The sequence below is a fragment of the Aquitalea palustris genome (genome assembly GCF_003693445.1).
Lineage (GTDB): Bacteria > Pseudomonadota > Gammaproteobacteria > Burkholderiales > Chromobacteriaceae > Aquitalea > Aquitalea palustris.
In genome coordinates, this window is the sequence record NZ_RFAR01000055.1 from 1 (window position 1) to 54,222 (window position 54,222).

At 60.9% G+C, this 54,222-nt stretch carries 54 protein-coding genes; 9 read left to right on the top strand and 45 right to left on the bottom strand.

All coding sequences use genetic code 11. From position 1 onward, the window contains the following. Window positions 1-267 precede the first annotated feature (267 nt). From ygfZ to EAY64_RS13395, 3 genes are all read left to right on the top strand, one after another. Entirely contained in the window at window positions 268-1,293 is a 1,026-nt protein-coding gene (gene ygfZ, locus EAY64_RS13385; protein ID WP_103525252.1) for a CAF17-like 4Fe-4S cluster assembly/insertion protein YgfZ, read from the top strand. A gap of 106 nt (window positions 1,294-1,399) precedes the next feature. Continuing rightward, window positions 1,400-1,708: an H-NS histone family protein gene (locus EAY64_RS13390; RefSeq protein WP_103525253.1), complete on the top strand. Its 309-nt coding sequence runs from the start codon at window positions 1,400-1,402 to the stop codon at window positions 1,706-1,708. Between the two features lie 218 nt (window positions 1,709-1,926). Next, a complete protein-coding gene (locus EAY64_RS13395) occupies window positions 1,927-3,606 on the top strand; it encodes a cyclic-di-GMP receptor FimW-related protein (protein WP_226034164.1) in 1,680 nt (559 codons plus the stop codon). A 65-nt stretch (window positions 3,607-3,671) separates the two neighbouring features. Here EAY64_RS13395 and EAY64_RS13400 read toward each other — a convergent pair whose 3' ends face one another. Beyond that, window positions 3,672-4,799, bottom strand: a complete 1,128-nt coding sequence (locus EAY64_RS13400; protein ID WP_103525255.1) for a M14 family metallopeptidase — start codon at window positions 4,797-4,799, stop codon at window positions 3,672-3,674. Window positions 4,800-4,924: 125 nt separating this feature from the next. Next, window positions 4,925-5,470, bottom strand: coding sequence for a phasin family protein (locus tag EAY64_RS13405; protein WP_103525256.1), 546 nt, complete (start codon window positions 5,468-5,470; stop codon window positions 4,925-4,927). 209 nt (window positions 5,471-5,679) lie between these two features. Between EAY64_RS13405 and phaR the strand changes: the two genes are divergently transcribed. Then, window positions 5,680-6,246: a polyhydroxyalkanoate synthesis repressor PhaR gene (gene phaR, locus EAY64_RS13410; protein ID WP_059286019.1), complete on the top strand. Its 567-nt coding sequence runs from the start codon at window positions 5,680-5,682 to the stop codon at window positions 6,244-6,246. Window positions 6,247-6,432: 186 nt separating this feature from the next. Here phaR and EAY64_RS13415 read toward each other — a convergent pair whose 3' ends face one another. The 4 genes from EAY64_RS13415 to EAY64_RS13430 form a co-directional block, all read right to left on the bottom strand. Then, window positions 6,433-7,725, bottom strand: a complete 1,293-nt coding sequence (locus EAY64_RS13415) for an MFS transporter (protein WP_103525257.1) — start codon at window positions 7,723-7,725, stop codon at window positions 6,433-6,435. 68 nt (window positions 7,726-7,793) lie between these two features. Next, window positions 7,794-8,927 (bottom strand): tricarballylate utilization 4Fe-4S protein TcuB, encoded by a 1,134-nt coding sequence (tcuB, locus tag EAY64_RS13420; RefSeq protein WP_103525258.1) that lies wholly within the window; start codon window positions 8,925-8,927, stop codon window positions 7,794-7,796. 1 nt (window position 8,928) lies between these two features. Continuing rightward, window positions 8,929-10,329, bottom strand: a complete 1,401-nt coding sequence (gene tcuA, locus EAY64_RS13425; RefSeq protein WP_103525259.1) for an FAD-dependent tricarballylate dehydrogenase TcuA — start codon at window positions 10,327-10,329, stop codon at window positions 8,929-8,931. Window positions 10,330-10,408: 79 nt separating this feature from the next. Beyond that, the gene (locus EAY64_RS13430) at window positions 10,409-11,335 is read right to left on the bottom strand and encodes a LysR family transcriptional regulator (RefSeq protein ID WP_103525260.1); all 927 of its coding nucleotides are present in this window, start codon (window positions 11,333-11,335) and stop codon (window positions 10,409-10,411) included. 323 nt (window positions 11,336-11,658) lie between these two features. Here EAY64_RS13430 and rimO point away from each other — a divergent pair, with 323 nt between their 5' ends. After that, a complete protein-coding gene (gene rimO, locus EAY64_RS13435) occupies window positions 11,659-12,981 on the top strand; it encodes a 30S ribosomal protein S12 methylthiotransferase RimO (RefSeq protein WP_059287546.1) in 1,323 nt (440 codons plus the stop codon). A 67-nt stretch (window positions 12,982-13,048) separates the two neighbouring features. Here rimO and EAY64_RS13440 read toward each other — a convergent pair whose 3' ends face one another. The 30 genes from EAY64_RS13440 to EAY64_RS13580 form a co-directional block, all read right to left on the bottom strand. Next, window positions 13,049-14,410: a sensor histidine kinase gene (locus tag EAY64_RS13440; RefSeq protein ID WP_199104858.1), complete on the bottom strand. Its 1,362-nt coding sequence runs from the start codon at window positions 14,408-14,410 to the stop codon at window positions 13,049-13,051. Continuing rightward, window positions 14,386-15,825, bottom strand: coding sequence for a nickel-dependent hydrogenase large subunit (locus EAY64_RS13445; RefSeq protein ID WP_103525261.1), 1,440 nt, complete (start codon window positions 15,823-15,825; stop codon window positions 14,386-14,388). Before EAY64_RS13445 ends, EAY64_RS13440 begins: the two co-directional genes overlap by 25 nt. After that, window positions 15,822-16,823: an NADH-quinone oxidoreductase subunit B family protein gene (locus EAY64_RS13450; protein WP_103525262.1), complete on the bottom strand. Its 1,002-nt coding sequence runs from the start codon at window positions 16,821-16,823 to the stop codon at window positions 15,822-15,824. Before EAY64_RS13450 ends, EAY64_RS13445 begins: the two co-directional genes overlap by 4 nt. Continuing rightward, window positions 16,807-18,246, bottom strand: a complete 1,440-nt coding sequence (locus EAY64_RS13455; RefSeq protein ID WP_103525263.1) for a sigma-54-dependent transcriptional regulator — start codon at window positions 18,244-18,246, stop codon at window positions 16,807-16,809. Before EAY64_RS13455 ends, EAY64_RS13450 begins: the two co-directional genes overlap by 17 nt. Window positions 18,247-18,343: 97 nt before the next feature. Continuing rightward, window positions 18,344-19,384: a hydrogenase expression/formation protein HypE gene (gene hypE, locus EAY64_RS13460; RefSeq protein ID WP_103525264.1), complete on the bottom strand. Its 1,041-nt coding sequence runs from the start codon at window positions 19,382-19,384 to the stop codon at window positions 18,344-18,346. Beyond that, window positions 19,381-20,499, bottom strand: a complete 1,119-nt coding sequence (gene hypD / locus EAY64_RS13465) for a hydrogenase formation protein HypD (protein WP_103525265.1) — start codon at window positions 20,497-20,499, stop codon at window positions 19,381-19,383. Before hypD ends, hypE begins: the two co-directional genes overlap by 4 nt. Continuing rightward, window positions 20,496-20,723, bottom strand: a complete 228-nt coding sequence (locus tag EAY64_RS13470) for a HypC/HybG/HupF family hydrogenase formation chaperone (protein WP_103525266.1) — start codon at window positions 20,721-20,723, stop codon at window positions 20,496-20,498. Before EAY64_RS13470 ends, hypD begins: the two co-directional genes overlap by 4 nt. Window positions 20,724-20,733: 10 nt before the next feature. After that, entirely contained in the window at window positions 20,734-23,028 is a 2,295-nt protein-coding gene (gene hypF, locus EAY64_RS13475) for a carbamoyltransferase HypF (RefSeq protein ID WP_199734447.1), read from the bottom strand. Window positions 23,029-23,031: 3 nt separating this feature from the next. Beyond that, the gene (hypB, locus tag EAY64_RS13480) at window positions 23,032-24,057 is read right to left on the bottom strand and encodes a hydrogenase nickel incorporation protein HypB (protein ID WP_103525267.1); all 1,026 of its coding nucleotides are present in this window, start codon (window positions 24,055-24,057) and stop codon (window positions 23,032-23,034) included. 72 nt (window positions 24,058-24,129) lie between these two features. Beyond that, on the bottom strand, window positions 24,130-24,471 hold the full coding sequence (hypA, locus tag EAY64_RS13485; RefSeq protein ID WP_199104850.1) for a hydrogenase maturation nickel metallochaperone HypA: 342 nt from the start codon (window positions 24,469-24,471) through the stop codon (window positions 24,130-24,132). Next, window positions 24,464-25,474 carry a hypothetical protein gene (locus EAY64_RS13490; RefSeq protein WP_103525268.1) on the bottom strand — a complete coding sequence of 337 codons (1,011 nt, stop codon included), beginning with the start codon at window positions 25,472-25,474 and terminating at the stop codon, window positions 24,464-24,466. The genes hypA and EAY64_RS13490 overlap by 8 nt, the downstream gene beginning before the upstream one ends. Further along, window positions 25,471-25,950 (bottom strand): [NiFe]-hydrogenase assembly chaperone HybE, encoded by a 480-nt coding sequence (hybE, locus tag EAY64_RS13495; RefSeq protein WP_103525269.1) that lies wholly within the window; start codon window positions 25,948-25,950, stop codon window positions 25,471-25,473. Before hybE ends, EAY64_RS13490 begins: the two co-directional genes overlap by 4 nt. Then, window positions 25,947-26,171, bottom strand: coding sequence for a rubredoxin (locus tag EAY64_RS13500; RefSeq protein WP_103525270.1), 225 nt, complete (start codon window positions 26,169-26,171; stop codon window positions 25,947-25,949). The genes hybE and EAY64_RS13500 overlap by 4 nt, the downstream gene beginning before the upstream one ends. Further along, on the bottom strand, window positions 26,171-27,034 hold the full coding sequence (locus tag EAY64_RS13505) for a hydrogenase expression/formation protein (protein WP_103525271.1): 864 nt from the start codon (window positions 27,032-27,034) through the stop codon (window positions 26,171-26,173). The genes EAY64_RS13500 and EAY64_RS13505 overlap by 1 nt, the downstream gene beginning before the upstream one ends. Continuing rightward, entirely contained in the window at window positions 27,031-27,471 is a 441-nt protein-coding gene (locus tag EAY64_RS13510; RefSeq protein WP_103525272.1) for a thioredoxin domain-containing protein, read from the bottom strand. The genes EAY64_RS13505 and EAY64_RS13510 overlap by 4 nt, the downstream gene beginning before the upstream one ends. After that, window positions 27,471-27,797 carry a HypC/HybG/HupF family hydrogenase formation chaperone gene (locus EAY64_RS13515; protein WP_199734448.1) on the bottom strand — a complete coding sequence of 109 codons (327 nt, stop codon included), beginning with the start codon at window positions 27,795-27,797 and terminating at the stop codon, window positions 27,471-27,473. Before EAY64_RS13515 ends, EAY64_RS13510 begins: the two co-directional genes overlap by 1 nt. Beyond that, window positions 27,794-28,399 (bottom strand): HyaD/HybD family hydrogenase maturation endopeptidase, encoded by a 606-nt coding sequence (gene hybD, locus EAY64_RS13520; protein WP_103525274.1) that lies wholly within the window; start codon window positions 28,397-28,399, stop codon window positions 27,794-27,796. The genes EAY64_RS13515 and hybD overlap by 4 nt, the downstream gene beginning before the upstream one ends. 155 nt (window positions 28,400-28,554) lie before the next feature. Continuing rightward, complete coding sequence (locus EAY64_RS13525; RefSeq protein WP_103525275.1) at window positions 28,555-28,767, bottom strand: hypothetical protein; 213 nt, start codon at window positions 28,765-28,767, stop codon at window positions 28,555-28,557. A gap of 278 nt (window positions 28,768-29,045) precedes the next feature. Then, a complete protein-coding gene (locus EAY64_RS13530; protein ID WP_103525276.1) occupies window positions 29,046-29,345 on the bottom strand; it encodes a hypothetical protein in 300 nt (99 codons plus the stop codon). Between the two features lie 321 nt (window positions 29,346-29,666). Further along, on the bottom strand, window positions 29,667-30,143 hold the full coding sequence (locus EAY64_RS20290; protein ID WP_147456226.1) for a hypothetical protein: 477 nt from the start codon (window positions 30,141-30,143) through the stop codon (window positions 29,667-29,669). 2 nt (window positions 30,144-30,145) lie between these two features. After that, window positions 30,146-31,021, bottom strand: coding sequence for an endonuclease/exonuclease/phosphatase family protein (locus tag EAY64_RS13535; RefSeq protein WP_147456227.1), 876 nt, complete (start codon window positions 31,019-31,021; stop codon window positions 30,146-30,148). Between the two features lie 193 nt (window positions 31,022-31,214). Continuing rightward, window positions 31,215-31,586: a hypothetical protein gene (locus tag EAY64_RS13540; RefSeq protein ID WP_103525278.1), complete on the bottom strand. Its 372-nt coding sequence runs from the start codon at window positions 31,584-31,586 to the stop codon at window positions 31,215-31,217. Next, on the bottom strand, window positions 31,583-32,215 hold the full coding sequence (locus EAY64_RS13545; RefSeq protein ID WP_103525279.1) for a hypothetical protein: 633 nt from the start codon (window positions 32,213-32,215) through the stop codon (window positions 31,583-31,585). The genes EAY64_RS13540 and EAY64_RS13545 overlap by 4 nt, the downstream gene beginning before the upstream one ends. 404 nt (window positions 32,216-32,619) lie before the next feature. Next, window positions 32,620-32,946: a hypothetical protein gene (locus tag EAY64_RS13550; protein WP_103525280.1), complete on the bottom strand. Its 327-nt coding sequence runs from the start codon at window positions 32,944-32,946 to the stop codon at window positions 32,620-32,622. A 209-nt stretch (window positions 32,947-33,155) separates the two neighbouring features. Then, the gene (locus EAY64_RS13555) at window positions 33,156-33,392 is read right to left on the bottom strand and encodes a hypothetical protein (protein WP_103525281.1); all 237 of its coding nucleotides are present in this window, start codon (window positions 33,390-33,392) and stop codon (window positions 33,156-33,158) included. A 90-nt stretch (window positions 33,393-33,482) separates the two neighbouring features. Beyond that, window positions 33,483-33,761, bottom strand: coding sequence for a hypothetical protein (locus tag EAY64_RS13560; RefSeq protein ID WP_147456228.1), 279 nt, complete (start codon window positions 33,759-33,761; stop codon window positions 33,483-33,485). 427 nt (window positions 33,762-34,188) lie between these two features. Continuing rightward, on the bottom strand, window positions 34,189-34,476 hold the full coding sequence (locus EAY64_RS13565) for a HigA family addiction module antitoxin (RefSeq protein ID WP_103525283.1): 288 nt from the start codon (window positions 34,474-34,476) through the stop codon (window positions 34,189-34,191). Window positions 34,477-34,658: 182 nt separating this feature from the next. After that, complete coding sequence (gene cybH, locus EAY64_RS13570; RefSeq protein WP_103525284.1) at window positions 34,659-35,366, bottom strand: Ni/Fe-hydrogenase, b-type cytochrome subunit; 708 nt, start codon at window positions 35,364-35,366, stop codon at window positions 34,659-34,661. A gap of 194 nt (window positions 35,367-35,560) precedes the next feature. After that, window positions 35,561-37,351 carry a nickel-dependent hydrogenase large subunit gene (locus tag EAY64_RS13575; RefSeq protein WP_103525285.1) on the bottom strand — a complete coding sequence of 597 codons (1,791 nt, stop codon included), beginning with the start codon at window positions 37,349-37,351 and terminating at the stop codon, window positions 35,561-35,563. After that, window positions 37,351-38,475, bottom strand: a complete 1,125-nt coding sequence (locus EAY64_RS13580) for a hydrogenase small subunit (RefSeq protein WP_103525286.1) — start codon at window positions 38,473-38,475, stop codon at window positions 37,351-37,353. The genes EAY64_RS13575 and EAY64_RS13580 overlap by 1 nt, the downstream gene beginning before the upstream one ends. A 343-nt stretch (window positions 38,476-38,818) precedes the next feature. On the opposite strand from EAY64_RS13580, the gene EAY64_RS13585 reads away from it, so the two are divergent. After that, window positions 38,819-41,320 carry an EAL domain-containing protein gene (locus tag EAY64_RS13585; RefSeq protein ID WP_233178882.1) on the top strand — a complete coding sequence of 834 codons (2,502 nt, stop codon included), beginning with the start codon at window positions 38,819-38,821 and terminating at the stop codon, window positions 41,318-41,320. A gap of 56 nt (window positions 41,321-41,376) precedes the next feature. Beyond that, window positions 41,377-42,225 carry an AraC family transcriptional regulator gene (locus EAY64_RS13590; RefSeq protein ID WP_103525301.1) on the top strand — a complete coding sequence of 283 codons (849 nt, stop codon included), beginning with the start codon at window positions 41,377-41,379 and terminating at the stop codon, window positions 42,223-42,225. A gap of 1 nt (window position 42,226) precedes the next feature. On the opposite strand, the gene EAY64_RS13595 is transcribed toward EAY64_RS13590, so the two are convergent. The 6 genes from EAY64_RS13595 to EAY64_RS13620 all read right to left on the bottom strand — a co-directional run bounded on the left by EAY64_RS13595 (window position 42,227) and on the right by EAY64_RS13620 (window position 48,471). Further along, window positions 42,227-42,808, bottom strand: coding sequence for a LysE family translocator (locus EAY64_RS13595; RefSeq protein WP_103525287.1), 582 nt, complete (start codon window positions 42,806-42,808; stop codon window positions 42,227-42,229). A gap of 194 nt (window positions 42,809-43,002) precedes the next feature. Beyond that, the gene (locus EAY64_RS13600; protein ID WP_103525288.1) at window positions 43,003-43,644 is read right to left on the bottom strand and encodes a lysophospholipid acyltransferase family protein; all 642 of its coding nucleotides are present in this window, start codon (window positions 43,642-43,644) and stop codon (window positions 43,003-43,005) included. 7 nt (window positions 43,645-43,651) lie between these two features. Continuing rightward, window positions 43,652-44,599: a phosphatidate cytidylyltransferase gene (locus EAY64_RS13605; RefSeq protein ID WP_103525289.1), complete on the bottom strand. Its 948-nt coding sequence runs from the start codon at window positions 44,597-44,599 to the stop codon at window positions 43,652-43,654. Continuing rightward, window positions 44,592-45,200 (bottom strand): CDP-alcohol phosphatidyltransferase family protein, encoded by a 609-nt coding sequence (locus EAY64_RS13610; protein ID WP_103525290.1) that lies wholly within the window; start codon window positions 45,198-45,200, stop codon window positions 44,592-44,594. Before EAY64_RS13610 ends, EAY64_RS13605 begins: the two co-directional genes overlap by 8 nt. Before the next feature lie 360 nt (window positions 45,201-45,560). Continuing rightward, entirely contained in the window at window positions 45,561-46,847 is a 1,287-nt protein-coding gene (gene serS / locus EAY64_RS13615) for a serine--tRNA ligase (protein ID WP_103525291.1), read from the bottom strand. A gap of 313 nt (window positions 46,848-47,160) precedes the next feature. Further along, a complete protein-coding gene (locus EAY64_RS13620) occupies window positions 47,161-48,471 on the bottom strand; it encodes a replication-associated recombination protein A (protein WP_103525292.1) in 1,311 nt (436 codons plus the stop codon). Window positions 48,472-48,554: 83 nt separating this feature from the next. Between EAY64_RS13620 and EAY64_RS13625 the strand changes: the two genes are divergently transcribed. Continuing rightward, complete coding sequence (locus EAY64_RS13625; protein WP_103525293.1) at window positions 48,555-49,472, top strand: alpha/beta hydrolase; 918 nt, start codon at window positions 48,555-48,557, stop codon at window positions 49,470-49,472. Window positions 49,473-49,505: 33 nt separating this feature from the next. On the opposite strand, the gene lolA is transcribed toward EAY64_RS13625, so the two are convergent. From lolA to EAY64_RS13640, 3 genes are all read right to left on the bottom strand, one after another. After that, entirely contained in the window at window positions 49,506-50,114 is a 609-nt protein-coding gene (lolA, locus tag EAY64_RS13630; protein WP_103525294.1) for an outer membrane lipoprotein periplasmic chaperone LolA, read from the bottom strand. A gap of 114 nt (window positions 50,115-50,228) precedes the next feature. After that, window positions 50,229-51,239, bottom strand: a complete 1,011-nt coding sequence (locus EAY64_RS13635; protein WP_147456229.1) for a hypothetical protein — start codon at window positions 51,237-51,239, stop codon at window positions 50,229-50,231. Between the two features lie 95 nt (window positions 51,240-51,334). Further along, window positions 51,335-52,930, bottom strand: a complete 1,596-nt coding sequence (locus EAY64_RS13640) for an NAD+ synthase (protein WP_103525302.1) — start codon at window positions 52,928-52,930, stop codon at window positions 51,335-51,337. A gap of 72 nt (window positions 52,931-53,002) precedes the next feature. Here EAY64_RS13640 and EAY64_RS13645 point away from each other — a divergent pair, with 72 nt between their 5' ends. Further along, window positions 53,003-54,133: a GNAT family N-acetyltransferase gene (locus tag EAY64_RS13645; RefSeq protein WP_226034165.1), complete on the top strand. Its 1,131-nt coding sequence runs from the start codon at window positions 53,003-53,005 to the stop codon at window positions 54,131-54,133. The last annotated feature ends 89 nt before the right edge of the window (window positions 54,134-54,222 follow it).

A 54,222-nucleotide genomic window follows, 5' to 3' on the forward strand; every position in this document is an offset into this window, starting at 1 on the left:
TAACAGTCCGTCGCTCTACCAACTGAGCTATCAGGGAACATCCAAGAGAGTGCGAACTATACCGACGGTAATCAGGCCTGTCAACGCTTTGCCCATGGAAAATGCCAGCTTTTTAAACGACCAGAGGCGGCGTGTCGACTAAGTGCATGAGGTGAAAAGAATATCACTTTGGCATGCCGCTCTGCTGCATAGTGGTGCTGGCAGGAACGATCTGAAAAAAGTAAAATTCTTGACTAATTTAGTGTGCTTAATCACAGGTATCGCAACATGAAGCAGCCGTGGCAGTCGTGGGTGGACAAGAATCAGGGACAGATCGATCAGGAGGGGCGGCTGTCATTTTCCGATTTTCTGGCACAAGTCACTGCCGTGCGTAGCGGCAATGTACTTGCACTGCTGGATAACCTGAGAATAATCCGGGTGGCGGGTGAGGACGCGCAAACCTTTCTGCAGGGGCAGTTTTCTGCCGATATCCGCGATGTCAGCGCAACGCGTGCGCAATTCAGCACTTATTCCACGGCCAAGGGCCGCATGCTGGCCAGCTTTCTTATCTGGCAGCACGAGGATAATTATTATCTGCTGCTGTCGGCTGATATTGCCGCCGCAATTGCCAAGCGCCTGACGATGTTTGTCATGCGATCCAAAGTGAAAGTCACCTTGCTGGATACACCTGAGGTGCAAGTGGCGGGCCTGCGTGGTAGTGCGCCAGAGCAAGTACTACAGGCATATTTCACACTGCAGCGGCAGCCACTCGCGGTAATGCAGCGGGGCGGGGATATCGCGATTGCCTTGCCGGAGGGGGGGTATCTTCTGTACCCGGCGCTTGATTCACCATTGCCAGCATTGTTGCAGGATGTGGATGCTGTTGCCGTGTCTGCAGCTGCCTGGGCTATTCGTGATATTGATGCCGGCATTGCCTGGGTGACATTGGCCACGCAAGAACAGTTCGTGCCGCAAATGGCAAATATGGAAGTCATCGGTGCTGTCAGCTTTAAAAAGGGCTGTTATCCTGGGCAGGAGATTGTGGCCCGTACTCAGTATCTGGGTAAGCTCAAGCGACGTTTATACAAGGCGAGTCTGACTCAATTTGCTGCGGTGGGCAGCAAGTTATTCAGCCCGGAACTACCTGAGCAGTCTATCGGTATGATTGCGGCTATTTGTCAGGTTGCAGAGTGCAGATATGAGGCTTTGGTCGTGGTGCAGTCGGCCTGCTGGGATAAAGGTATTTATCTGGAGGCTGAATATATCAATGCGCTGGAAGCGCTAGCCTTGCCGTATCTTACTCAGGATGAATAAACTGTTGCATTGTTTACTGAAATTTAACCACTTCGCCTTGACTAGTAGATGGGCTTTTGGCTAAATTGAATCAGTGGTTCTCCAACTGAATAATAAGGGCGGCAAAATGGATATTAGCAATCTGAGTTTTACTGAGCTGGTAGCATTGAAAAGCGACGTTGAAAACGAAATCAAGCGTCGTGAATCTGAAGAAAAATCCAAGGCCAAGAAGCAGATCATCGAGCTGGCAAAAGCATATGGTCTGAGCGTGGAAGAGGTTCTGGGCAAAGTGGGTGCCACCGTGCGCAAGCCGGTTGAAGCCAAGTATCGTCATCCGGAAAATGCAGAGCTGACCTGGACTGGTCGTGGCCGCAAGCCGGTTTGGGTACAGGAACTGCTTGCTGCTGGCAAAACGCTTGAAGATCTTGCTATCTGATGTGACACTGTCTTCCAAGTGCCTGACAAAAAGCGCCTGCAGGGGCGCTTTTTGTTTTGAAGTGCAAGTTCTTCTTGCCGATTTGCCGGCTTGTATAAATACTGGTATGGCCGACTAGTGCAAGCTCCGGGCTCGCCTTGATCCCGTCATGATGACAGACTGAAAGTTACGCCATGTTGGATTTTTTCTCCCGAGGCTCAAGGAACAAGTCAGATCCTTTGGCCAATGCAGCGGCTGCCAAGGCCTATGCCGATACTCTCAAGCAAGAGTATGGCGCGGCTGCGCACGAGAGAATTACCGAGATGCTGGCCGAGGTCAATGCCTTGTCTCCCCATGTGACGGCAGATTTGCTGGATGCCGTATTGACGCTTAATCTGGAAATTCAGCCGCTGCATGACAATCTGTGCACGCAGTATTTCATGAATTCCCGTATGCCCAAGGTGCTGGAAGGGCAGCTGCGTTCGCAGATACTCGCTTATGGCAAGCAGTTTCTCGAGTTTTATCAGCGAGCCTTGTCTATCGATACCGACATGCAGCAAGAAGAGCGGATACGTGCCATGCTGCCATTGGTATTGGTACGCATGATGCATTTTTTTGGCGAGTTTGCCCGCTGGCAATATCTGCGGCATTTCAGCCCGGATGATGTTTTCTGGTTGAATGTAAACCAGCTTTATCGCTTGGCAGAGCAGCGGCGTATTGACTCGACCCCAGTATTCCTATTTGGCGAAGACAGTCCGGGGACGACGGTACAGGATCAATATCTGATCATGCTGATGTTGTCATTATTAAGTAGTGGCAATCTCAGCTTGCGCCAATTCAATTTCTCCTACCAGCTGCTGTGCCTGGTTTCCAATCGCATGTCGCTGCATCCGCAATATGATGAAGATGCCAGCTTTGCCGTGACACTGGCCGAGGCCAAACCGGCGGCACGTGCCAACCCCAGCTTTGTCAGTGAGTCTGCCCGTTTCTGGAGTACCGCCAATATGGTGGAAATCATCCATAGCTGGGCCACCGTGATGGAGGGTGGGCGGGTGCCGCCGGAAATCAAGCCATTGATCGAGCCTGGCATTGATGCCGGTTTACTGCACACGCTGTGCCGTGAATGGTCGGCCAAGCCGATGCGTTTCGAGCGCGCTGAGCGTGTTGCAGTGACAAACCGCAATCTGGAAGTGGCGCATCGCCTGTCAACCCTGCACCGGCTGATTCGCCAGCCGGATGAGGCCATACAGGCGCAGGCGCGGCATACCGACAACGACAGTTTTGATGATGCAGCCAATATTCGCATCTATGGCTTTGTTACCAGTCGCAAGCGTGATCGCAGTACGTTGGCGCTGGCTCCACTGGCCATGACCGGCGATGCCGCACCGGCGGCCCAGCCATTGCGTGACGAGTTCCTGCGCTGGTCGGTCGAAAATGTCAGCCAGAGCGGTCTTGGGGTGACACTGGATTCCTTGGGTAATGAATGGGTGACGCTGGGCAGCCTGGTGGGTTATCGCGATGTTGACAGTGCCAACTGGAGCCTGGGGCTGGTACGGCGGGTCAAGCGTGCCAATCAGCGGGAGCGCATCTATCTGGGGGTGGAAACACTGTGTACCCGACCGGTTGCCGCCTCCATCCGGCCGACAGACAGCAAGCTGATCGATCCCACCTTGCCACCCGACATGGTGTGGCTGGCTGGGCATATTGCCTTGTTTGTACCCTTTGATCGCGGTGGGCGTCGTATCAATGCCCTGATCATGCCGATCTCGGTGTATACCCTGGGCCGGCAGTATTACATGACGGCGCGTGGCAAGCATTTTCAGATCGCCTTGGGCAAAGTGCTGGAAAAGGGAAGTGATTGGTGTCTGGCTGAAATCGAGCTGGTGAAGGCGCTGGACAAGTTGCCGCTGGCCATGTGAGCAGATGCTGCGGGAAATGAAAAAGCCGGAATCGCGATTCCGGCTTTTTGTTTGCTGCGAGGAGATCAGCGCAGTTCGTTGATCACCGCGTAAATTGGTGTCAGGGCTGCCTCGCCCATGCGCAGGCTGCGCTGGCCATTCCAGCCGTAGTCGTCGTCGGGCAGGTTGGCATTGTCCTTGAATGGCATTTCCAGGGTAAAGGCCAGGCACTTGAAGTTTTCACCAACCCAGTTGGTGGCCAGGCTCAGATTGGCCGAGCCTGGGGCATCCTTGTCATAGCCGAATTCATCCTGGAAGTCCGGATTGGCCACCATCAGGTAGTGTTTGAACTTGTCTTCCAGCTGGCGGATGCGTTCGTCGTAGGAAGGTACACCTTCTGTTCCCGCTACAAAGACATAGGGCAGCTTTTCGTCGCCATGGATGTCGAGGAACAGGTCAACGCCGGTTTCCAGCATTTTGTTACGCACGACCAGTACTTCCGGACTGGTTTCCTGCGACGGTGCCAGCCATTCGCGATTGAGATTGGCACCGGCGGCATTGGTGCGCAGATTACCCAGGATGGAGCCATCCGGGTTCATGTTTGGCACCACGTAGAAGGTGGCTTTATCCAGCAGGGCGCGCGAAGTAGCGTCCAGCGGATCGAGCAGACGGTTCAGGAAACCTTCGACAAACCACTCGGCCATGGTTTCACCCGGGTGCTGGCGAGCGGTGACCCAGATTTTCAGATCAGACTCGACTTCATGGCCAATGGTCAGCAAATTGATGTCGCGGCCCTGTACGGTAAAGCCCAGATCATGAATCTGGCACAGGCCCGATCCTTGTGCCTGCCCCAGCAGGTTCAGGTGCTGCTCATGGGAGTAAGGCTCGAAGTAGGCGTAATACACGCTATTGGCCAGCGGCACGTGTTCAACCGTCATGGTCTGGCCATCAAAATGCGCGGGTACGCGGAACCAGTTGATGCGGTCGTACGATGCCATCAGCTCGTAATCAGTCCATCCTTCCGGATAGGCGCATTCGCCGGCATTGAGAAAGCGCAGCGTACATGCCTGATAGGCGGCGCCTTGCAGCCGGAAATAAAACCATTGAGCAAAGTCCGAGGCATTGTCATGTGGAATCCGCAGCTGGATGTCGTCGAAACTCTCCATGGAAACGATTTCGATGCTGCCTGCGTCAAAGTTGCTGCTGATTTTCATGCGTTGAACCTGTGGTCTTTGCTGGAACTCTAAAGGAATAATTGTAAACCTGCGCCGGCCTGCTTGCATCATGCAAAGCAAAAAACCCCGCCAAAGCGGGGTTTTTCAGTCAGCGTGGCCGTGAATCAGGCGCGCTTGGTGGCAGTCTTTACGGCATCGGCAGTGGCGCTGCTGGCAGCCTTGATGCTGCTGTCAGTGAATTCGGCAACTTGCTGGGCAGCTTTGCTGAAGCTGTTTACGGCAGCAGCGGCAGCAGCCAGCGAGGTCTTGACGGCGTTCAGTGCATTGTCGGAACCTGCCGGGGCGTTCTTGGCAGCACCTTCCAGTGCGGTAATCAGGTTCTTGTTGAAGCTACCGAGGTTTTCTTCAGCCAGCTTGGACAGTTCGCTTTGCGCGGCGGATACGATTTCGTATACGTTGCGGGAATTGGCAACGGCCTTGTCCACGGATTGGCTGGCCAGTTGGTTGAACTGGTTCAGGGCTTCCTGAGCATCACCGGCGCCGGCCAGTGCCTTGGCAACCTTGACGTTTTCTTCCAGGGTCTGCTTGGAAGCTTCCAGGTTCAGCTTGACCAGACGCTCGGCGCTGTCCAGGGAAATCTGGGCAACGCGCAGGGCGGCTTCAAAGCCGGACAGGGAGATTTTGCTGAGTTGATCGTTGGTATTGAACATGTTTTTAACCCTCATCATTAGATTTCGTAGAAAAGACCGACAAGCTCTGTGTTGACTGAGATTTTTTTTCTTGTTTTATATTGCACTGCACAATAGGCGTGAAATGTAGCATGCACGGCGCAAGGCGGATAGAAGTTTTGCTCTAGCTTGTTGTATTTATGATAAATTGCGGGTGCACAACACCAACGACAATAATCCGGGAGTGTTACATGAGTGTTGAAAAAAGGGTCATCAAGAAGTACCCGAACCGCCGCCTGTATGACACGGCGACAAGTTCCTACATCACATTGGGAGACGTGAAACAGCTGGTACTCGAAAACGTGGATATCCAGGTTGTCGATGCCAAATCACAGGATGACATCACCCGCAGCGTGCTGTTGCAGATCATCCTGGAGGAGGAAAATGGCGGCATGCCGATGTTCAGCTACGAAGTGCTGACACAGTTCATCCGCTTTTATGGTCAGGCCATGCAGGGCATGATGGGGCCCTTCCTGGAGAAGAACCTGCAGCTGTTCGGCCAGATGCAGCAGAAACTGCAGGAACAGACCCGCGCCATGTACGGCGACAAGGCCGTGTTCAACACGACCATGTGGGGTGAATTCATGAAGTTGCAGGGTCCGGCGATCCAGAATGTCATGTCCAGCTATATGGAACAGAGTACTGGCATGTTCCTGGAAATGCAGAATCGCATGCAGGAACAAACCAAGCAGTTGTTCAGTGGTTTCACTTTTCCGGGCTATGTGCCGCCCGGCAAGGATGATGCAGGCAAGTCCTGATCCATCACACTGAAAAAAGCCCGTTTCCAGACGGGTTTTTTCTTTTGTAGCCTGCGGTTTTCAGCCGCGGTTCGCCGCTTCCTATCCTGGTAGCCGCTGCTGATACCGTAGACCGCAAGGCAGCGCCCCCATCATTCTTGGCAGCGGAATGTGCGGGAGCAGCTGTCAGAGAAAATGACCTGCCTGTCAGTCCGCAGGCTGTCGCCGCTGCGGGGCAAACAGCAGCAACGTGGCCACGCAGGCCGAAAGGGTGGCAAACAACAGCCACCAGGCCGGTGAACTCTTGCTGTGGGTCATTTCCACCAGCGCGGTGGATACCGCCGGGGTCAGGCCACCGAAAATGGCGGTGGCCAGGCTGAAGGCCAGCGAAAAGCCCACGGTACGCACATACACCGGCATCACCTCGGTCAGTGCCGCCACCATGGCACCGTTATACATGCCGAAGAAAAACGAGAACCACAGCAATACCGTCAGCAACCGGATAAAGCTGGGCCCATCCGCCAGCCAGGCCATGGCCGGGTAGGCGGTCAGCAAGGCCAGCAGCGAAATGCCCAATAGCAAGGGCTTGCGGCCAATGCGGTCGGATAGTGCGCCGCCGATGGGCAGCCAGCAGAAATTGGACAGGCCCACGCACAGGGTGACGATTAGGCTGTCCTGCGCGCTCAGGTGCAGCACACTCTTGCCAAAAGTGGGGGTGTAGACGGTGATGAAGTAAAACAGCGTGGTGGTGAGCGAAACCAGAAACATGCCCGCCACAATGGTGCGCCAGTGCAGACCGATGGTGGCAAAGATTTCACGCAGGCTGGGGCGGTGATGACGCGCCAGGAAGGCATCGGTTTCCTGCAGCGAGCCGCGCAGCAGGAAAATCAGCGGGATGATCAGGCAGCCGATGAAAAACGGCACACGCCAGCCCCAGGCGGCAATCTGTGCCGGGCTCAGCCATTGCTGGATGCCATAGCCGATGGCCGCCGCCACCACAATGGCCACTTGCTGGCTGGCCGACTGCCAGCTGGTGTAAAAGCCCTTGTGGCCCGGCGTGGCAATCTCGGACAGGTATACCGACACCCCTCCCAGCTCCACCCCGGCGGAAAAGCCCTGCAGCAGTCGGCCCAGCAGCACCAGCAAGGGCGCGGCCAGCCCGATCTGGCTGTAGTCCGGCACAAAGGCAATCAGCACCGTGCCACAGGCCATGATGCCCAGGGTGACAATCAGCCCCTGCCGCCGGCCAATCCGGTCCACATAGCTGCCCAGCACGATGGCACCCAGCGGGCGCATCAGGAAACCGGCACCGAAGACAGCAAAAGTCAGCATCAGCGAGGCGAACTCGCTGCTGGTGGGGAAAAATGCCTTGCCGATATACGTGGCATAAAAACCGAACAGAAAGAAATCGAACTGTTCGAGAAAATTGCCACTGGTCACGCGCAGTACCGCACCCAGTCGGGACTGGGCGGGGTGCTGGCGCTCTGGCGCTTGTTGCATGCGTACTCTCCTTTGTTGCATCTGTTGCGTTGTATTTATTGCTTTTCTGAATGTTTACTGAGGGACAGTCAGCGGCGTTGACGCTTCTCGATGGCCCATTTCAGCAAGGCCGCACTGCGGAAAATACCGTGGGCAAACTTGCCATAGGGCAGGGTGATAAACAGCGCCATCACCACGCCCAGATGCACGGCCAGCAGGCTGCCCAGCACATGGCTGTGGCGGGCAAACGGCAACAGCAGGCCGCTGGCACTGGTGAGCAGCAACAGGGCAATGAAGCCGCGGTCCATCGGGCGTTGCTGTACATCGCCATGCTGCGGGTCGCGCTGCAGGTTCAGCCACAGCAGGCCGGCCGGGCCAATCAGCAGCCCGATACCACCGGCGCAGCCCAGCAGCACCGGCAGGCTGTCCAGCGCATACGGGGCTGGCAGACCCAGCAGATAGTGGTAGCCGGTGGCGGTGATGGTGGCGGCAAAACAGGACAGGAAGCCGTAGAAGGTGAAGTGGTGAAAACGTCGCCGCCACAGGGTGGTGGCATCGTCGGCGTTAGTGCAGCCCTGGCCGTGGCCACCATCCAGATACTTCAGCGTGGCCACTGCATGTCCGGCATCCAGCACCGCCGGCATATCCGCGGCAACCGGGCTGATGTCACGCCAGAAGCGGCGCACACCCAGGCCCAGCGCCAGTACAGCAAAGCCGAATACCGGGCCAAACAGCCCGGCCAGCAGATGGTGCGGGAAGTAGTCGTAGAAATTGCCGCTGTCCACGCTGGGGGCCAGTGCCTGCAACAGCAGCAGGAAGAGCGCGAGGCCGCCAGCCAGTGCCAGTGCCACGGTCAGCCCGGCGTGGTGATACAGCCGCCCCAGCGCGCCCGGCCAGGCAAAGCGGGTATAGCTTTGCTGGCGTACCTGGGCCATGGCTTTGGGAATGTTGACGGCAAATTCATGCGGCGGCGCGTACTGGCAGGCATGCAGACAGGCACCGCAGTTGTGGCAGAGATTGGCCAGGTAGTGAATGTCGGCCTGGCCGAATTCCAGCCGTTGGGTCATGGCAGGAAACACCGCACAAAAGCCCTCGCAATAGCGGCAGGCATTACAGATTTGCAGGTCGCGTGCCACTTCGGCTTCGGCACTGTTCAGCAGTGAAGCTGGTTGGCCGGCGGCCAGTTGCTGCGCCTCGTCAATCAGGCGGGTGAGTTGTTGCATGTCAGATTCCTTTTGCAGCCGCCGCGGCAGCCTGGGCGGCACGGCTGCCGGCAATACGACCAAAAGCAGTACCGATGGCCATGCCGATACCGGCCACATAACCCTTGCCCAGCACATTGCCGGCCATCATTTCACCGGCCACAAACAGGTTGGGGCTGGGCTGGCCGGCAAAGTGCACGGCGGCATCGGCATTGGTTTTCAGGCCGAGATAGGTAAAGGTGATGCCGGGGCGCAGCGCGTAGCCGTAGTAAGGCGGGGTATCCAGCGGCAGCGCCCAGTGGCTTTTGGGTGGGGTGAGATCTTTGGTGTGGCAGTTGTCCAGCACGGTGTGGTCGAACTGCCCGGCCTGACAGGCCGCGTTGTAGCGCTGGATGGTGTCGACAAAGCGCGCCTCGTCCAGCCCCAGCTGGCGCGCCAGTTCCGGCAGGGTATCGGCCTTGTTGCCGGGGAATACCGGCGGCATGAAGCGGCCAATGGCCTTGGAGTCGATGATGGAATAGCCGATCTGCTGCGGCTGTTGCGCTACCAGCCGCCCCCAGATGGCATAGCGCTTGGGCCAGAAGTCCTCGCCCTCATCGTAAAAGCGCTCGGCGTTGCGGTTGAGCATGATGCCCAGCGACACGCAGTCCACCCGGGTGCAGATGCCGCCATCGTACAGCGGCGCGCGGGCGTCGATCGCTACACAGTGCGATTGCGAGGGGTCGCCCACCATATCCGCCCCGGCCTGCTGCATGAACTTGAGCAGCACACCCTGATTGAAACGGGTACCACGGATGAGGAAGTTGTCTGCCGGCCAGTCGCCTTGATCGTTTTGGCCCCAGGCGCTGCGCAGCCATTCGCGGTTGGATTCGAAACCGCCAGCCGCCAGCACACAGCTGCGCGCGCTGATGCGCTCGCCGCCAGCCAGCTGGGCGGCAACAAAGCGGCCATCCTGCAATTCCAGTCGCTCAACCGCGCTGTCGTAGCGCATCACCACGCCCAGTTTTTCCGCGCTGCGGTAATAGGCATTCACCAGCGCCTTGCCGCCGCCCATGAAGAAGGCATTGGTACGGGCGGTATGCAGCGCGCCGGACAGCGAGGGCTGAAAGTGCACGCCGTGACGGCGCATCCAGTCGCGGCAGGTGCCGCTGGCACGAATCACCAGCCGGGCCAGCGCTTCGTCGGTCTGGCCGCCGGTCACGCGCAGCAGGTCCTGCCAGTATTCTTCTTCCAGATAAGCCTCCACCAGCACGTCTTGCGGGGCATCGTGCATGCAGCGCAGATTGCGGGTGTGCTGCGAATTGCCGCCGCGCCAGGCGCGCGGGGCGGACTCCAGCAGCAGCACCGAGGCCCCGGCTTCGCGGGCCATCAGTGCGGCGCAGAGTGCGGCGTTGCCGCCGCCGATGATCAAAACATCAAACATGGGTACAGCCTCCCTGAGACAAGCGGAGACTGTAAAAAGCCCTCAGCCCGGCCGCCAGAGCGGATCGGGCAACAGGTATTTAGCGTTTGTAAACAGTGGCTCCCGGCCACTGGCCGCTGCTGGCCAGTTCGCTGGCCACTTGTTGCAGCACCACGCGGGTGGCCAGCCCGGCCGGGGACAGCTCGTCATCGGACAGGCTCACCAGCAGATTGGGGCGGCTGACGCTGGCGTCGGTGATGTCGATCAGGCGGAATTCCTCCGCCGGCAGGCGGGCAACGGCGGCGCCGGGCTGGATGGTGGCACCGTAGCCGGCCCGTACCGCATCCATCAGCAGCGGCAGGCCGTCGATTTCCGCGCTGATGTTCAGCGCGTGTGCGCCCTGGTGGCTGGCATTGTTGAGCAAGGCGCGCAAACCATGCGGGCCACTGGGCATGATCAGCGGAATGTCGCCCAGCTCGGCCAGGCTGATGTGGTCCTGCGCGGGCGCGGCGGGCAGGTCGCGGCGGCAGATCAGGAACAGCCGCTCATCCAGCAGCGGCAACACGCTCCAGCGCCGGGTGCGCTCTTCCTGAAACAACACCGCCAGATCCAGCTGGCGTGCGCCCAGCATGGTGGCCAGATTGCCGGACAGGTTTTCCACCAGATGCAGGCGGATGTCCGGGTAGCGTGCGCGCATGGCGGCCATGAAGGGCAGGCCCAGCACGCCGGTGGTGCTGGGGGCCATGCCCACGCTGACATGGCCGGACAGCCGCGCCAGCTGGGCAGCACGCATGGCGTCGTCGGCATGGCGGATGGCCAGCTGCGCCTGGCGCCAGAAGGCCAGCCCGGCATCGGTGGGCAGCACGCCGCTGGAGGTGCGTTGCAATAGCCGGGTGGACAACTCGCCCTCCAGCCGGCTGATCTGCTGGCTTAGTGCCGATGTTCCCACGCCCAGTTCCAGCGCGGCGCGCCCCATGCTGCCCTGTGCCACCACACTGACGAAATAGCGCAATTGTCTCAGTTCCATGCTGCGTCCTCTTGCCGTGCTGACACGGCTATCTGTATCGCGCCAGTTTACTTGATACGGCACGGGCTGCTTGCCGCATCAGACAGCAAGGATGCTTTGGCAGCAGCTGAGCCAGCGCTGGGCAGAGGGCAGGGGGGCGGAGCGAAGGCAGGCCAAACTGCTGCAGGGATGAAAATGCACACAGGAAACTCAGCGCAAAAGCAGCTGTAGCCAGCCGCGATGCCAGACGATTCCCTATTGCCATTTGCCGCGCAAGCATGCTTGGGTATCAAGTGGCAAATGGCTGTATAATCTGGCGTTTTTCATTTTTGCACTACACCCCCATGTCCAAAGCTCCTCGTATCGGCATGGTTTCGCTTGGCTGCCCCAAGGCTCAGAGCGATTCCGAACAGATTCTCACCCGCCTGCGCGCGGAAGGTTATGAAATTTCCTCCTCCTACGATGGCGCCGACCTGGTGGTGGTGAATACCTGTGGTTTCATCGATTCGGCCGTCACCGAATCGCTGGACGCCATTGGCGAAGCCCTGAGCGAAAACGGCAAGGTGATTGTCACCGGCTGTCTGGGCGCCAAGGATGGCGTGGTGCAGAGCGCACACCCCTCGGTGCTGGCGGTAACCGGCCCGCATGCCACCGACGAGGTGATGACGGCGGTGCACAACTACCTGCCCAAGCCGCACGACCCCTTTGTCGATCTGGTGCCGGATGTCGGCGTGCGCCTCACCCCCAAGCACTACGCTTACCTGAAGATTTCCGAAGGCTGTAATCACCGCTGCACCTTCTGCATCATCCCGTCCATGCGTGGTGATCTGGAAAGCCGCCCGGTACACGATGTACTGCGCGAAGCCGCCAGCCTGGCGCGTGCCGGTGTCAAGGAACTGCTGGTGATTTCGCAGGACACCTCGGCCTATGGCGTGGATGTCAAATACAAGCTGGGCTTCCATGATGGCCGCCCGGTGAAGACCCGCATGACCGAGCTGTGCGAAGAGCTGGGCAAGCACGGCATCTGGGTGCGCCTGCACTATGTTTACCCGTATCCGCATGTGGACGAAGTGATTCCGCTGATGCGTGACGGCAAGATCCTGCCTTACCTGGACATCCCCTTCCAGCATGCCAGCCAGAAAGTGCTGAAGCTGATGAAGCGACCGGCCAACAGCGACAATGTGCTGGCCCGTATCAAGAAATGGCGCGAGATCTGCCCGCAGTTGGTGATCCGCTCCACCTTCATCGTCGGCTTCCCCGGCGAAACCGAAGAAGACTTCGAAGAGCTGCTGCAATTCCTGCGCGAAGCCCAGCTGGACCGCGTCGGCTGTTTCACCTATTCCGCTGTCGAGGGCGCTACCGCCAATGACTTGCCCGATCAGGTGCCGGAAGAGGTGAAAGAAGCGCGCAAGGAACGCTTCATGGAAGTGCAGGCCGAAATCAGCGCCCGCAAGCTGGAAGCCCGCATTGGCCAGCGCCTGACCGTGCTGGTGGACGAAATCGACGACGAAGGCACGGCGATTTGCCGCAGCTATGCCGATGCGCCGGAAATCGACGGCCTGGTGTTTGTCGATGATGCGGTCGGCCTGGAAGCCGGCCAGTTTGTCGAAGTGGATATCGTTGATTGCAGCGAACACGACTTGTGGGGCGAACGCGTGTCTGCCTGATGTGCTAGGCGCTGCTCAGTAAAACGGTCTGCCGGTGGGCAGGCCGTTTTTCATGGTGCGGGGTGATTCAGTGGTGGTAGGCCGGCAGGCGCAAGGTAAAGCAGGCACCGCCGCTTTGCGGGCTGTCGGCGCTCAGTTGGCCGCCATGGCGCTCGACGATGCCATAGCTGATGGACAGGCCCAGCCCGGTGCCCTTGCCGATGGGCTTGGTGGTGAAGAAGGGGTCGAAAATCAGCGGTAATGCCTCTTCGCTGATGCCGGGGCCATTGTCTAGCAAGACCAGTTCCACCATGTCGCCGGCGCGTTCCAGTCGTAGCTGCAGCGTGGGCTGCGGGGTTTTCTCGATGGCATCGAAAGCATTCTGGATCAGGTTGACCAATACCTGCTGCAACTGGTTGGCCGAGCCGCACACCCAGGCAGGCTCATCCAGCCCGCTGCTGCTGACCTCGACCCGAAACGGCGCGGCCCGGCTGACCCAGTGCACGGCGCGCTGGGTGAGATCGGCCAGATCCACCCGCTGGCGGGTGTTTTCTTCCACGGCGGAAAAGCGCTTCAGTGCATCCACGATATGGCCGCTGCGCTCGGCGCCTTCCATCAGGCCGGCGCTGAGCGAGGGCAGGTCGGCCAGCAGGCGGTCGATTTTCAGCTCGATGCGCAGCGCCTGGTTGTCGCTGCTCAGGTCATGGGCGTGGATGGCATTGAGATAGCGGGTGAGCTTGCCGGCATAGCGCTGCATGGCGTGGGCATTGCCCAGGATAAAGCTGATGGGGTTGTTCAGCTCGTGCGCCACGCCAGCGACCAGCCGGCCGAGCGAGGCCATCTTTTCCGCCTGCACCAGCTGCGCCTGCGCTGATTTCAGTGCCTGATGCGCCGCTTGCAGCTGGGCATAGGCGCGCTTGAGTTCGCCAATCGGACGGCCCACAGCGACAAAGCCGCTGTAGCGGCCTTCACCGTCGTACAAGGGGCTGACATTCCAGGTGACCGGTACCGGCTCGCCCTGCTGCCGGGGCAGGGCGATTTCCACATCCTGCACATCGCTGCGACCTGCCGCCAGCAAGGTGGCGATCTGGCTGCGTGCCTGGCTGTCTTCCACCAGCTCGGCCAGTTCGCGGCCCACCAGCTCGCTTTCCGCGTGGCCGGTCAGCTGCAGCATGGCGCGGTTGACCTGGCGCACCTTGCCCACGGTATCGCACACCACCAGTACATCGGTCATGGCAGCCAGCACGCCTTCGGTAAAGTGATGGGCTTCTGCCAGTTCGCGGTGCTTGGTTTCCAGCGTTTCCTGCGAGGCCACCAGCTCGCTGTATACCTCGTCCATGCGCTGGATGACGTCGATCCAGGCGGCTTCGGCCAGCTCTTGTCCGGCAGCGGCCATGCTGTCATCCGGCAAGCAGACCGGCGCGTTCAGTGCGTGGTGCAGACCTGGCATGGATCGAAACTCCTGACAATGTGCTGAACCTGCAGGGCTTGCGGGTCGCTGGCATCCACGCCTTCCAGCGCTTTTTCCAGTGGGCCGGGCAGCTCCTTGCTGTCACGCGGTGAAAAATTCCAGGTGGTGGGGGCAATGATCTGGTAGCGGCTGATACGGCCGGCATCCAGGGTTACCCAGTGGCCCAGCATGCCGCGAGCGGCTTCGGTCAGGCCGATGGCGCTGTTGTGCACTGCGCTGGCCGGGCAGGGCTGCTGGAAGGGCTGTTCCAGCTCCAGTGCGGCCAGCCAGTGTTCCATCAGCGGCACGATGCGCGCCACCTCGGTCAGTCTGGCCACCACCCGGCTCAGTACATTGCCGCCGGCACTGGCCACCATCTCGCTGAGCAGTGGCTCGCCGCGCAGCAGGCCGCGCGCCAGTGCGCCGGTTTCTGCGGCAAGGCCAGCCACCCGTGGTGCCTTGCTCCAGCTATAGCCTTCGGCCTTGTCCGGCAGTGGCACGGTGTCGGTGTGCAACGGGGCGCTCGGGCCATCGCCGGCCAGCCAGCTGCTGTGGTTGTCTTCGCTGATCTGCTCCAGCGGCAGCGGCTGGCTGACGCCCTGTTGCCATAGCCCTGCCGGGCTCCAGGGGCCGTCCGGGCCGGCATAGGCGGCCGCCGCGATGAAGTGGTCGTAGCTGCGGCCCAGCTGGTGTAATTGCAGCTGCTCGGCAAGGTGCAGGAAATGGGCGAAATCTGCGGCTGCTGCCTGTGAGCGGTAGCGTTCCAGCGCTGCCTGGCTATCCAGTGCGGCAATGGCTTCCAGTGGCTGGCCAAAAGTGCGCTGCTCCAGAAAGCGGCGGAAGCTGCGCAGCCATTGTTGCAAGCGTACCCGCTCGGCGGCGCTGACCACCTTGGTCACCCCGCCCGGTTGCAGGCACAGGGTATGCGGCCAGTGGCCGGCCAGGCTGCCCATGAAGCGCATCAGGATGGCGCGTGCTTCCAGCATGGGAGCGACGGCGCTACCGGACTGGGCCTTGAAGCGGGCCAGGGTTTCACTGTGCCAGCCATGCTGCTGGTAGTCGGCACGGGCAAAGTCCGGCATGAAAAACAGGTAGAAATGGCTGAGGTGATCGGCAATGTTTTCCACCGCGTGGATCAGGTTCAGCACCCGCTGGCCATTGGCTGGCGGGCTGATGTCATACAGCTGCGACAGCGCATGCGCCGCCGCTACCGATTGCGATACCGAGCAGATGCCGCAAATGCGCGGCACGATGGCCAGCGCATCCAGCGGCTCGCGCCCCAGCAATATGCGTTCGAAGCCGCGAAACAGCGGTGCGGTGACGCGGGCGGCGCTGACCTTGCCATCGGCAAAGTCCAGGGTGATGTTGAGGTCGCCCTCGACACGGTTGAAGGGGCCAAGAATGCGACGGCTCATGCTTTGCCCTTTTTCGGTAGCGAGGGGGGAACAGTCAGGCGGTCCAGCACGGCATTCTGTCTGACCCGGGTTGGGGTGGCCGATTTGGACAGGGTGGACAGCGCGACAAACCAGGCCTTGGGCATGTCGGTGGGCAGGCCTACCGGGAAGCCGGCTACCTGCGGTGTGCTGAAGAAACCATGGCCGGGGTCGGCAAAGTCAGGCGCGGTGCAGTTGATGCAGGGGTAGCCGCCAGTCAGGCAGGAGCCTTCGCCATTCCAGCCACGGCTGTTGCAGTCGGCATGGGCCTGGGTGCCCTTGCAGCCGACATGCTCCATCAGGCAGCCCATCTGTCCCGGCGCGGTGGCGCTGGCCTTGAATTCGTAAAACTCGTTCTTGTCGCAGCCGTGGTGTACCAGCTTGTCGGCGTAAAAGCGCGGGCGGCCCAGCGGGTCGAGGTCGTTGGCTTGCAAGCTGTCGGCCGCCAGCAAGGCCAGGGTTTCCAGCACCCAGCCCGGATGGGTGGGACAGCCGGAAATATTTACTACCGGCAGGCCGCCGGCTGCGTGAAAGCCTCCACCCAGCAGGCCACCGGGATGACTGCCGGCATAGTCCAGCCCCACCGCACCGGTGAGATTGTCGCCGGCAGCGCTGATGCCGCCATAGGCAGCGCAAGTGCCCACGGCAATCACCTGGCCGGCGCGGCGGGCCAGCTGTTCGATCCGCGTGCTCATGCTTTGCCCGTCCGGCAGCAAATGGAAACGGCCGGCGGCGCCGGTCATCACCGAGCCTTCCAGGCAGAGCATGTCCAGCGGCTCGCTGCCATCAGCCAGCCGCTGCAGCAGTTGCATGGCTTCATCCAGGCTTTGTTCGGCAAAGCTCGGGTGCCAGATCAGCTCGATGCCGATGTCGGCCAGCGTGGTGAACAGGCTGGGGGCATCGGCATTCAGCAGCGACAGCGTACAGCCGCCGCAGCCACCGGATTGCAGCCACAGCAGGCGTTTATTTTTCGAGGCCATAGCGGGTCAGCTTGTTGCGCAGGCCGACGCGGGACAGGCCCAGCTCGGCGGCTGCGCGGGTCTTGTTCCAGCGCTGGCGGGTGAGGGTTTCGCGCAGGATCTGTTTTTCCAGCTCGTCCATGCGGGTTTTCAGGTCGCCGGGCAGGCCGGTGAGAAAAGCCAGCTCGGCGACTTGTTCTTCGGCAGCGGCTTGCAGCACTTCGGCGGACAGCAGTTCGGCACCCAGCAAGTCGTCGTCGCTCAGCACCAGCATGCGGTTGATCTCGTTGCGCAGCTGGCGCACATTGCCCGGCCAGCGGTAGTCCTGCAGGGCTTGCAGGGTGTCCTCGCCAAAGCGCGCGGCCGGACGCTGGTAGTGGTGGCGGGCTTCGTCCAGCAGGGCCTGGGCGATCAGCGGAATGTCCTGTGGCCGCTCGCGCAGCGGCGGCACGCTGACGGTAAAGGCCGACAGCCGGTAGTAGAGGTCTTCACGGAACTGCCCGGCGCGCACCAGCTCGGGCAGCAGCTTGTTGGTGGCCGATACCACGCGCACATTCACTTTCAGCGGGCGCGGGCTGCCCACCGGGCGGATTTCGCCTTCCTGCAGCACACGCAGCAGCTTGGCCTGGAAGGCGGGTGAGGTTTCGCCGATTTCATCCAGGAAAATGGTGCCGCCATCGGCTTGCTGAAACAGGCCGATGCGGTCCTGATAGGCACCGGTAAAGGCCCCGCGCTTGTGGCCGAACAGCTCGCTCTCCAGCAGCTGTTCTGGCATGGCGGCGCAGTTTTCCACCACGAAGGGACGGTCGCGGCGATGGCTGGCGTAGTGCAGGGCGCGCGCCAGCAATTCCTTGCCCACGCCGGATTCACCCTCGATCAGCACCGAGATGTCAAACGGCGACACCCGTGCCAGCAGCGCGCAGATCTTGCTCATGCTGCTGTCCGGCGCCCGCACGATATTGTCCATGGCCGAGCGTTCGCGCATCTGTTCGCGCTTGCTGTCCACCTTGACCTTGAGCCAGGGTTCGGAGGCTTTCAGCTCGATATTGAGCAGCTCGTTTTCCTGCTGCAGGCGAAACAGCTCCACCGCGCCCTGCACGGTCAGCAGCAGCGATTCCGGCCGCCAGGGCTTGAGCAGGTACTGGTAGATGCCGGCATCGTTGACGGCGGCGATGATGTCGGCGTTGTCGGTGTAGCCGGACAGGATGATGCGGATGACCTGCGGGCAGCGCTCGCGTACCTGTTTGAGGAATTCCACGCCGCTCATGTCCGGCATGCGCTGGTCGCTGACCACCACCTGGATGAATTCCGATTCCAGAATGGCCAGTGCTTCCGCGCCTCCCTGCGCGGTAAACAGGGTGAAGTCGTCTTCCAGCGTCCGTTCCAGTGCTTCCAGCGAGCGGATTTCGTCATCCACCAGCAAAATGGCGGGTTTTGCGCGCATTGTTCTTATCCCAGTCAAGCGTTGTTATTGTCTGTTCGCCCGGACTGTGTCGCCCGGGTCGGTGGCTGGCAGCCATGGCTGCTGCCGCTGTTTCAGCCTAGCAAATGCGTGGCAGCATTTCGCCGCTGAGCCAGTCCAGCAGCCGTTCGCCGCCAAAGTCGGTGGCTACCCGGACAAACTGGTGGGCATCGGCTACCACTTCGCCGATGATGGCCGCCTGCTGTCCCAGCGGGTGGGCTTGCAGGGCGGCTAGTGCCGCTGCCGCCTGTTCTGCCGGACAGATGGCGATCAGTTTACCCTCGTTGGCGATGTAAAGCGGGTCCAGTCCGAGAAATTCGCAGGCAGCACGCACGCTGGCCTGCACCGGAATGGCGTTTTCCTGCAGGCGCATGCCCACACCGGATTGCTGGGCGATTTCATTCAGCGTGGTGGCCAGTCCGCCACGGGTGGGGTCGCGCATCAGCCGCAGGCCGGGGCAGGCGGCCAGCAGCTCGGCGGCCAGGGTGTGCAGGGCGGCGCTGTCGGAGAGGATGGGGCTGGCAAAGCCCAGGCTCTCGCGTTGCGACATCACCGCCATGCCGTGGTCGCCCAGTGTGCCGGACAGCAGGATCACATCGCCGGGCCGGGCCTGGTCGCCGGACAGGTTTACCCCATCGGCCACCACGCCGACGCCGGTGGTGGAGATGAACACGCCGTCACCCTTGCCGCGTTCCACCACCTTGGTGTCGCCGGTGACAATGGCCACGCCGGCATCGCGGGCAGCGGCAGCCATGGAGCGCACGATGCGCGCCAGATCGGCCAGCGGCAGGCCTTCTTCCAGAATGAAACCAGCACTCAGATATAGCGGGGTGGCACCGCCCATGGCCAGATCATTCACCGTGCCATGCACCGCGAGGCTGCCGATGTCGCCGCCGGGAAAGAACAAGGGCGAGATGACATGGCTGTCGGTGGCGATGGCAATACGTGCGCCGGGCGGCGGCAGGATGGCCTGATCATTGCCCTGGGCCAGCCAGTCGTTGGCGAACTCGGCGGCAAACAGCTCGCTCACCAGCTGGGCCATGGCGCGGCCGCCGCTGCCGTGGGTCAGGTTGACCAGACCGTGCTTGAGGTCGAGCGGACGGGTGTAGGACTTGCTCATGCCGTGGCTCCTTGCACGAAGCGGCCATAGTGATAGTGGGCGGCGCAGGCGCCTTCGCTGGATACCATGCAGGAACCCAGCGGGTTGTCCGGCGTGCAGACGATGCCGAATACCTTGCAGTCCTGTGGCTGTTTCTGGCCGCGCAGGATGGCCGCGCACTCGCAGGCCTTGTGGTCCGCTACGTGGCGGTAGGGCAGGGTAAAGCGCAGCTCGGCGTCGAACTCGGCAAAATCGGGGTGAATGGCCAGCGCGGAGTGCGGCACCTGGCCCAGCCCGCGCCATTCAAAGCTATCGCGCAGTGTCATGGTCTGCGCCACCCGCTCGCGCGCCTTGTCATTGCCCTGAAGGGTAACCGCGCGGCTGAACTGGGTTTCCACCTCGGTACGCCCTGCATTGATCTGCTCCACCAGCATGGCCACCGCTTGCAGCACGTCCAGCGGCTCGAAGCCGGCAATCACCACCGGCTTGGCAAATTCTGTCGCCACGGCGGCATAGGGTGCGCTGCCGATGACGGTGCTGACATGCGAGGGGCCGATAAAGCCGTCCAGCTCCACCGCATCACCTGCCGCCAGCAGATGGCGCATGGCGGGTGGGGTGAGCACGTGATTGCAGAACACGCTGAAATTGGCCAGCTTTTCCTGGCGGGCCTGTAACAGCGCCAGCGCGGTGGGCGGGGTGGTGGTTTCAAAGCCGATGGCGAAAAACACCACCTGCTTGTGCGGATTGTCACGGGCGATCTGCAGCGCGTCCTTGGTGGAGTACACCATGCGCACATCGGCCCCTTTGGCGCGTGCCTGGTACAGGCTCATCTTGTTTGATGCAGGCACGCGCAGGGTGTCGCCATAGCTGCACAGGATGACATCCGGGCGCAGCGCCAGCTCGATGGCCGAATCCACCCGGCCGATGGGCAGCACGCACACCGGACAGCCTGGGCCGTGAATCAGCCGGATATTCTCCGGCAGCAGGCCGGTGAGTCCGTAGCGGGCAATGGCGTGGGTGTGGCCACCGCAGAATTCCATCAGCCGGTATTGCCGGCCCGGCTGCACCAGCGTGCGGATGTGGGCCGCCATGCCACGGGCGATGTCGCCACGGCGGAATTCGTCTACATATTTCATGCCTGCTCTCCTGCCGCCAGCTGGTCCATCAGGGCCAGGGTGCGGGCGGCTTCCTCGGCATCGAGTTTGCCGATGGCGTAACCGACATGCAGGATGACGTAATCGCCCTCCTGCGGAGCATCGATCAGGGCGACTGATACTTCGCGGCTGACGCCATCCATATCAACCACTGCCATGTCATCGGGCAGCAGTTGGCTGATTCTTACCGGCATGGCCAGGCACATGGTGTTTTCCTTATTGTTGCAGCAGGCGTTGTCTGGCTACCCAGGCTTGTCCCAGGCTGAGGCCGCCATCATTGGGTGGTAGCTGTTGTGCGGTATGGACTTGCAGCCCGGCATCACGCAGCTGCGGCAGCAGGCTGTTCAACAAGCGGCGGTTGGCACAGCAGCCGCCGGCCAGTACCAGCTGGCGGATGCCGGTGGTGCTGGCTGCGCGCCCGGCCCAGTCGGCCAGCGCCGCCGCCAGCGTGGCGTGCCACAGGCTGGCGATGGCGACCGGGTCGGACAATTGCAGCAGCTGGCGCGCCAGCGGGCTGAGGTCGAGCAGATTGGCCGGCGATACCTGCCAGCCTCCGGCCAGCGGAGCACAGTCGGCGGCCAGGGCTTCCAGTTTTTGCGCGGCCTCGCTTTCGAAACTTTGCAGCGGGCACAGCCCGGTAAGGCCGGCAATGGCATCGAACCAGCGGCCCATGCTGGTGGTGTCCGGGCAGTTGAGCCCGGTTTCCAGCTGGCGCAGCAGCAAGGGCAGGCCGGGCTGTTCGGCCAGATGCGGCGGCAGTGGCAAGTCCGGGCAATAGCGTTGCCATAGCCCCACCGCCATGCGCCATGGCTCACGCGCCGCCTTGTCGCCGCCGGGCAGCGGCAGCGGGCTGATGTGGCCCATGCGTTCGCAGCTGGCGCCTTCCAGCATCATCAGTTCGCCACCCCAGGCACCACCGTTCTTGCCCAGGCCGTAACCGTCCAGTGCCAGCCCCAGCAGAGGGCCATGCAGGCCGTGTTCGGCCATCACCGCTGCCAGGTGGGCATGGTGGTGTTGTACCGGCAGCAAGGGAATGTCCAGCCGCTGCGACCATTGCTGCGCCAGCTGGCTGGAGAAACTGTCCGGCTGCAAGTCGCAGGCGATGGCTTGCGGTGTGACGCCGGTGAGGTCGAGCAGATGCTGGGCGGTCTGTTCCAGCGATTCGCAACTGAGCGGGTGGTCCAGGTCGCCCACATGCTGCGATACAAAAGCCTGTGTGCCGCGCAATACGCTGACCGTGGTCTTGAGATAGGCACCCAGTGCCAGGACATCCGGACCGTCTGCGGCGAGCGTGAGCGGATCGGGCACAAAACCACGGGCACGGCGATAGAACAAGGGCTGACCAGCCTGCACCGCCAGCACGCTATCGTCGCAGCGGGTGACGATGTTGCGGTTGTGCAGCAGGAAGACATCGGCCACCTTGTTCAGCCGTTCGCGTGCTTCCTGATTGGTGGTGACGATGGGTTCGCCGGACAGGTTGGCGCTGGTCATCACCCAGATGCGTTCACAGGGCTGACGACGCCAGTCATGGCCCGCCGGACGGCCTAGCGCCTGGTAGAACAGCAGCCATTGCAGCGGAGTGTAAGGCAGCATCACGCCGATGCAGCCAATGCCGGGGGCAATATCCGGCAGCAGTTGGTCGGCACCGGCTTTTTTCTGCAGCAGCACAATGGGCCGCTCCGGGCGCAGCAGCCAGGCGGCTTCGGCCGGGCTGACTTCACAGAAGGCACGCACCGAGTCGATATTCAGTGCCATCACCGCCAGCGGCTTGCCGGGGCGGTGCTTGAGCTGGCGCAGCCGGGCCACGGCTTCGGCACTGGTGGCATCGCATACCAGGTGAAAACCACCCAGGCCCTTCATGGCAATGCTGCGGCCCATTTGCAGGATCTGCCAGGCGCCATGCACCGGGTCACCCTTCAGTGGCTGGCCGAAGCGGTCGGTCAGTTGCAGCTGCGGGCCACAGCTGGGACAGGCGGTGGGTTCGGCATGAAAGCGGCGGCTGTGCGGGCTCTGGTATTCGCTGCGGCACTCCGGGCACAGCAGGAAGGGCAGCATGCTGGTGTTGGCACGGTCGTAGGGCAGGCGATGGGTAACGGTGTAGCGCGGGCCGCAGTCGGTACAGTTGATGAAGGGGTAGCGATAGCGGCGGTCGCCGGGGGTGAACAACTCGTTCAGACAGGCCGGACAGGTGGCGCTGTCAGCCGGCAGCTGGGCGTGGGTGGTGCTGCCGCTGCTATCGCGGATTTCAAACGGCCCGGCCTCGGGCAGCGGGTCGAGCAGGCTTTGCTGCAGGCTGTCTATCTGCGCCAGCGGCGGCAGATCATGCTGCAGCTGGTGGCGAAAGGCGGCCAGCTGGCTGCTGCTGCCCTGCAGCTCGATGGTGACGCCTTCGCCGGTATTGTGCACAAAACCGGACAGGCCCTGAGCCTGCGCGGTACGCCAGACAAAGGGGCGAAAACCCACCCCTTGGACCCGGCCGCGCACAGTCAGGCGCAGTCTTTGTGTGGCCATGATTCAGCTTCGCTCCTGCAACTGCTGTTCCAGCGCGGCAATCTGCTGGCGCAGGCGCGCCACTTCGCGCTGTTTCACCAGCTGGGCATCGTTCATTTCCAGCAGCAGCCAGTCTATCCACAAGTCCATGCCGTCGCCGCTCTTGCTGGACAGCTGCAGCACCTTGATTTTCGGGTTGACGCGGCGGGCATTGGCGATGCACACATCCACGTCGAAATCGAGATGGCGCAGCAGGTCGATCTTGGTCAGCAGCATCACGTCGGCGGCGGCAAACATGTCGGGGTATTTCAGCGGCTTGTCCTCGCCCTCGGTCACCGACAGGATGGCCACCTTGTGTGCCTCGCCCAGGTCGAACGCCGCCGGGCACACCAGATTGCCGACGTTTTCGATCAGCAACAGGCTGTCGTCGGCCGGGTTCAGTTGTTCCAGCGCCTGGCCCACCATGTGGGCGTCCAGATGACAGCCCTTGCCGGTGTTGATCTGGATGGCCGGGGCGCCGGCAGCACGGATGCGTTCGGCATCGTTGCTGGTTTGCTGGTCGCCTTCCACCACGTATACCAGGGTGTCATGGCCCAGCTGGCGGATGGTTTCGGCCAGCAGAGTGGTTTTGCCGGAACCGGGGCTGGACACCAGATTCAGCGCAAAAATGCCACGGTCGCGCAGCCACTGGCGGTTTTGCGCGGCATAGCCATCGTTCTTGGACAAGATGTCCTGCTCGATCTTCACCATGCGTGCCTGGCTCAGCCCCGGCGCATGGGCATGCGCCGCGCCCTGACCGTAATGCAGCGCCGCGCCGCCCGCCTGCTGGCTGAGGGCTGGCTGGTGTTCTGCCGCCCGGCCTGCCGGGATTGCCGGTGCCGGGTGGGCATGGACATGATGCTGGTCGTGGTCGTGGTCGTGGTCGTGGTCGTGGGAATGGCCATGCTCGTGAGCATGCGCATGGTGCGAGCGATAGGGGAATTTCACGCCGCCGGGAGCCCGGCCTTCAATCTTCACATTGCCTTTGCTGCAGCCGCAAACGGTACACATTGCTGCCTCTCCTTGTTTTTTGTGCTGATGGCAGCGGCCGGTGGCCGCTTGCCGGTATTCATGGTGCGGGGCTTATTCCACTTCCAGTTCGCTGACGCGCATCTCGTCGCCGCCAGTCACTTGTACTTGATGCTTGCCACACAGCGGGCAGGCATCAAAGCGGGCGTGAATCGCCACGCTCTGGCTGCAGGCCAGACACCAGCCCGTGCCGGGCTGGCGCACAAAGTGAAAGCGCGCGCCGTCGGCCAGGGTGTCGCGGCTGACCACGTCCAGGCAGAACTCCAGCGCCTCGGCTTCCACCCCGGCCAGCTCGCCTATGCTCAGCCACACTTGCTTGACCCGCTGGAAGTCCTGCGTCTTGGCCTGGTCTTCCAGTAACTGGACGATGCCTTCGGCCAGTGACATTTCATGCATATTCCACATCCTTGCTAACGCTGTACGGCACACAGGGGTCGATCAGGCTGATCTGTCGCTGCCATTCTGCGGCAGTCGCGTCAGCCAGAAAACCCAGACTTACCCTGAGCACCCCTTCCGGGTGGGCGTGCCACAAGGTGGGTGGCACCACCCGGTAACGGCTGATGCGGCCGCTGGCATCCAGTGCCGCCAGATGCAGCAGCGGGCCGCGCGCGGTTTCCACCAGCGCCAGCGCACCATCGGCCAGGCTGGCAACGCTGCTGTGCAATAGCGCGCCATCCAGCCAGCGCGCCAGTTGCAGCAGCCGCGCCAGCAGCCGTGCCCGGGGTAGCTGCCCGGCAGCCAGCAGGCCGGCCAGCTGCGGTGCTTCGCGTGCCAGCGCTCCTACTTCCTGCGGCTGACCCTGCCATACCGGCCCGCCAGGGCGCAGCCAGTCGGCCAGCTGGCTGGCCAGGGTGGCGGCATCCAGGGCTGGCAGCAGCGCACAGCCCGGCAGCGGCTGATCCAGCATGCCCAGCCAGCGTGCCGGTGCCGTGGCACCCCGTTCCAGCCATGCCAGCCAGCCAGCCTCGCCGCCTTGCAGCCACTGGCCGCAGTCTTCGCCGTAAACAAAGTCTTCGGCCAGTGCGCGCAGGCTGGGCAGATCGCGGGCGGCGCGCCAGCGGGCCATCCAGGTGCTGGCTGCCGGGCTGCCATCAAAGCATTGCGACCAGTCCAGCAGCAGCTTGCGCAGCGTTTCGCGTACCGCTTCCAGCGTGATGCTGCGGTGCTGCTCCGGGCTGGCACTGACCGGCAAGCCGGCGGCCTGCTGCAGCACCAGTTGGGCGGCCAGGGTCTGGGCGCGGGCGCACAGGGCAAACAGCATGGGCGTGGTGTGCACCGCCTGTGCTGCGCTCTGGCCGATGAATACCCGCTCAGCCTCCAGCCGTGGCCAGCTTAGCGATACCGCCTGGCCCTTGTCCTTGTTCTGGCTCAGGACAATGTGAATCTGGTCGGCTTTCATCGGCCCAATCCAAACAGCCGCCGCCGCGACAGATCCGGCGCGGCGGCTTGCGGGGCGGGGAATAGCAGCCTCAGCACTTCCAGCGCGGTGGCGCGGGCGCTGTCCTGGTCGGCAAACTGCATCACCGGCGAAAACAGCGAGCACAGCCGGTAATCACCCAGCGCAGCTTCGTGGCCGGCCATGAAGGGCAGGGCATCGCCGGGCAGGGCGATCACGGTTTCGCCGGTCGGCGGCACGGCGGGCAGGCTGTCGGCCTCTGCCGGCAGCAGCAGCAGGTTCATGAACCAGGGCGTCAGCAGCACGCCGGCCCACAGCCGGCCTTGCGGGCCATCCCATTGCTGGAAGCCGATGGCCTCCACCTGCAGTGCCGGGTTGAGGATGGGAATGCCCTGCATGCGGGTGGCGGCGATGTCACGGAACAGCGCTTCCAGCTGCGCAGCCGGCGTTGCGGCAAAGGGCTGCGGGGACTGGCTCATGTCGGTTCGGCCAGTACCATGAACTGATCGCGGGCGCCGTCGCACTCCGGGCAGCGCCAGTGTTCCGGCAGGGCGGAGAACGGCGTACCGGGTGGAATCTGCCACACATCGTCGCCCAGAGCCGGGTCGTATACCCACCAGCAGATCTTGCATTCCATGCGCGCCGTGTCGCTCAGGCTGGCATCACGGCCCAGATAGGAGCCTTCAAAGCGGCCGTCCATCAGTATTCTCCCTGCAGCCACTGCCAGGCTTCCTGCAGGCGGTCCAGCGAGTCGGCCAGATCGTCGGTGGAGGCCAGCGCCACTTCCGGAATACGGGTGATTTCCAGGGTATCCAGCAAGATGGCGTTCATGCCGTTGAAGTACTGCACGCGCCAGACATTACGCAGCGAGGTGGCCATGACGCGGCATTTGCCGTAGCCACGCGAGAACACGCCGCTATTGCCCGGCCCCAGAATGGCATCCAGGCAGTCCATGTCCTGCGGGCTCATCGGCAGCAAGGAAAAGTTGATGATGTGGGCCTCGTCGCCGGGGTGTTGCATGGCGGCAGCGATCTCCGTCAGCACCGGCCCGGCATTCATCAATTGCGCGGGCAGGGTGGGGATGTCCAGCTGTGGCCGGCCAAAGGCTTGTGCCGCCTGCCATACGGCAGACGGAATCGGGCAGGCTTCGATGCGGTCGGCCAGCAGCTGGCCATCAGCGCTGCTTTCCAGTACACGCCAGACCCCGGCGAATACCGATTCCTGCATGTCCAGCTCGCGCCCATCCAGCAGCTTCACCCGACAGGACACCTCGCCTTCGCCCAGCAGCTGGTTGATCAACTGGCGGTTGGCGGTGTCAAGCTGGCTGATGTCCTGCACCGGGTAAGACTCGGCATCGCCCTGGTAACCTTGCAACTGGGTAATCAGCTCGGCAATCACCTGTTTGGCGGCATGCAGGTGTTCCACTTCTTCCGAGGTGGGCAGGGTGGGCTGGTCGAAGCTGTCGATCTCACGCGGTAACGGCATATAGGCCAGATCCGGGTCTTCCGGTTGCGAACCGGGGCCCAGGCCGACCACGGCGACGGGGAAGGGTTTGATGTTCATGCGCAACCTTTCTCGTTACTGGCACTGGTGACCGGAATGCCGACCGAAGGCGGGCGGCGGGTGGGGGCGGTCAGCTTGTCGGCAAAGGCATGCACGATGTCCGGCCAGTCTTGCAGGCCGGCGATGATGCCCACGTACTCGCCCTGGCGTAAAAACAGCAGGGCGGGGAATTTCAGGATGCCGTAGCGTTTGGCGATGGCCTGGCTGGCCGGCAGGTCGGCATAGGCCACACGGAAGGTGTCGGCGGGAAATTCGCGCAGCACTTCCGGCACGATCACCACATTGTCCAGTACCTCGGGATATTTCACCGGGTCGGCATTCAGCATCACGATCAGCTGGGGCGTGCTAGCGGCCAGGCTGTCCAGACCTGCGGCGTCGGTTTGCGTATAACCGGTGGCGGCCAGCCGCGCTAGCAGATTGTCTTGCGGGGTGGACATCAGAAAGTCTTCCTTTGTGCGTCGAATTGCGCTTGCAGATGCGGTGGCAGTTGCGGTTCGCGCTGATTGAGGTCGGCCAGGTGGATGTTCGGGTCGAATTGCCCGTTCATGGCGGCATCCAGCGCTGCCAGTGCGTCCAGAATGTCGGCCGCCTGTTGCGGGCTGAGCACTTCGCGTGCGGCGCCGGTAAATACCAGCAGCCAGTCGCCAGGCTGCACCTCGCCTACCAGCGACAGATCGACGCTTTGCCAGCGCTCGCCTTGGCGACAGTCAGCCACCAGTCCGTGGCAGCGCTCTACCTGCATGGGAAGGCCCAGGCACATCATTGTTCTCCCAGCACACGGCCATCGCCGATGCGACAGGCAGTGGCGGCGGATGGTCGTTCGTCTTCATAGCGCTGCATGTCGAGGCTGGCATGGTTCAGCCGCTCGCCATCCAGCCGTGGCGCCAGCGGCACGCCCCATTCCTGCAATTGCGCCACCGCCAGGCTGAGGGCCGGCTCTAGCCGGGCGCGTACCGGCTCGGTCAGGCTGCCGCCATAGTCTTCCAGCTGCACCGGCTGCACGCCGATCAGCACGATGCTGGCCGGCAGATTGCCCTTGAGGTCGGCCAGCGCCAGCACCTCGGAGAAGCCGGTCTGGTGCAGGCTCATTTTCTTGGCGGTGAGGTAGGCCGGCACTGCGTCGTCGCGGTACACCTTGAGCGTGCCCGGTTCCAGCCCGAAATCGATGGCATCGAACAGGATCAGCCGGTCGGCGGCTTCAACATAGGGCAAGAGCAGCAGCCCCTGGGTGCCGCCATCGACGACCTCGACATTGCCCGGCAGTTGATAGCGGGCATACAGCTGCTCGGCGGCACGGACGCCAAAGCCTTCGTCGGCCCAGAGCAGATTGCCCAGCCCCATGATGATGATGTTGTCGGTATGCATGCTGTGATGGCCCTGTAACGGAGTGGGTTACAGAACAAGATTCATGCCAGTGCTGGACTTGCCGGGAATATGTGTCGGATCAGGGGTTTGCCGCTTATTCCATACGCAATGCAAGGACATTTTCCTGGCAAATGGAAAGTAAAAGTGCAAACCATCTAACCGGTTGTGGTCAGGCAGGTGTGATGGATGGGTGTATTCCCGGAAATGGGCAAGGCCGATGCGGGAATGGCGGTCGGCTGGCGGCGAAAACCGCGTTGGGCATGCCACTGGTCAATGAAGGCTGCGGCAGTCCTGAACGCAGAGACAAGCACCTTGCCATTGGGGCTGGCGGCGCAGTAGATGACGATCAGATTGATGGTGCGGGACACGATATTTCCTCATGCAGGACATGAGGCAAATCGTAGGGAAAGTCAGGGTGTGGGCAGATTGGGAAGGGGTTCGGTACAGCTAGGTGGCGATGAGTGATATCTGAGATTGGTAGCCCGCTAAGCCATTGCATTTCCATGCAATATGGGTATTGCCATGGCAAGGCATGTAATCGGAAAGAGTCAGCTTTCGACCAGAAGCGGCCATTGCCTTGATACGAAGCCAAGGTCTCAAATTCGGCCTTAGCGGCCAGTCAGCGACACAACCAGTAACGACTGATTTACACAGAAATTCGGACAGGCCCATTCCTGAGCCTCATGAATTTGAGGCCGTGCTGAATATCGGACATGGCGATCATGCGCACCGCTTTGAGGTGACTTTCAGCGAAGATGAGCATGACCATGGGGCGCATACCCACCACGCCCTGCTCGAAGTTGGCCACCATGGCCAGCAGCATGTCGCGGCTGATCTCGAAGCGGCCCCAGCGCGGGTCAGTAAACGAACCCTCACGGGTTACCGTCACCCAGCTGCGCGGCTTGTCCGCCGGCGGGTCTGCCATGCCGGACAACAGCCGCACCACACGGCCAGGCTGCTGGGAAAGAAGAAAGTGTCGGGGTGTCTGCATTGCCTGCCTGCCACTAGCGCGCAGGAATCGCGCACGATGGCAGGCAGCTTAGGCGGGGGTGAAGCGTAGGATAAGGGGGGGGGACGAAGGGTTTGGCAGAGCCTACTTTTTGATGACGTGCTTTACGTCATCCAGTGCAGCACACTGCACAGTAGTACGCATTGATCATATACGCGTCCACTCTCCTCGTATCAACAGAGGAGCAAAAACTCATTCAAATTAAATAGCGCAAAATAAATAATCGAACCGAAAATTCCAGCACCTAGGCTTAGAATTCTACATTGACAATGAATTACCATCTGGATTTACCTCAGACACAGGAAGTAAATTGGCAAGCTTCTTTCCGACAGAAGGATGGCTAAGCATAGCCTGAATACCAACAATCAATGAATCTTTGTCATCACACCAAGTCTTGGCATCTGCGTATTTCAAACAAATCGGGTAGACCGTCGAAGGTTGCTCCCAATTAGCCAATAGGACTTCACCAAGAGACTTCCCATCACGATCAGCAGATGCATACAAGCCCAATTCCGAGTCTTCTACTGCAGTTGGCTGGCTTGTCATAGCAGACATGCTAGTCAACAGCCAGTGCCTCAAAGGGTGTGGCCTAACGGTGAACTTGACATGCACACCAAACGAATCAGAAAAATCTTGGCTCAAATCATCAATGACTGCCCTAATTTCTGATTTCAATTTTGAAACAACAAGTGCCTGTCCCATACCCTTCTTAGCGAATTCAGAAAATCGTGCCATTTTCACTTACCTTTTATTACAGCAAGGACTGGATAGTGATCAAATAATTTCCCACCATGCCGATCATATGCCGCATCTATCAACGCGTGATTAAAAATACAAACCGAATCATCATCGACTACCAATCCAGAACTACCAGAAACAAAAGCCGAAGAAAATATTATTTGATCATACATCATCCACCTTGCACCCCAGCCATTCTTATAAAAATAGCTACCATTCACGCCACCGCTTTTATTATAGCTGAAGTATCGCCAGAATGGATTATAGAATAATTTTGAGTTTCCCTCAACCAAAGAAAAATCTCTACTAGCACTAAGCGAACCCTGAATGCAACGCTCAAATGGCTCTGCATTATAATCACCCATCAGAATAACCAAAGATGCATCACCCTTGATGTCACGATCAATTGTATTAGCAATGGTCTCAGCGATTCTCTCTCTTGCACCATCATCCGGCTTTGCATAAATTCGACTTGGCCAATGAGACACAAAAAAATGCACAAGCAGATCATTTAAAATAAAATTTAATTGCTGCGCAGATTTATAAGTTCTACCTTCATAAATTTTAGTAAGATCAAACTTATCCACAAAATCAAACACACCATCCCTATAGACAAAAACCATGTCAAAATATAAATTTACACCCGCAGAATTGGACGCATCAATAATATTGAAACCCACGCCCAATTTTTTACGCAATACGTCATAATCTGCAACCGACACTTCAAGCAATGCAAGGAAGTCAAGTTCACAATCATTTAACAGAAAATCAACAATATTACAAAAATCATCCATGACTTTCTTTGCATGCTGTTTCTTTTTTCCTGGTGGATTCAAACCAGTATTCCACAACCCAATCTTCACATGCGAAGCCACAATAAATATCCGCCCCAGATTGACATTCAAAAGAACAAAATAGATCGCAAAAAATTAACTGAAAATCATAAAATTCATACAATATCATACCGTATGAATCATGCAATGTAGTGAGGAAGCAGTATTCAACAGAAATTTCCCAACACAGAACGCTGTCCCCGCCAACAACAAAGCCCGCTTGCGCGGGCTTTGTTTATTTGCTCTTGCCGAAGGTGGCGCGGCGTCGATATGCCGCCTGCTGCCGGGCATCGGATGCCATCTTGCCGGTCTTGCCACTGGGCTGGCTGCTGACATGGGTCTTGCCATGTACAGCGGTTTTCTTGCGGATGTTGAGCGACACCAGCTGGCGCAGTTCGTCCACCAGTCCCACTTCGGCAAAGCTCAGCTCGGCCTGTGGCTTTGTCGCCTGGTGGCGCTTGGCCAGTGCAGCGCGGATTTGCGCCGGGGACGATTTGGGCATGGAGGCCAGATCCACCACCTTGCCGCCTTGCGGATGCTGGGCCGGGGGTACGGCAGGCGTAGACGCAGCAGAACGGGCCGGCCGCTCCAGTACTTGTCTTGTCATACCACAATCCCCTTTTCTTCCAGATACTTAGTAAATATTCTGTCCGACCTGCTGCCGGGCGTCAAATCAAACTCCATATCGCCACCAAACCCCTCATGCAGCCACCAGGTCCGGCCCTCCTGCGTCTCCATCAAGTCCAGCACGTCCTGACAATGCTGCAATGTGCCAGGCAAACGCTGGAGCAGGCTGGCAGGGATGGCCATGTTGAAGCCCAATCTGGCCCAAGTATAGTAACCATTCAGCTTGCCACTGAAAGATCCATCGGCATACAGCGAGATGGCAGCAAAACCCAGTGCCTGCGCATGTTTTACCTGTAAGGCCAGGCTGGTGCTGGCAATCCCCTGCCGGTAGTTTTCCGGCTTGAGGACAAACATGTCCTTGTACAGGTAAAGCACCGCGTCACCCGTATCTGACTGGAAGATGACGGACACGGCCGGGGTTTCAAACAAGGGGTTCGCCACGGCGATTTCAACACCAATGTCACCAGCAGTCACCTCGACCTGGCTGCCATCCGGTGCGCCACCCAGGCGGATGTAGTCGGTGTCGGTAAAGGTCCGGCCATTAAACGCATAGTCTTGATCCGTGTGGACCTGCGCCTGCCCCGTAAATTGCGTTGCCATCTTTGCCATCGGCTATGTGATGACAAGATGATAAGGCAGCACGCTGCTGCTGGGCAGTGGCCGGTGGTATTCCCTCGGCCAAATCAGAAAAATCATGTGCTGCCGGTTTAGCAGATGTAGCGGGCAGCTCCCGCATTGGCATTGCCGTCATGCGGTTTGCCCTAGGGCGGGATAATCTGCGCCCACTCCCCATCCAACTGACAGAACTGGCTGAGCACCAGTGCCATGTCGGCAGGCCGGTGCAAGGGGCCGCGCACCGGGTAGCGTGTGGGCCAGGGGGGCTGCTGATGCTGCCTTCTGCCGCTGCGTGGGAGACGGCCAGCTGCATGAAAACGGCGTCGCGGCCGCTGAGCGTGCCGGTGTCCGGGTCCCAGTCAAACTGCAGTCCGGGGCCTGCGCCCAGTGCGGGCAGGTCAATGCAGGTCATAGTAGTAGAGCAGTCCCATTACCAGATCAAACATTTCTCTATCAGCTTGCACCATACGCTGCAAACGGGCCGGATTGCGACCCAGCACATCTTCCAGTGCTATGGTCATCACCTCCAGTGCGCCGTGGCGGCCACGGTAGGACAGGCCGTCACCCGCATATTCGCGGCCCTGGTAGGGATTGGTGTAGTGGTCTTCACAGGTGACTTCGTCACTGGCGTAGTTCAGCCCGGTCAGGTCTTTCAGACGGCGCAGCGGCTCGCCGGCAGTGCGTCGCTGCTGCAGCTGCTGGAAGTAGTCATCCAGCTGCGGCATTCTACCGGACAGGCGCAAGCCCTGATTTGTGCAATAAAGCCCCTATGGAGAGGTCTGCTTTGGGTCGTAAGCAGTCGAAATGGGGTAGAACTCCGACAGTCCGGTTTGGCCGATATGGGGGCTATGGGCCGATATGCTCTGGATTTCCGTTTTGTGTGGTTCGCCGATGTAGTAGAAGTAAAAATGACCGTTCGGGGCCATTCTTGCATTCAGAACAACGATACTTGCCCGGTATCTCTCAGCGGGACAAGGTCATCCTCCTTATCCAGAATCTCCTCAATCCTGCAATCACACAGTCGGTATTTGAGCACCAGCACCTTGTTGATGGTGGAGTTATGGCCCAGTTCCAGGCAATTGCTGTCGCCGTAGGCTTTTACCAGCTTGATGGTGGCACTCCGGCTGATCAGGTCGATGATGGTGCGGACGTTTTCTGGGACCAGGTGCAAGGCACGCCGCTATTGAATAAAAAGCCTTAAGCCAACAGCCCGCCTATCCATTAAATAGCCGGGCTGTTTTGCACGGGTGACTACGCGGGTTTAAGCCAGCAATTGCTGTTGTTGCTGCTGCAAACCCAGCAAGCCCTGCATCAAGTGCCTGCGGGAGGCATCAGACGGATGCAGGGCCAGCAAGGCCAATACGGCCTCCAGCGTCTGGGCCTGTTCCCGTAATGCCGATTCCAACTGGGCAAAGCTGCGTGCCAATTCCTGCACCGGGCTGCGCAGCGCGGCAAAGCTGTCCTGCTGAAGCATGGCTTGCAGCAGCACGATGTGTTGGCGCATCAAGGGCAAGACGGGTAGGGATGTTTGGTGTGTCATGCGCTGCGCCCTCCCGTTGGTTGGCATAGGGCAGAGGCGGCAAGCAAGTAAACAGGGAAAATCATGAATGGTCTCCTGGAATGTTTACCTGCCGCCCGACGCCAATCGGGGGTGGCAGGCACATGGCAGGATTGGCGTTACCGTTCCAGGAGCGGTGCCTCGTGAGAGGGTCCCACCATGGCCCGCCATAGAAGACGTGCAATGGTTACGGACGCGACAAAGCTTGGCCTTGTGCAAAGTCCGTCTGGAACGGGACGCCAATCCCGGTGCCGCTATTGAACAGCACGGAAGGGATTATCTAGTGCAGCGCCAGGGAAGGCAAGAAACATGGGGGTAAGGCGGGCGGTGGCAAGGCGGGTCATGGTGTACGGAGCGCGGGTCGTTGATGGCAACGCAGTGCAAGCTTGCGTCTGCTGTGACGCAAGGCTTAAACGCGACGTGCTTGCCTTAGCTGGCGGCGGGCCTGGGCCAGATCCCAGGCGCTTTGCAGTGCCATCCAGAACTGCGCATCCTGCCCGAACAAGCAGGCCAGCCGGATGGCGGTGTCCGGGCTGATACCACGCTTGCCAGCGATCAGCTCGTTCAGCCGCCGCCGCGAAATGCCCAGCCGGCGTGCGGCTTCGGTCTGGCTCAGTCCGGCCGGGGCCAGAAAGCGGCTATCCAGAAAGCGGCCGGGATGCAGCGGCGTGCGGGCACTGACGAGCGGGATGGTCATGGTGGCGGGCTGGGATGGTGTGTTGGGCTGAGCTGGTTTGCCGCCAGCGTGTGCTGGCGGCAGTTCGACAAATTCCACGGTTTGGTCAGGAAAATGAAAACGTCAGGGACAAGGCGCGCCGACGCAGACAGTACACTGAGTACGACAAGGAGGCGCAACGCAGTAGCTGACGTTTTCCTGGTCTAGTCCTTGAACATGCGGAAACCGCTGATCATGGTCGACACCATACTCTGCTTGGACATGATGTCCTCGCGGATCGCCGCATACACATGAATCATCACGAACAGGATGATGGACCACATGCCCAGCCGGTGCCAGTTGTGCACGGTGAGGCTATTGCCGCCAAAAGCGGAAATCACCCAGCCAAAAGCCTGATACGCCCAGCTCTTGGTGCCCAGGCCTTCGCCGTACAGGGCAAAACCGGAGAAGCACATGAATACCGCCACCCACAGGAAGGTGGCCATGGCGATCTGACCTACCGGGTTGTGGCCGATGTATTTCTTCGGGTAGCGCTCGATAAACAGATACCAGCGCACTTCAAAGAAAAATTCCTTCCACCAGCCCTTGTCCCACACTGGCACCAGAATGATCTCGCGCGCATGGTGATTGCCCACCAGCGCCCAGTACAGCCGGCCGATCAGGCCGATGGCCAGAATATAGCCAGCGGTGAAATGGGCAAAACGGATATAGCCCATGACGAAGTTGAAGGTCGCCTCACCCGGTACTGAAGGTAAGGGTTTGCCGATCAGATAGCCGGTGATCGACAGGGTGATGATGCACAGCACCGTCACCCAGTGCCACAGGCGCACCGGCGCCTCATACACATAGACGGATGTGACCTTGCGGCCCAGGCCCTGCGGGGCGTTGCCGTCGAAGCCGTAGCTTTTCATGCCGAATCTCCTGTTTTCCCGCCGAACCACCACGCTGCCGGACATCCCGGGAGTGATGCGCACCCCGGCCCGCGTGGTGGTCGATCAGGAAGTTCGCCCGTATGGCCTGCGGGGGGAGCGAGGCCATGCGGACTGGTCAATCGTCGCCTTGCCAGCCGTTCCGGGGGAATGGGCGGGCTGGTGTGGCGACGAACTCAACGTACTTTCACGCTTACCAGCTCGCCGCCGTCTTCGCCAATCACATGGGTGGAGCAGGCCAGGCAAGGGTCGAAGCTGTGCAGGGTGCGCAGGATTTCCAGCGGCTGATCCGGCACCGCCATCTTGGTGCCCATCAGCGAGGCCTCGTAAGCGCCGATCTGGCCCTTGGCGTCACGCGGGCCGGCGTTCCAGGTGGTAGGCACCACGCACTGGTAGCTGTCGATGCGGGTGTCGGCAATCTTCAGCCAGTGCCCCAGCGCACCACGCGGTGCTTCGGTAAAGCCCACGCCCTTGGCCGCTGCCGGCCAGCTGGCCGGGTCCCACTTCTCCACATTGGCGGTGGCGGTGTCGCCGTTCTTGATATTGCTGATGAGGCGGTCGAAGAAGTAGCGCATCTTGTTGGCGGCCCAGGACGACTCCAGCGCGCGCGCGGCGGTGCGGCCCAGGGTGGAGAACAGCGCTTCCTTGGGCGCGCCCAGCGTGTGCAGCAGCTTGTCGATCGGTTCCTTGAACTCCGGCTTGTTCTGGTGGTAGCCAATCAGGTAGCGCGCCAGCGGGCCTACTTCCATGGCGTGGCCCTTCCAGCGTGGCGACTTGATCCACGAGTACTTGGCCGATTCGTCCAGCTGCTCGATGCGGGTCTTGGTCCCTTTGTGATTGGCACCCAGCTCGAATTTGGGCGCGGTAATGCCATCGAAGGGGTGCAGGCCCTTGCTGTCGTCGCCATAGCTGTACCAGCTGTGGGTGACGAATTCCTGGATTTCATCCGGGGCGTACAGGTCGATCGGGTGGATTTCGTTGAACTTGCCATTGATGATGGCGCCACGCGGCAGCAGCAGGCTGCTTTCGCTGTAGTCGTTGGCATGGTCGGGGAAGTCACCGTAGGACATCACGCTCTGGCTGGAGAGACCGCCGCCGATGGCTGCCCAGTCCTTGTAGAAGCCGGCAATGGCGATCACGTCCGGGATATACACCTGCTCGCAGAAGGTGATGGTGCGGTCGATGATCTGCGATACCAGGTTCAGCCGCTCCATATTGATGGCACCGACTGCACCCACGTCATCGATATTGATGGCGCAGGGCATGCCGCCCACCAGCCAGTTGGGGTGGGGGTTCTTGCCGCCAAAAATGGTGTGGATCTTGACGATTTCCTTCTGGAAATCCAGCGCTTCCAGATAGTGGGCCACCGCCATCAGGTTGGCTTCCGGCGGCAGCTTCATCGCCGGGTGACCCCAGTAGCCATTGCGGAAGGGGCCGAGTTGGCCGGATTCGACAAAGCGCTTCAGCCGCGATTGCAGGTCACGGAAATAACCGGGGCTGGACATGGGCCAGTCGGAAATGCTCTGGGCCAGTTCGCTGGTTTTTTTCGGGTCGGCCTTCAGTGCCGATACCACGTCTACCCAGTCCAGCGCGTGCAGGTGGTAGAAGTGCACCAGGTGATCGTGCACATACAGCGCCGCCTGCATCAGGTTGCGGATCAGGTTGGCGTTTTCGGGAATCTTGATCTTGAGCGCGTCTTCCACAGCACGCACCGAGGTCAGTGCGTGGGTGCCGGTGCACACACCGCAGATGCGCTCGACAAAGGCCCAGGCATCGCGCGGGTCGCGGCCCTTGAGGATGACTTCCAGGCCACGCCACATGGTGCCGGTGGACACGGCATTGGTGATGATGTTGTTGCTGTCGATGTTCACTTCACAGCGCAGGTGGCCTTCGATCCGGGTGACCGGGTCCACCACCACGCGGCGGCCGCTATTGTCCAGGGTAAAACCTTGGGTCTGGTAGGACATCAGACGTTCTCCTCGTTCTTGTCTTTATTCTGCGCGGGGGCGGCGGCGTCCAGCGGTTGCAGGTCCTGCTTCTTCAGCATGGTGCTCTTGATGGCGCTGACCGCAGCATGGGCGGCAATGGCTGCGCCGGCGGTGCCGGCCACGGTAAAGCCGATCTTGTCGGCATTGGCTTCCACGCCGAATTGCGGAATGGAGGTGACGCGGTCGTAGAAGGAGCCCTTGTCCCAGAAGCCTTCTTCCGAACAGCCGATACAGCCATGGCCGGACTGGATGGGGAAGGACACGCCGTCGTTCCAGCGCACGGTGGAGCAGGCGTTATAGGTGGTGGGGCCTTTGCAGCCCATCTTGTACAGGCAGTAGCCCTTGCGCGCGCCATCGTCGTCCCAGCTCTCGACAAACTGACCAGCGTCAAAGTGTGGGCGGCGATAGCATTTATCATGTATGCGCTGGCCGTAGAACATCTTGGGCCGGCCCTGGCGGTCCAGCTCGGGAATCTTGTCGAAGGTCACCATATAGGTGATGACGGCAGCCATGACTTCCGGAATCGGCGGGCAGCCCGGTACCTTGATCACCGGCTTGTCCAGAATCACCTGGTGTACCGGCGTGGCGCGGGTGGGGTTGGGTTTGGCAGCCTGCACGCAGCCCCAGCTGGCACAGGAGCCCCAGGCGATCAGCGCCTTGGCGTCGGCGGAGACGCGCTTGAGTTTTTCCACGAAGGGTTCGCCACCGGGGAAGCAGAACATGCCATCTTCATTGAGCGGCGGGTTGCCTTCCACGGCGACAATGTAATTGCCTTTGTGGTTCTTGATCAGGTCGTCCAGGATGGCTTCGGCCTGATGCCCGGCGGCAGCCATGATGGTGTCGTCGTAATCCAGCGAGATCAGCGACAGGATGGCGTCCTTGGCCAGCGGGTGGGCCGAGCGGATGAAAGACTCGGTACAGCAGGTGCACTCCAGACCATGCAGCCAGATGACCGGCACGCGCGGCTTAGTTTCCAGTGCGTAGGCAATGCGGGGGACAAAGGCTGAGCCCAGGCCCAGCGAGGTGGCGGTCAGGCTGCAGAACTTAAGAAAGCTGCGCCGAGTCACGCCCTGGCGACGCATGGCTTGATAGAAAGTCTCCATGTGTTTACGCTCCTCCCTGCCATGCATATGGCATTCGATGTGTTTTCTTGTTGTGCCGGATCTGCGTTGTTAGTGGTCTGTCCGGACAGGCTGGCGGTGTTGCAACCTGACCAACGCTTTCAATATCCGTGCCAGCACGGCGGCATGAAAAAATGTCGACAAAACAGCGGTTTGGCAGGAGGGTGTTGCTGGGGAGGTGCAAACTTGCTTTGCAGTTTGCCGGCAAAGTGGAAAAATGGCGCAGTACGCAAAATGCATTAAATGCTGCGGGTTGCCCTTTAGATGTTAAGTAATAAATGTATAATGCCGTGGTTGTGAATGCTAAATTGCTTACAGGTGTCCGATGATGTCCCCGCTGATGCAGCCCATAGAGCAGATTGCCTCGACTGATATCCTCAGTTGCACACCGGAGACGCTGATCCACGAGGCGGCCAGCCTGATGGTGCAGTCCGGTTGCGGCTCCATCGTGGTGTTTGCTGCACCAGGTCAGGCCGTGGGCATCTGGACAGAAACCGATGCGCTGGCGGTGGATCTGGAAGACGCGGCGGCACGCTGCCGCCCCATCAGCCAGGTGATGAGCCAGCCGGTGGTGACGCTGGCGCACCATCTGAGCGTGCACGATGTGCTGGGACAATTCCGCAGCAAGGGTATCCGCCATGCGCTGGTGGAGAAGGAAGGGGCGATTGTCGGCCTGGTGTCGCTGTCGGACGTGGTGCTGTGCCAGGGTACCGAAGCCTTTCTCGGGCTGAAGCGGCTGGATGGCATACTGGCGCCGCCGGCGGTCATCTTGCAGGCCGACGACAATCTTTCTGCCGCGCTCTCCAGCATGCGCGAACAGCAGCTGACGGCAGTGGGGGTACAGTTTGCCGATGGCAGTTACGGCATTCTCACCCAGCGCGATGTTGTCGGCATGGTGGCTGCCGGGCAGGGTGATGTGGAGCTGGGCAGCATCTGTACCCGGCCGGTCATCGGCGTGGCCAGCAGCAGCAGCCTGCTTCAGGCGCGACGGGTGATCCTGCAGCACCAGATCCGCCATCTGGCGGTCTTCGATGCCGAGCACAAGCTGGTGCATATCATCGGTTTTCGCGAAATCATCCAGAGCATAGAACACGAATTCCTGCTGGAACTGCATGGCGCGCTGCGCGAACGTGACGAGGCCTTGTTGCAGTCACGCCAGAGCCTGCTGCTGGCGGACAAGGTGTTCGAAGCCACCATGGAAGGCATTGTCATCACCGATGGCAATGGCTTCATCCAGTCGGTCAATCCGGCGTTCAGCCGCATCACCGGCTACGCGCGCGAGGAAGCCATCGGCAAGACGCCGGCCTTGCTCAAGTCCGGCAAGCAGTCCCCCGAATTCTACGAATACCTGTGGCGCTGCCTGCGCCACGACGGTTTCTGGCAGGGCGAGGTGGTGAACCGGCGCAAGAACGGCCTGCTGTACACCGAACACCTGAGCATTACCGCCATCCGCGACGAACTCGGCGAGTGCCTGCATTATGTGGCGGTGTTTTCCGACATCACCCAGCGCAAGCAGGCCGAGGAACGGCTGCATTTCCTGGCCAACCACGATGCGCTGACCGGCCTGCCCAACCGCACGCTGTTCATCGAAAAGCTGCAGTCCGCAGTGGAGCAGGCGCGGCAGTTTGATCGCCGTTTTGCCTTGCTGTTCATCGATCTGGACCGTTTCAAGATGGTGAACGACACCCTGGGCCACCATGCCGGTGACGAGCTGCTGATGCGTATAGCCAGCGAGTTGCAGCGCATCGTGCCCAATCTGTCCACCGTGTCCCGCCTGTCGGGCGACGAATTCACCGTGCTGCTGGAAAACGTGGTGACGGTGCAGCAAGTGGCCAGCCGGGCGCAGAGCATCCTGGATGCCATTTCGGCCGAGTCCACCGTGGCCGGGCAGGGCGTGTTCATTTCCGCCAGCATCGGCATCAGCATGTTCCCGGAAGACGGCGCCATGGCCGATGCCCTGCTGGTGAATGCCGACACCGCCATGTACCGGGCCAAGGAACGCGGCAAGAACAATTTCCAGTTCTACACCGCCGACATGAATGCCCGCGCCATCGAGCGCCTGAAAATGGAATACAGCCTGCACCGCGCACTGGCGCAGGACGAGCTGGACGTGTGGTATCAGCCCAAGGTGGAGCTGGCTTCCGGCCGCATCATCGGTGCCGAAGCGCTGCTGCGCTGGCACCATCCCGACATGGGGCTGATTTCGCCAGGCCAGTTCATTCCGATAGCCGAGGAAAGCTCGCTGATCACCAGCATGGGCGACTGGGTGCTGGATACCACCTGCGCCGCCATCCGCCGCTGGCGCGATGCCGGCCTGCTGCAAGGGCGCATTGCGGTCAATGTATCCGGCCGCCAGCTGAAGTATTCCAGCATCGTCGATAGCGTGGCGCAGGCGCTGGAACGCCATGGCCTGCCCAGCAGTGCGCTGGAGCTGGAAATCACCGAAAGCGTGGCGATGGATGAAGACAGCGGCATGGTCGAGGTGCTGCATCGCCTGCAGGCGCTGGGCATTTATCTGTCCATCGACGATTTCGGCACCGGCTATTCCAGCCTGTCCTATCTCAAGCGGCTGCCGGTGCGCGGCCTGAAAATCGATCAGAGCTTCATCATGGACCTGCACCAGGACCGCGACGATGCCGCCATTACCCAGGCCATCATCTCGATTGCCCGCAGCCTGGGGCTGGAACTGGTAGCCGAAGGGGTGGAGCTGGAAGAACAGCGCCGCTTCCTGCTGGAGCAGGGCTGTGACTGCGGTCAGGGCTATCTGTTCAGCCGACCGGTGCCGGCCGCCGAGTTCGAGGCTTTGCTGCGGCAGCAGCCGCGCTGAACGCCGGGTGGCAGCGCGGCTTGTCGCTGCTGCCTGCACTGCATTATGCTGGGCAGATGCCCAGAACCCGCTCCCCCAGTCCGGAAGTCACGCCCGCCACGCCACTGTTCTGGCGCGACCCACAACTGCCTTTTCTGGAGGTCCGCAGCGTGCCGGATGGCCGGCAGGTGTGCTATGCCCGCCATTCGCACGAGCATTTTTCCATCGGTGCCATTACCAGCGGCAGCAGCACTTACCTGAGCCTGCAAGACCGCTACCGCGTGGGCCGTGGCAGCGTGGTGCTGATGAATCCGGGTGATGTCCACGCCTGCAATCCCATTGCCGATCAGCCCTGGTCGTATCACATGCTGTATGTCGACACGCCCTGGCTGGCCGGGCTGCAAGCCGAGCTGGGGCTAAGTGCCAATCAGGATTTTCATTACTTTGGGCTCAGGCTGAGCGAGGATGCCCAGCTGTATCATGGCCTGCTGCAACTGGTGGCCACCTGCCATTCTGCTGCCGGCGGCCAGTTGGGCCGGCAGCAAATGGCCACCGCCTTTTTCACCGCCCTGCAGCAGCCACGGCCAGCAGAGCGCCGCACGGAAGTAACACATCCGCGCCTGCAACTGGCGGCCGACTATATCAACGACCATTACGCCGACGACATCAGCCTGCAGGCGATCTGCAGCGCCTCCGCCTTGTCCTCGTCCTACCTGATCCGTGCTTTCCGCCAGCGCTATCACATGACGCCGCACGAATACCTGCTCAACCGGCGTATCCAGCGTGGCAAAAGCCTGTTGCGCAGCGGCCAGCCCATTGCCCAAGTGGCGCAGGCGCTGGGCTTTGCCGACCAGGCACATTTCCAGCGCACCTTCAAGCGGCTGGTGGCGGCCACGCCCGGTCAGTACTGCCGCAGCGTGGGCTGAATCATTCCAGCAGCAGATAGAGCGCGCTGCCCGCCAGCAGCAGCGCCAGCAAGCGGTTGAACAGCCGCATGCGTGGCGGATGGCGCAGCAGCCCTTGCAAGCGCGCCCCGGCCCAGGCCCAGCAGGCAATCGACAGGTAGCAGACGACAAAATAGATGGCGGCAAACTGCCATACCAACAGCGCTTCGCCATGGCTGACAAAGGCCCCCATGCCGGCCAGCGAAGCCAGCCAGGCCTTGGGGTTCAGCCATTGCATCAGTGCGCCGTAGAGAAACGACGGCTGCCGCTGCTGCACACCCAGTTCGCCACTGGCGCGGGCGAGTTGCCAGGCGAGGTAAAGCAGAAAGCCCACCCCGGCATACTGGATAAAGCGGCTGGCCTGTGGCGCACCCGCCAGTAGCCCGGCCAGCCCCAGGCCGGTGAGCAGGAATAACAAGGTAAAGCCGATGGTGGCACCACTGACATGGCGCAGGCTGGGCCAAAAGCCGTGGCTGACTCCGCAGCCGAAAGCCACGATATTGACCGGGCCGGGCGAAATGGAAGCCGCCAGCGCAAAAGCGGCCATGGACAGGAAAAGCTGCATGGGAATCCTCAGAAAGTGGGCAGGACCCTGAAGATAAAGTCGCAGCAGAAACGGGTATTGAACAAAATGACCCTGTCAGTCCGGTGACCGGCACAAAAAAACAGCAGGCAGCAGGCTAGGACGGATCGCTGGATTGCCTGCTGGCTGAGCCGGCCACTACGCAAGTACTGGCAGTGCTGCAGGTGGCCGGTGCTTCAGTCTTGCGGCGGCGCGGCCGGCAGGGTTTTCTGCTTCAGTTGCAGCAGGGTATCGCGTATCAGTGCGCAAAAGGCTTCCTTGCTGTCCAGATGCTGCAGGCTGCGGCCGATGGCGATATCGACAAAAAACGGCACCGGCAACCATTGGCCGCGTCCCATGGCCCGGCCCAGACCATGCAGGTAGACCGGCACCACCGGGATGTCGGGGAAGTCGCGCAGCAGATACCAGATGCCGGATTTGATGTCAGACAAGGCCTCCGGCTCTCCACGGGTGCCTTCCGGAAACAGCACCAGGATGTCGCCGTTGTGCAGGGCTTCCCGGCAGTCGGCCAGCGGGTCGCGGCGCATGCCGCCACGCACCACCGGGATGATGCCCACCACATTGGTGGCGAACCAGGCCATCCAGCGGTTTTTCAGGAAGTAATCAGCCGCAGCGGCAGGGCGCACGCGCGGAATCAGCCCCAGGGGAAACAGGCTGTATAGCGCCAGGATGTCCAGATGGCTGTTGTGGTTGGCAATGACAATGGCTGGCCCGCTGTCAGGCAGCCGCTCCTGATGGCGCACCGTTACCCCCAGCCACAGCCGTACCACCGGCCGTGCCAACAGCATGACAAAAAGTATGCGCAGCAGATTTTTCATGGCCAGCCTAGAAATACAGGTAATGCACGTAGTGGAAGAACAGCGGCGCGGTATAGGTGAGCGAATCCAGCCGGTCCAGAATGCCGCCGTGGCCTGGCAGCAGCCGGCCTGAGTCTTTCACGCCGATGTCGCGTTTCACCGCCGAGATGACAATGTCGCCGATGAAGCCCATGGTGCCAATCAGCAAGCCTGCCAGGGTGGCATGCAGCGGGCTGAACGGTGTCAGCAAGGGGCCGAGCAGCCAGCCGAGGAAGCCGGTGGTGAGTACGCCGCCGACAAAGCCCTCCAGTGTTTTGTTGGGCGATACCTTGGGGGCAATCTTGCGTTTGCCGAAGGACTTGCCCCACAGGTATTGCGCCACATCGTTCAGCTGGGTGAGGGTCACCAGATAGAACAACATCATCGCCCCCTGTTCCGGTACGCCGATGCCGGTGAGTTGCGGCAGGGTGAGCACGGCTGCCATGTGGCTGAGGCAGAACACGCTGATCATCAGGCCCCATTGCAGCGAAGCTGCCGCCTTGAGAAAGCCCTGAGTCTCACCGATCAGCACCATGCGCATGGGCAGGAACAGGAAGATGTAGACCGGGATGAAAATGATGAACATGCCGTACCAGTGGATGCCCAGCCAGTAGTACTGCAGGGGAATGCTCAGATAGGCCCAGAACAGCACCACATGGTCGGCAGTACGCGTGGCGCACAGCGTGAGGTATTCCTTGAGCGCCAGAAAGCTGATCAGGGCAAACACCACCAGTGCGATGGGAATATTGCCCAGGATGGTGAGCGAGAAACAGCCCACAATCCACCACCAGGTCTTGATGCGCAGCTTCAGCTCCAGCCAGTTTTTTTCAGGTTTGCGCGTTTCCAGCAGGCGGATGGTGATGCTGGCCAGCACCAGCAGGAGGAACACGCCGCCCAGTGCCCAGAGCAGGGGGGGCGGCAATAGCAGCTTAAACATGGTGGCTTTCTTTCAGTATGGCGCGGGCGCGATTGAACACGGTCAGCAGCATCAGCAGCGCGCTGCCGCCGAACAGCCAGTCGGCATAGCCGGCGCTGGCCGGTGCGATGACCAGCAACAAAGCAAAGCCACCGTACCAGAAGGCGCGGTCGCTCTTGCCCATGGGCCCGTCGTAACGCCGTGCGCTGCCCAGGCTGGGCCCCAGTACGCCGACAAACTCGGTCAGCACTGCCAGCAGGACCGCCAGTACCACCAGTGCCGGGTGGCTGGTCAGGGTGCAGAAGGGCAGGTACAGCGCGGCATCGGATACTACATCGCCCACTTCATTCAGGATGCCGCCCAGGCGTGATTGCTGGCCGAACTCGCGGGCCAGCATGCCATCGATGGCATTCAGGGCCATGCGTAGCAACAGAAACAGCGGTAGCAGCAGCCAGGGCAGGATGTGGCTTGCTGCCAGCCACAGCCAGGTGCCATAGGCCAGTGAGGCCAGCATGGCGGCGAGGGTGACCTGGTTGGCGGTAATGCCGGCACCAGCCAGTGAACGCAGCAGGGGGCGGAGCAGATTCTGAAAGCGGGATTTTAGGTCGTAGATGCTTGGCATGGTGGTGAGGCCGCGCCAGTGGCTGGCGCAGCTTGCTTGACGATGGAATATTAATTGAGATGGCATTCTGCCTAGCGCAGTGGCGATGAGCAAATGATCGCGGCTGATTGTGGTTATTACTTAAGTAAAAATATCTAAATAGTAGCGGCTTGCACAAGCGGCGGTGTCGTGCGCTGGTTTGAACCTTCTGTGCATGTCAGCTGAATTGGCGCGATGGCCTGGGGGAGGAACTGGCGCTGAGGTGATGCGGGAGGCGGATTGCGGCCGGGTGGCAGAATTGAAAATGCCGTTCACTGCAACAGTGAACGGCATTGGGTGTCCGGTGGGACTTGCACCGGGCAGGCCCGGCGAGGAAGCGGCTTAGCCGCCGATCTTGTCCTTGCCGCCAAAATAGGGGCGCAGGGCGGTGGGGATGGTCACGCTGCCATCGGCGTTCTGGTAGTTTTCCAGTACCGCCACCAGGGTGCGACCCACGGCCAGGCCGGAACCATTCAGCGTGTGCACCAGCTGGTTCTTGCCGTTTTCGTCCTTGAAACGGGCCAGCATGCGCCGCGACTGGAAGGCTTCGCAATTGGAGCAGCTGGAGATTTCGCGGTAGGTGTTCTGCGCCGGCAGCCATACCTCGATATCGTAGGTTTTGGCGGCGCCAAAGCCCATGTCGCCGGTACACAGGGTAATCACGCGATAGGGCAGTTCCAGCGCCTTGAGGATGTTCTCGGCGTGGCCGACCATTTCTTCCAGTGCCGCATAGGAGTGGTCCGGGTGCTCGATACGCACCATTTCCACCTTGTCGAACTGATGCTGGCGGATCATGCCACGGGTGTCACGGCCATAGCTGCCGGCTTCGGAGCGGAAGCAGGGCGAGTGAGCGGTAAGCTTGAGCGGCAGCTCTTCCATTTTCAGGATGCTGTTGCTCACGGTATTGGTCAGGGTGATTTCCGAAGTGGAGATCAGGTACTGGTCTACCGTGCCTTCTTCGCCGCCCTTGGTCACCTTGAACATGTCTTCGGCAAACTTCGGCAGCTGGCCGGTGCCCAGCAAGGCGCTGTCGTTGACGATGTAGGGGGTGTAGTGCTCGGTATAACCGTGCTCGCCGGTGTGGGTATTGAGCATGAACTGCGCCAGCGCGCGGTGCAGGCGGGCGATATCACCCTTCAGCACGGTGAAGCGGGCGCCGGACAGCTTGGCACCGGTGTCGAAATCCAGGCCCAGCGGGGTGCCGATGTCGACGTGGTCTTTCACTTCGAAGTCGAACTGGCGCGGCACGCCGACGCGGCGCACTTCCACATTGTCATTCTCGTCCTTGCCCACCGGAACGGATTCGTGCGGCAGGTTGGGAATGCTCATCAGCAGGGCATCCATCTTGGCCTGTACCGCTTCGAAGGCGGCTTCGGCGGCTTTCAGTTCATCGCCCAGGTTGGCTACTTCGGCCATGATGGCGGACACATCCTCGCCCTTGCGCTTGGCTTCGCCAATTTGCTTGGAGGTGGCATTGCGGCGCGATTGCAGTTCCTGCATGCGGGTTTGCAGCGCCTTGCGGTCGGCTTCCATATTGGCGAAAGCGGCGGTGTCCAGAGTGTAGCCACGGCTGGCCAGGCGGGCAGCGACGGCGTCCAGGTCGTTACGGAGCGATTGAATGTCTAGCATGGAAAATCCTGATGGTATTTAAATGTCTTGCTGGTAGCGGGCTGTTTTAACAGCATCAGCCCCTTACTGAATCCTGCATGCGGAGGGGAGCAACCGCGGTTGCTGCTGCACTGTCTGCCTGTGGCTTGCAGCAGCAACTTGTTCTGTAAAGCGCAAGTGTAACGGCAAGCGGCTGGCTTTGTCCTGCCCCTTGCTGGCAAAAACAGCATTATAAGCAATGCTGGCGGGCTTGTAGATGTTGGCAGGCGACGTCCTGGGCAGTTGTGGCCGACGCAGCTCTGGCATGGATCAGCCCTTGGCTGCTGTGCCAGCTTTATTTCTTGCCAGCCTCTTCATCCCACTTCTTCAGCTGAGCAAGCTTGTCACCGATCTTGATTTCCAGCCCGCGCGCTACTGGCTGATACCAGCCAGGCTCGGGCATATCGTCCGGCAGATAGCTTTCGCCGGCGGCGTAGGCATTGGGTTCGTCATGGGCATAGCGGTATTCGTGGCCATAGCCCAGCTCTTTCATCAGCTTGGTGGGAGCATTGCGCAGGTGCACCGGCACCGGGCGGCTCTTGTCCTGCTTCACGAAGGCGCGGGCCTGGTTGTAAGCCATGTAGCCGGCATTGCTCTTGGCCGCCACCGCCAGGTAAATGGCGGCCTGCGCCAGTGCCAGTTCGCCTTCCGGGCTACCCAGCCGTTCGTAGGTGGTGGCGGCATCATTGCAGATCTGCATGGCGCGCGGGTCGGCCAGGCCGATGTCTTCCCAGGCCATGCGCACCAGGCGGCGGGCCAGATAGCGCGGGTCGGCGCCGCCATCCAGCATGCGGGTGAGCCAGTACAGTGCGGCATCCGGGTTGGAGCCGCGTACTGATTTGTGCAGGGCGGAAATCTGGTCGTAGAAGGCATCGCCGCCTTTGTCGAAGCGGCGGGCGTTGACGCTGAGCACCTCGGCCAGAAAGTCCTGGGTGATCTGGCCGGTTTTACGCGCCAGCGCGGCGGTGCGGGTTTGCTCCAGCAGATTGAGAAAGCGCCGTGCATCGCCATCGGCATAGCCGGTGAGGGCGGCGATGGCTTGTTCGTCAAATTCCAGCCCGTCCAGTGCGCCCTTGTCGCAGGCGCGGCGGAACAGCTGTTGCAGCTCGGCTTCGTCCAGGCTGTTCAGCACATAGACCTGGGCGCGCGACAGCAGGGCGGAGTTCACCTCGAACGAGGGGTTTTCCGTGGTAGCACCAATAAAGGTGAGCAGGCCGGATTCGACAAAGGGCAAAAAGGCATCCTGCTGGCTTTTGTTGAAGCGGTGCACCTCGTCGACAAACAGGATGGTATGGCGGCCGGAGCGTTGCAGCGCAGCATGGGCTTGTTCCACTGCGTCACGGATGTCTTTGACCCCGGAGAATACTGCGGACAGCGGGATGAATTCGGCATCGAAACTGCCGGCCAGGATGCGTGCCAGCGTGGTTTTGCCCACGCCGGGCGGGCCCCACAGAATCATCGAATGCAAGGTGCCGGACTCCACCGCCAGCCGCAGCGGCTTGCCGGGGCCGATCAGGTGCTGCTGGCCGATGACCTCGTCGAGCGTGGCCGGACGCAGTGCTTCAGCCAGCGGTTTTTTCGCTTCCTGGGCAAACAGATCATTCATGGCGGCTAATACGGCTGGAGAAACGGCCTGCTAGTATATCAGCTGTGCTGCGGCCTCCGCAGTGTCTGGCAAAGGGAGTGGAGATGAAACCGCGGATGGCTTGGCTATTGCTGGCCTTGGCACTACCGGCGGCGGGAGGGCCATTGCGCGACTGGCTGCAGCAAGGTGCGGCCAGCCACGATGCGCTGGGCGAAGATGAGGCTGTCAGCAAACTTGGCTTGCCGCCCGGGGTGCGCCGCTTGGCCGACCTGTCTTATGGCCGTGATGTGCGCCAGCGGCTGGATGTCTACCTGCCGGCTAAGGCCGGACATGATCGCCCCTTGCTGGTGATGGTGCATGGCGGGGCGTGGCGGCTGGGCAGCAAGCAGGCGGCTAGTATGGTGGATAACAAGCTGGCACGCTGGTCGCCTGCCGGAGTGGTGCTGGTGTCGCTGGATTACCGCCTGCTGCCGCAGGCCGCGGTGGAGCAGCAGGCGGATGATGTGGCCAGTGCGCTGGCCTGGGTGCAGGCGCATGCCGCGGAGTGGGGGGCAAACAAGCGGCAGCTGGTGTTGATGGGGCATTCCGCCGGTGCACATCTGGTGGGCTTGCTGAGTACCGATCAGGCTTTGCGCCAGCGCCATGGCGTACAGCCCTGGCTGGCCACGGTGCTGCTGGATAGTGCGGCGCTGGAGGTGACTGCCATCATGCGCGCACCGCACCTGCCCTTGTACGACAGGGCTTTCGGGGATGATGCGGCGCGCTGGGCGGCTTTGTCACCCACGCGGCTACTGACTGTCGACACCCCGCCCTTGCTGGCCGTGTGTTCTTCACGCCGGGCAGAATCCTGCTCCCAGGCGCTGGGGCTGGCGGACCAGGGGCGGCAGCTGGGAGTGACGGTGCAGGTGTTGCCGCAGGACCTGAGCCATGGCCAGATCAATCAGCAACTGGGCCTGCCGGGTGACTATACCTGGCAGGTAGAACGGTTCTTGCAGCAGGCTGGCTGGGTGGTGGCGCCATAAGACAGGGCAGTCGCCGCCGTGGTCGGCCCGGACTCAGTCTCCGCTGACCACATCCACGCCCTTGGGGGCGGTGAAGCTGAAGTGGCTGGCTGCCAGTGCCGGGTTCTTCTGCTGGGCGCTGAAGCGGATGCGGGTGTTGTTGCCAAAGCTGTCGGTCAGCTCCATTTCCACCAGCATCTTGTTGCTGAAGCCCATACGGATGGCGTTAAAGGTGTTGTCGGCTTTTTTCGGGCTGGCGCTCAGCCATTCCACATCCCCCTGTTTGCCGGCTTCTTTCAATACATAGTCACGCTCGATGGCATTGTTGCCGGCCAGCAGTGCCGCCGGGCTGGAGCCCAGTGCGCCGTCCAGATTCTTGCGGGTGACCTGGGCCAGGTCTTTGTCGTAGATCCACAGCGTTTTGCCATCGCCGACGATCAGCTGCTCGTAGGGCTTGTTATAGCTCCAGCGGAATTTGCCGGGGCGGGAGATTTCCAGGGTGCCGCTGGCTTCTTCGTGCTTGTTTTTCGAGCTGACCAGCTGGTTGAAGCTGGCCGACAGGGTTTTGGTATCGCTGACAAAGGCCTTGAGCTGAGCGATGGCGCTGGCGTGGGCGGGTACGCTCAGCAGGGTGGCCAGTAAGGCCAGGGCGATTTTTTTCATGGGAATCCTTGATACAGGCCGCCGGGGCTTGCTTGAGTGCGGTGCAGCACAGTGTGACAGCAAGTGGGGCGGCCGGTTCGCCACATCCTGTTAAGGAGTGTGGCGCAGTGCTTGCTATTCCAGCCCTTTCAGCCATTGTGGCTTGGGCAGCTTGTCGTAGTCGATGATGCTGGCTGCTGCCGGCTGGTATACAAACACCGGCTTGCCATGATTGCTGTAGCGTAGCTTGATGTAAGCCTGGCCTCGCAATTGCGGAGTGTTCAGCTCCACGCTCTGGTTGACGCCCAGCAACTGGCCACGGCGGTTGGCATACAGGTGTGATACCGATTTGCTCAGCGGCTGTTCGGCGGTCTTGCTCTGGGTGAGTTCGCGTACCAGTTGCAGCAGTTGTTCGGCTTGTTTGCCGTCTTGCGGGCGACCATCGTGTTCGGCTTGCTGGGTGACCACCTTGGCCAGACCGTCCAGCACGTGCAACAGCACCTGGTTCTCCTGCTGCGGACTCATGGCAATGCGCAGCTGATAGCTGGCGCCCAGCTCTTTGGCAGTGGCATCCAGGGTTTCCAGCGCAAATGCCTGCGGCGCAACCTTGCCATAGCCTTCGTCCACCAGTCCCGGCAGGGCTTGCAGCATGGCGTCTACCGGTATCTTGCCGGCGATGTCTGCTGGCAGCTGGAAGCGGACAAAGCGTGGCTGCTCGCTGTGCAGCTCCGGTACGAACAAGTCAAAGGCCGAGGGGTCGACCAGCAGCGAGAAATCCTGCAGGTTCAGCTCCAGCGGCAGGGTGACGCTGGCTTGCAGATTGCGCCGTTCAAAGCGAAAGGCCGGGATCAGCTCCATGCGCTTGCCGGCCTGATCGATTGCACCACTCACCGTCACCTTGGTGGAACGGGCGACTTCATCAATGGTGTAGCGCAGTTGCGGCTTGGCATCATCTTCGCTACTGCCGTGCAGGGTGCTGAAGCCCATCTCGCCAGTGAAGTTGTAGCTGGCGTGTTGCAGGTTTTCGCGCAGTACCAGGCGGGTGGCCTGATCAGCCGGTTTGCCGGCCAGCGGGCTGGCGCAGCCGCCGAGCAGGGCAAGGGCGGTGAGGAGGGGCAGGGTGGCCAGGGCGGGGCGGAGTTTCATGGAGCTTTCCGGAAATGACAATAGAATGTCGCGCAGCTTGGCATGGCTGACGATGGCAGGCAAGCAGGCCCGGCAGGCCTGCTTGCCTAATCGGCTTAGCTGAACTTGTTGGTGATGGGGTAGCGCCAGTCCTTGCCAAAGCCACGCTGGGTGACGCGCGGGCCAACCGGTGCCTGGCGGCGCTTGTATTCGTTGATCTTCAGCAGGCGCACCACCTTGCGCACATCGGCTTCGGCAAAACCGTCAGCGATGATTTCTTCTGCCGACAGGTTTTCCTCCACGTAGCGTGCCATGATGGCGTCCAGCACCTCGTAGGGCGGCAAGCTGTCCTGGTCTTTCTGGTCCGGGCGCAGTTCGGCCGATGGCGGACGGGTGATGATGCGTTCCGGAATGACTTCGCCCTGGGTATTGCGCCAGCGGCACAGGGCGAACACCAGGGTCTTGGCCACGTCTTTCAGTACGGCAAAGCCGCCAGCCATGTCACCGTACAGTGTGCAGTAGCCGGTGGTCATTTCCGACTTGTTGCCGGTGGTCAGCACCAGCTTGCCGCTCTTGTTGGACAGCGCCATCAGCAAGGTGCCGCGAATGCGCGCCTGCAGGTTTTCTTCGGTGGTGTCTTCGGCCAGGCCGTTGAAATTGGCCGCCAGCGCATTCATGAAGCTTTCGTACATCGGCCAGATTTCGATTTCGTCATACTTCACGCCCAGCCGGCCTATCATGTCGCGCGAGTCGATCACCGAGATGTCGGCGGTATAGCGCGAGGGCATCATCACCGCGTGCACTTTGTCCGCTCCCAGCGCATCCACCGCCACCGCCAGCGTCAGTGCGGAATCGATACCACCGGACAAGCCCAGCAGCACGCCGGGGAAGCCGTTCTTGGTGATGTAGTCGCGCACGCCTACCACCAGCGCCTGGTAGACGCTTTCCAGCTCGCCCGGCAGCGCGGCCTTGGCCGGTGCGGCTTGCAGGTCGCCGGCGCTGAAGTCGATCAGCAACAGTTCGTCGCCATAGGCGCGAGCCTGCGCCACCACCTCGCCCGCCTTGTTGGTGGCAAAGGATGCGCCGTCGAACACCAGCTCGTCCTGACCGCCCACCAGATTGACATAGGCAAAGGGCAGGCCGGTTTCCTCGGTACGGTAGCGCACCACCTCGTGACGGGTTTCGATCTTGTTGCGGTGGAAGGGCGAGGCATTCAGCACCAGCACCACATCGGCACCGGCGTCGGCGGCTTCGGCAGCCGGATCAACCGACCACACATCCTCGCAGATCAGCACGCCCACCTTGTGCTCGCCTTGCTGGAACACCAGCGGCATGGCGCCGGGGGTAAAGTAGCGGCATTCGTCGAAGACCTCGTCATTGGGCAGCAGCATCTTGTGATACTGGCCCAGCCGGTTACCATCGCGCAGTACCGTAGCCGCGTTGAAACGCTCCTGCCCCAGCTTGACCGGATGGCCGATCACCAGCGTAATGCCATCCAGCTCCAGCAACTGGTCCATGGCGGCAGAGCAGGCGCGATAGAAGCTGTCGCGCAGCAACAGGTCTTCCGGGCTATAGCCGGTAAGCGCCAGCTCCGGCGTCACCAGAATATCGGCACCCTGCGCCATGGCAGCCTGGGCCAGATCGAGAATTTTTCGGGTATTGCCGGCGATATCGCCAACAATCGGGTTGAACTGAGCGAGCGCAATACGCATGTTGAACATAACCATGGGTTTGGATAGCGGGATTTTACCTGAAGAATGCCGGCTTGCCCGAAAGGAAACCGTGTGAATCTGCAACTGCTTGATAGCCTGCACCAGTTGGAAGGCCAGCGCTGGGACGAACTGGCCCGGCCCGCCGGCCTGTTCATGCAAAGACACTGGCTTAGCGCACTGCAAGACAGCGGCTGCGCCAGTGCGGCCAGCGGCTGGCAGCCACTACCGCTGCAACTGCAGCAGGATGGCCGCCTGCAAGCGCTGGCTCCCGCCTGGCTGAAAAGCCATTCGCGTGGCGAATACGTGTTCGACTGGGCCTGGGCCGAAGCCTGGCAGCGCGCCGGCCTGGATTACTACCCCAAGCTCTTGCTGGCCTCGCCCTTTACCCCGGTAAGCGGGCCGCGCCTGCTGGGCGATGCTGCCGGGCAACGGCTGCTCATCCAGGGGCTGCAGCAAGTTGTCGCCGACTATCGCCTGTCCTCCGCCCATGTGCTGTTTCCCGCTGCCGAGGAACTGGCGCTGCTGCAGGAGGCTGGCTGGCTGCTACGCCATGGCGTGCAGTTTCACTGGCTCAATCAGGGCTACGCTGATTTCGATGCTTTCCTGGCGCAGTTGTCGCAGAGCAAGCGCAAGAAAATCCGTCAGGAAAGACGCAAGGTGCGCGATGCCGGCATCAGTGTGCAGGTATTGGCAGGTGAGGAAATCAGCGAGGCCGACTGGGCATTCTTCGAACGCTGCTACCGGCAGACCTATCTGGAACACCGCTCGCCACCTTATCTCAACCTGGATTTCTTCCAGCGGGTAGGGCACAGCCTCAGCCAGCATTGCCTGCTGTTCATCGCCCGGCGCGATGGACAAGCCATTGCCGCCAGCTGGTGCCTGCAAGACGGCAACACCCTGTATGGCCGCTACTGGGGCGCGCTGGAATCGGTTGACTGCCTGCATTTCGAGCTGTGCTATTACAGTGGCATCGAATACGCCATCCGCCATGGCCTGCAATGCTTTGAGGGCGGCGCACAGGGCGAACACAAACTGGCACGCGGCTTTACTCCGGTGCAGACCAGCTCGGCCCACTGGATCGCCGATGCGCGTTTTCGCACCGCAATAGCCAGCTGGCTGGCCCGTGAACGCGAAGCCATCGGCGACTACCAGCAACAGCTTTTTTTACATAGCGCCTACAAAACCCCTTGCACTACGCAATAAGGGCTTATATACTGCGCAGCCTCTGAGGCCAAAACGCTGTAAAGCAGGCTTCAGCAGCCATCTGGAGAGGTGGATGAGTGGTTTAAGTC

Coding starts and splice junctions, on each gene's coding strand:
- hybE (WP_103525269.1), bottom strand. CDS start 25,950: ATGAGCCAGTCCCCGCAGCCCTTTGCCGCAACGCCGGCTGCGCAGCTG.
- EAY64_RS13625 (WP_103525293.1), top strand. CDS start 48,555: ATGAAACCGCGGATGGCTTGGCTATTGCTGGCCTTGGCACTACCGGCG.
- EAY64_RS13640 (WP_103525302.1), bottom strand. CDS start 52,930: ATGCGTATTGCGCTCGCTCAGTTCAACCCGATTGTTGGCGATATCGCC.
- serS (WP_103525291.1), bottom strand. CDS start 46,847: ATGCTAGACATTCAATCGCTCCGTAACGACCTGGACGCCGTCGCTGCC.
- phaR (WP_059286019.1), top strand. CDS start 5,680: ATGAGTGTTGAAAAAAGGGTCATCAAGAAGTACCCGAACCGCCGCCTG.
- EAY64_RS13585 (WP_233178882.1), top strand. CDS start 38,819: ATGATGTCCCCGCTGATGCAGCCCATAGAGCAGATTGCCTCGACTGAT.
- hypD (WP_103525265.1), bottom strand. CDS start 20,499: ATGAAATATGTAGACGAATTCCGCCGTGGCGACATCGCCCGTGGCATG.
- EAY64_RS13580 (WP_103525286.1), bottom strand. CDS start 38,475: ATGGAGACTTTCTATCAAGCCATGCGTCGCCAGGGCGTGACTCGGCGC.
- hypB (WP_103525267.1), bottom strand. CDS start 24,057: ATGTGTACCGTTTGCGGCTGCAGCAAAGGCAATGTGAAGATTGAAGGC.
- EAY64_RS13565 (WP_103525283.1), bottom strand. CDS start 34,476: ATGACCATCCCGCTCGTCAGTGCCCGCACGCCGCTGCATCCCGGCCGC.
- EAY64_RS13515 (WP_199734448.1), bottom strand. CDS start 27,797: ATGATGTGCCTGGGCCTTCCCATGCAGGTAGAGCGCTGCCACGGACTG.
- EAY64_RS13450 (WP_103525262.1), bottom strand. CDS start 16,823: ATGGCCTCGAAAAATAAACGCCTGCTGTGGCTGCAATCCGGTGGCTGC.
- hybD (WP_103525274.1), bottom strand. CDS start 28,399: ATGCATACCGACAACATCATCATCATGGGGCTGGGCAATCTGCTCTGG.
- EAY64_RS13415 (WP_103525257.1), bottom strand. CDS start 7,725: ATGCAACAAGCGCCAGAGCGCCAGCACCCCGCCCAGTCCCGACTGGGT.
- EAY64_RS13560 (WP_147456228.1), bottom strand. CDS start 33,761: ATGACACACCAAACATCCCTACCCGTCTTGCCCTTGATGCGCCAACAC.
- EAY64_RS13545 (WP_103525279.1), bottom strand. CDS start 32,215: ATGGCAAAGATGGCAACGCAATTTACGGGGCAGGCGCAGGTCCACACG.
- EAY64_RS13620 (WP_103525292.1), bottom strand. CDS start 48,471: ATGAATGATCTGTTTGCCCAGGAAGCGAAAAAACCGCTGGCTGAAGCA.
- cybH (WP_103525284.1), bottom strand. CDS start 35,366: ATGAAAAGCTACGGCTTCGACGGCAACGCCCCGCAGGGCCTGGGCCGC.
- EAY64_RS13550 (WP_103525280.1), bottom strand. CDS start 32,946: ATGCCGCAGCTGGATGACTACTTCCAGCAGCTGCAGCAGCGACGCACT.
- EAY64_RS13590 (WP_103525301.1), top strand. CDS start 41,377: ATGCCCAGAACCCGCTCCCCCAGTCCGGAAGTCACGCCCGCCACGCCA.
- lolA (WP_103525294.1), bottom strand. CDS start 50,114: ATGAAAAAAATCGCCCTGGCCTTACTGGCCACCCTGCTGAGCGTACCC.
- rimO (WP_059287546.1), top strand. CDS start 11,659: ATGTCCAAAGCTCCTCGTATCGGCATGGTTTCGCTTGGCTGCCCCAAG.
- EAY64_RS13405 (WP_103525256.1), bottom strand. CDS start 5,470: ATGTTCAATACCAACGATCAACTCAGCAAAATCTCCCTGTCCGGCTTT.
- EAY64_RS13470 (WP_103525266.1), bottom strand. CDS start 20,723: ATGTGCCTGGCCATGCCGGTAAGAATCAGCCAACTGCTGCCCGATGAC.
- tcuB (WP_103525258.1), bottom strand. CDS start 8,927: ATGCAACAACTCACCCGCCTGATTGACGAGGCGCAGCAACTGGCCGCC.
- tcuA (WP_103525259.1), bottom strand. CDS start 10,329: ATGTTTGATGTTTTGATCATCGGCGGCGGCAACGCCGCACTCTGCGCC.
- EAY64_RS13635 (WP_147456229.1), bottom strand. CDS start 51,239: ATGAAACTCCGCCCCGCCCTGGCCACCCTGCCCCTCCTCACCGCCCTT.
- hypA (WP_199104850.1), bottom strand. CDS start 24,471: ATGCATGAAATGTCACTGGCCGAAGGCATCGTCCAGTTACTGGAAGAC.
- EAY64_RS13510 (WP_103525272.1), bottom strand. CDS start 27,471: ATGTCCACCCCGCAAGACAATCTGCTAGCGCGGCTGGCCGCCACCGGT.
- EAY64_RS13595 (WP_103525287.1), bottom strand. CDS start 42,808: ATGCAGCTTTTCCTGTCCATGGCCGCTTTTGCGCTGGCGGCTTCCATT.
- hypE (WP_103525264.1), bottom strand. CDS start 19,384: ATGAGCAAGTCCTACACCCGTCCGCTCGACCTCAAGCACGGTCTGGTC.
- EAY64_RS13600 (WP_103525288.1), bottom strand. CDS start 43,644: ATGAAAAATCTGCTGCGCATACTTTTTGTCATGCTGTTGGCACGGCCG.
- EAY64_RS13505 (WP_103525271.1), bottom strand. CDS start 27,034: ATGAACATCAAACCCTTCCCCGTCGCCGTGGTCGGCCTGGGCCCCGGT.
- EAY64_RS13500 (WP_103525270.1), bottom strand. CDS start 26,171: ATGGACGGCCGCTTTGAAGGCTCCTATCTGGGCCGTGATGCCAGCCTG.
- EAY64_RS13455 (WP_103525263.1), bottom strand. CDS start 18,246: ATGCGCGCAAAACCCGCCATTTTGCTGGTGGATGACGAAATCCGCTCG.
- EAY64_RS13430 (WP_103525260.1), bottom strand. CDS start 11,335: ATGGAACTGAGACAATTGCGCTATTTCGTCAGTGTGGTGGCACAGGGC.
- EAY64_RS13605 (WP_103525289.1), bottom strand. CDS start 44,599: ATGTTTAAGCTGCTATTGCCGCCCCCCCTGCTCTGGGCACTGGGCGGC.
- EAY64_RS13540 (WP_103525278.1), bottom strand. CDS start 31,586: ATGACAAGACAAGTACTGGAGCGGCCGGCCCGTTCTGCTGCGTCTACG.
- EAY64_RS13445 (WP_103525261.1), bottom strand. CDS start 15,825: ATGAGCCGTCGCATTCTTGGCCCCTTCAACCGTGTCGAGGGCGACCTC.
- EAY64_RS13390 (WP_103525253.1), top strand. CDS start 1,400: ATGGATATTAGCAATCTGAGTTTTACTGAGCTGGTAGCATTGAAAAGC.
- EAY64_RS13575 (WP_103525285.1), bottom strand. CDS start 37,351: ATGTCCTACCAGACCCAAGGTTTTACCCTGGACAATAGCGGCCGCCGC.
- EAY64_RS13490 (WP_103525268.1), bottom strand. CDS start 25,474: ATGAAAGCCGACCAGATTCACATTGTCCTGAGCCAGAACAAGGACAAG.
- EAY64_RS13610 (WP_103525290.1), bottom strand. CDS start 45,200: ATGCCAAGCATCTACGACCTAAAATCCCGCTTTCAGAATCTGCTCCGC.
- EAY64_RS13440 (WP_199104858.1), bottom strand. CDS start 14,410: ATGCCAGGTCTGCACCACGCACTGAACGCGCCGGTCTGCTTGCCGGAT.
- EAY64_RS20290 (WP_147456226.1), bottom strand. CDS start 30,143: ATGGCACGATTTTCTGAATTCGCTAAGAAGGGTATGGGACAGGCACTT.
- hypF (WP_199734447.1), bottom strand. CDS start 23,028: ATGGCCACACAAAGACTGCGCCTGACTGTGCGCGGCCGGGTCCAAGGG.
- EAY64_RS13400 (WP_103525255.1), bottom strand. CDS start 4,799: ATGAAAATCAGCAGCAACTTTGACGCAGGCAGCATCGAAATCGTTTCC.
- ygfZ (WP_103525252.1), top strand. CDS start 268: ATGAAGCAGCCGTGGCAGTCGTGGGTGGACAAGAATCAGGGACAGATC.